General features: G+C 32.0%; 54 protein-coding genes (2 of these 54 only partly in view). 29 read left to right on the forward strand and 25 right to left on the reverse strand.

From position 1 onward, the window contains the following. Positions 1–502, reverse strand: partial view of a M61 family metallopeptidase gene (locus tag DU428_RS07100; protein ID WP_113966032.1) — the start only. Its footprint begins 1,394 nt before the window's first position; the window shows 502 of its 1,896 coding nt (coding positions 1–502); its start codon is at positions 500–502; the stop codon falls past the left edge of the window. 201 nt (positions 503–703) lie between these two features. On the opposite strand from DU428_RS07100, the gene DU428_RS07105 reads away from it, so the two are divergent. The 5 genes from DU428_RS07105 (at position 704) to DU428_RS07125 (ending at position 5,979) form a co-directional block, all read left to right on the forward strand. After that, a complete protein-coding gene (locus DU428_RS07105) occupies positions 704–1,711 on the forward strand; it encodes a glycosyltransferase family 2 protein (RefSeq protein ID WP_072349439.1) in 1,008 nt (335 codons plus the stop codon). Positions 1,712–1,818: 107 nt separating this feature from the next. Beyond that, entirely contained in the window at positions 1,819–3,741 is a 1,923-nt protein-coding gene (locus DU428_RS07110) for a BatA domain-containing protein (RefSeq protein WP_113966031.1), read from the forward strand. Then, positions 3,738–4,994 carry a dihydroorotase gene (locus tag DU428_RS07115; protein ID WP_072349441.1) on the forward strand — a complete coding sequence of 419 codons (1,257 nt, stop codon included), beginning with the start codon at positions 3,738–3,740 and terminating at the stop codon, positions 4,992–4,994. Before DU428_RS07110 ends, DU428_RS07115 begins: the two co-directional genes overlap by 4 nt. Beyond that, positions 4,991–5,323, forward strand: a complete 333-nt coding sequence (locus DU428_RS07120; protein WP_072349442.1) for a hypothetical protein — start codon at positions 4,991–4,993, stop codon at positions 5,321–5,323. Before DU428_RS07115 ends, DU428_RS07120 begins: the two co-directional genes overlap by 4 nt. After that, a complete protein-coding gene (locus DU428_RS07125) occupies positions 5,323–5,979 on the forward strand; it encodes an alpha/beta hydrolase (RefSeq protein ID WP_113966030.1) in 657 nt (218 codons plus the stop codon). Before DU428_RS07120 ends, DU428_RS07125 begins: the two co-directional genes overlap by 1 nt. On the opposite strand, the gene DU428_RS07130 is transcribed toward DU428_RS07125, so the two are convergent. Then, complete coding sequence (locus DU428_RS07130) at positions 5,976–6,479, reverse strand: hydrolase (RefSeq protein WP_243633462.1); 504 nt, start codon at positions 6,477–6,479, stop codon at positions 5,976–5,978. The genes DU428_RS07125 and DU428_RS07130 overlap by 4 nt on opposite strands. A gap of 12 nt (positions 6,480–6,491) precedes the next feature. Next, on the reverse strand, positions 6,492–7,253 hold the full coding sequence (locus DU428_RS07135) for an MBL fold metallo-hydrolase (RefSeq protein ID WP_113966029.1): 762 nt from the start codon (positions 7,251–7,253) through the stop codon (positions 6,492–6,494). A gap of 95 nt (positions 7,254–7,348) precedes the next feature. On the opposite strand from DU428_RS07135, the gene DU428_RS07140 reads away from it, so the two are divergent. Beyond that, positions 7,349–8,800, forward strand: coding sequence for a nicotinate-nucleotide adenylyltransferase (locus tag DU428_RS07140; protein WP_072349446.1), 1,452 nt, complete (start codon positions 7,349–7,351; stop codon positions 8,798–8,800). A gap of 61 nt (positions 8,801–8,861) precedes the next feature. Here the strand turns inward: DU428_RS07140 and bcp are convergent, their stop codons facing one another. Continuing rightward, positions 8,862–9,317 carry a thioredoxin-dependent thiol peroxidase gene (bcp, locus tag DU428_RS07145; RefSeq protein WP_113966028.1) on the reverse strand — a complete coding sequence of 152 codons (456 nt, stop codon included), beginning with the start codon at positions 9,315–9,317 and terminating at the stop codon, positions 8,862–8,864. A gap of 31 nt (positions 9,318–9,348) precedes the next feature. Here bcp and DU428_RS07150 point away from each other — a divergent pair, with 31 nt between their 5' ends. After that, positions 9,349–10,008, forward strand: coding sequence for an endonuclease III domain-containing protein (locus DU428_RS07150; protein WP_113966027.1), 660 nt, complete (start codon positions 9,349–9,351; stop codon positions 10,006–10,008). 37 nt (positions 10,009–10,045) lie between these two features. Here the strand turns inward: DU428_RS07150 and DU428_RS13395 are convergent, their stop codons facing one another. Together DU428_RS13395 and DU428_RS07155 are read right to left on the reverse strand one after the other, a co-directional pair. Next, on the reverse strand, positions 10,046–10,192 hold the full coding sequence (locus tag DU428_RS13395) for a hypothetical protein (protein WP_165839150.1): 147 nt from the start codon (positions 10,190–10,192) through the stop codon (positions 10,046–10,048). 51 nt (positions 10,193–10,243) lie between these two features. Continuing rightward, entirely contained in the window at positions 10,244–10,828 is a 585-nt protein-coding gene (locus DU428_RS07155) for an RNA polymerase sigma factor (RefSeq protein ID WP_072349506.1), read from the reverse strand. A 235-nt stretch (positions 10,829–11,063) separates the two neighbouring features. Between DU428_RS07155 and uvrA the strand changes: the two genes are divergently transcribed. From uvrA to DU428_RS07185, 6 genes are all read left to right on the forward strand, one after another. Then, complete coding sequence (gene uvrA, locus DU428_RS07160; protein WP_113966026.1) at positions 11,064–13,850, forward strand: excinuclease ABC subunit UvrA; 2,787 nt, start codon at positions 11,064–11,066, stop codon at positions 13,848–13,850. A 225-nt stretch (positions 13,851–14,075) separates the two neighbouring features. After that, positions 14,076–14,774 (forward strand): hypothetical protein, encoded by a 699-nt coding sequence (locus tag DU428_RS07165; protein WP_123796491.1) that lies wholly within the window; start codon positions 14,076–14,078, stop codon positions 14,772–14,774. A gap of 169 nt (positions 14,775–14,943) precedes the next feature. Next, a complete protein-coding gene (locus tag DU428_RS07170; protein WP_072349451.1) occupies positions 14,944–16,245 on the forward strand; it encodes a DEAD/DEAH box helicase in 1,302 nt (433 codons plus the stop codon). Beyond that, a complete protein-coding gene (locus DU428_RS07175) occupies positions 16,245–16,454 on the forward strand; it encodes a DUF6500 family protein (RefSeq protein WP_072349452.1) in 210 nt (69 codons plus the stop codon). The genes DU428_RS07170 and DU428_RS07175 overlap by 1 nt, the downstream gene beginning before the upstream one ends. Before the next feature lie 2 nt (positions 16,455–16,456). Then, on the forward strand, positions 16,457–16,684 hold the full coding sequence (locus DU428_RS07180; protein ID WP_072349453.1) for a VF530 family protein: 228 nt from the start codon (positions 16,457–16,459) through the stop codon (positions 16,682–16,684). Positions 16,685–16,818: 134 nt separating this feature from the next. Further along, positions 16,819–17,259, forward strand: coding sequence for a DsrE family protein (locus DU428_RS07185; protein ID WP_113966025.1), 441 nt, complete (start codon positions 16,819–16,821; stop codon positions 17,257–17,259). 72 nt (positions 17,260–17,331) lie between these two features. On the opposite strand, the gene DU428_RS07190 is transcribed toward DU428_RS07185, so the two are convergent. From DU428_RS07190 to DU428_RS07210, 5 genes are all read right to left on the reverse strand, one after another. Then, positions 17,332–17,700 (reverse strand): methylglyoxal synthase, encoded by a 369-nt coding sequence (locus DU428_RS07190; protein ID WP_072349455.1) that lies wholly within the window; start codon positions 17,698–17,700, stop codon positions 17,332–17,334. Beyond that, the gene (locus tag DU428_RS07195) at positions 17,700–18,563 is read right to left on the reverse strand and encodes an N-acetylglucosamine kinase (RefSeq protein ID WP_072349456.1); all 864 of its coding nucleotides are present in this window, start codon (positions 18,561–18,563) and stop codon (positions 17,700–17,702) included. Before DU428_RS07195 ends, DU428_RS07190 begins: the two co-directional genes overlap by 1 nt. A 49-nt stretch (positions 18,564–18,612) precedes the next feature. Continuing rightward, a complete protein-coding gene (gap, locus tag DU428_RS07200; protein ID WP_072349457.1) occupies positions 18,613–19,614 on the reverse strand; it encodes a type I glyceraldehyde-3-phosphate dehydrogenase in 1,002 nt (333 codons plus the stop codon). A 66-nt stretch (positions 19,615–19,680) separates the two neighbouring features. Further along, complete coding sequence (gene pfkA / locus DU428_RS07205) at positions 19,681–20,667, reverse strand: 6-phosphofructokinase (RefSeq protein ID WP_113966024.1); 987 nt, start codon at positions 20,665–20,667, stop codon at positions 19,681–19,683. A 151-nt stretch (positions 20,668–20,818) separates the two neighbouring features. After that, the gene (locus DU428_RS07210) at positions 20,819–25,213 is read right to left on the reverse strand and encodes a translocation/assembly module TamB domain-containing protein (protein WP_243633463.1); all 4,395 of its coding nucleotides are present in this window, start codon (positions 25,211–25,213) and stop codon (positions 20,819–20,821) included. A gap of 102 nt (positions 25,214–25,315) precedes the next feature. On the opposite strand from DU428_RS07210, the gene tsaD reads away from it, so the two are divergent. From tsaD to DU428_RS07245, 7 genes are all read left to right on the forward strand, one after another. Continuing rightward, positions 25,316–26,338 (forward strand): tRNA (adenosine(37)-N6)-threonylcarbamoyltransferase complex transferase subunit TsaD, encoded by a 1,023-nt coding sequence (gene tsaD / locus DU428_RS07215; protein WP_072349460.1) that lies wholly within the window; start codon positions 25,316–25,318, stop codon positions 26,336–26,338. A 63-nt stretch (positions 26,339–26,401) separates the two neighbouring features. Further along, on the forward strand, positions 26,402–27,025 hold the full coding sequence (locus DU428_RS07220; RefSeq protein WP_072349461.1) for a peptidylprolyl isomerase: 624 nt from the start codon (positions 26,402–26,404) through the stop codon (positions 27,023–27,025). A gap of 98 nt (positions 27,026–27,123) precedes the next feature. Beyond that, positions 27,124–27,828: a 16S rRNA (uracil(1498)-N(3))-methyltransferase gene (locus DU428_RS07225; protein WP_072349462.1), complete on the forward strand. Its 705-nt coding sequence runs from the start codon at positions 27,124–27,126 to the stop codon at positions 27,826–27,828. A gap of 4 nt (positions 27,829–27,832) precedes the next feature. Then, entirely contained in the window at positions 27,833–28,474 is a 642-nt protein-coding gene (locus DU428_RS07230) for a DUF4159 domain-containing protein (protein WP_072349463.1), read from the forward strand. A gap of 39 nt (positions 28,475–28,513) precedes the next feature. Continuing rightward, the gene (locus DU428_RS07235; RefSeq protein ID WP_072349464.1) at positions 28,514–29,014 is read left to right on the forward strand and encodes a TrmH family RNA methyltransferase; all 501 of its coding nucleotides are present in this window, start codon (positions 28,514–28,516) and stop codon (positions 29,012–29,014) included. Between the two features lie 102 nt (positions 29,015–29,116). After that, entirely contained in the window at positions 29,117–30,205 is a 1,089-nt protein-coding gene (locus DU428_RS07240; RefSeq protein ID WP_113966023.1) for an AI-2E family transporter, read from the forward strand. Positions 30,206–30,287: 82 nt separating this feature from the next. Beyond that, positions 30,288–31,394 carry a THUMP-like domain-containing protein gene (locus DU428_RS07245; protein ID WP_317047501.1) on the forward strand — a complete coding sequence of 369 codons (1,107 nt, stop codon included), beginning with the start codon at positions 30,288–30,290 and terminating at the stop codon, positions 31,392–31,394. Between the two features lie 40 nt (positions 31,395–31,434). Here DU428_RS07245 and DU428_RS07250 read toward each other — a convergent pair whose 3' ends face one another. The 3 genes from DU428_RS07250 to DU428_RS07260 all read right to left on the reverse strand — a co-directional run bounded on the left by DU428_RS07250 (position 31,435) and on the right by DU428_RS07260 (position 35,995). Beyond that, positions 31,435–32,694, reverse strand: coding sequence for an aminotransferase class I/II-fold pyridoxal phosphate-dependent enzyme (locus tag DU428_RS07250; protein WP_072349467.1), 1,260 nt, complete (start codon positions 32,692–32,694; stop codon positions 31,435–31,437). A 137-nt stretch (positions 32,695–32,831) separates the two neighbouring features. Beyond that, positions 32,832–33,872 carry a PLP-dependent cysteine synthase family protein gene (locus DU428_RS07255; protein ID WP_072349468.1) on the reverse strand — a complete coding sequence of 347 codons (1,041 nt, stop codon included), beginning with the start codon at positions 33,870–33,872 and terminating at the stop codon, positions 32,832–32,834. A 62-nt stretch (positions 33,873–33,934) separates the two neighbouring features. Continuing rightward, positions 33,935–35,995 carry a S9 family peptidase gene (locus DU428_RS07260; protein ID WP_113966021.1) on the reverse strand — a complete coding sequence of 687 codons (2,061 nt, stop codon included), beginning with the start codon at positions 35,993–35,995 and terminating at the stop codon, positions 33,935–33,937. 82 nt (positions 35,996–36,077) lie between these two features. Between DU428_RS07260 and DU428_RS07265 the strand changes: the two genes are divergently transcribed. Continuing rightward, positions 36,078–36,401 carry a YbaB/EbfC family nucleoid-associated protein gene (locus tag DU428_RS07265; RefSeq protein ID WP_113966020.1) on the forward strand — a complete coding sequence of 108 codons (324 nt, stop codon included), beginning with the start codon at positions 36,078–36,080 and terminating at the stop codon, positions 36,399–36,401. Positions 36,402–36,513: 112 nt separating this feature from the next. Here DU428_RS07265 and DU428_RS07270 read toward each other — a convergent pair whose 3' ends face one another. After that, complete coding sequence (locus DU428_RS07270; protein WP_072349471.1) at positions 36,514–38,187, reverse strand: OmpA family protein; 1,674 nt, start codon at positions 38,185–38,187, stop codon at positions 36,514–36,516. 207 nt (positions 38,188–38,394) lie between these two features. Further along, positions 38,395–39,414 (reverse strand): threonine aldolase family protein, encoded by a 1,020-nt coding sequence (locus DU428_RS07275; protein WP_113966019.1) that lies wholly within the window; start codon positions 39,412–39,414, stop codon positions 38,395–38,397. Positions 39,415–39,504: 90 nt separating this feature from the next. Here DU428_RS07275 and prfB point away from each other — a divergent pair. The 4 genes from prfB to DU428_RS07295 all read left to right on the forward strand — a co-directional run bounded on the left by prfB (position 39,505) and on the right by DU428_RS07295 (position 43,899). Further along, positions 39,505–40,615 (forward strand): peptide chain release factor 2 gene (gene prfB, locus DU428_RS07280; protein ID WP_113966018.1). Its coding sequence is split into 2 segments (ribosomal slippage): positions 39,505–39,567 and positions 39,569–40,615, totalling 1,110 coding nucleotides; the frame shifts between segments, so codons are not numbered across the junction. Between the two features lie 14 nt (positions 40,616–40,629). Next, positions 40,630–40,974, forward strand: a complete 345-nt coding sequence (gene arsC, locus DU428_RS07285) for an arsenate reductase (glutaredoxin) (protein ID WP_072349473.1) — start codon at positions 40,630–40,632, stop codon at positions 40,972–40,974. 39 nt (positions 40,975–41,013) lie between these two features. Then, positions 41,014–41,376, forward strand: a complete 363-nt coding sequence (locus DU428_RS07290; RefSeq protein WP_113966017.1) for an ArsC/Spx/MgsR family protein — start codon at positions 41,014–41,016, stop codon at positions 41,374–41,376. A gap of 111 nt (positions 41,377–41,487) precedes the next feature. After that, positions 41,488–43,899: a TonB-dependent receptor domain-containing protein gene (locus tag DU428_RS07295; RefSeq protein ID WP_072349475.1), complete on the forward strand. Its 2,412-nt coding sequence runs from the start codon at positions 41,488–41,490 to the stop codon at positions 43,897–43,899. Between the two features lie 165 nt (positions 43,900–44,064). On the opposite strand, the gene DU428_RS13400 is transcribed toward DU428_RS07295, so the two are convergent. From DU428_RS13400 to DU428_RS07305, 3 genes are all read right to left on the reverse strand, one after another. Beyond that, positions 44,065–44,238 carry a hypothetical protein gene (locus tag DU428_RS13400; protein WP_165839151.1) on the reverse strand — a complete coding sequence of 58 codons (174 nt, stop codon included), beginning with the start codon at positions 44,236–44,238 and terminating at the stop codon, positions 44,065–44,067. Between the two features lie 143 nt (positions 44,239–44,381). Further along, a complete protein-coding gene (locus tag DU428_RS07300) occupies positions 44,382–44,885 on the reverse strand; it encodes a GreA/GreB family elongation factor (RefSeq protein WP_072349476.1) in 504 nt (167 codons plus the stop codon). A gap of 54 nt (positions 44,886–44,939) precedes the next feature. Then, positions 44,940–46,514 carry a sensor histidine kinase gene (locus tag DU428_RS07305; protein ID WP_113966016.1) on the reverse strand — a complete coding sequence of 525 codons (1,575 nt, stop codon included), beginning with the start codon at positions 46,512–46,514 and terminating at the stop codon, positions 44,940–44,942. Positions 46,515–46,696: 182 nt separating this feature from the next. Between DU428_RS07305 and DU428_RS07310 the strand changes: the two genes are divergently transcribed. From DU428_RS07310 to hutI, 3 genes are all read left to right on the forward strand, one after another. Continuing rightward, positions 46,697–47,872 carry a dicarboxylate/amino acid:cation symporter gene (locus tag DU428_RS07310; protein WP_113966015.1) on the forward strand — a complete coding sequence of 392 codons (1,176 nt, stop codon included), beginning with the start codon at positions 46,697–46,699 and terminating at the stop codon, positions 47,870–47,872. Between the two features lie 182 nt (positions 47,873–48,054). Beyond that, positions 48,055–49,452 (forward strand): class II fumarate hydratase, encoded by a 1,398-nt coding sequence (gene fumC / locus DU428_RS07315; protein WP_113966014.1) that lies wholly within the window; start codon positions 48,055–48,057, stop codon positions 49,450–49,452. Positions 49,453–49,538: 86 nt separating this feature from the next. Then, positions 49,539–50,774 (forward strand): imidazolonepropionase, encoded by a 1,236-nt coding sequence (gene hutI / locus DU428_RS07320; protein ID WP_072349480.1) that lies wholly within the window; start codon positions 49,539–49,541, stop codon positions 50,772–50,774. Positions 50,775–50,836: 62 nt separating this feature from the next. On the opposite strand, the gene DU428_RS07325 is transcribed toward hutI, so the two are convergent. Next, entirely contained in the window at positions 50,837–51,718 is an 882-nt protein-coding gene (locus tag DU428_RS07325) for a chromosome partitioning protein ParA (RefSeq protein ID WP_113966013.1), read from the reverse strand. Positions 51,719–51,845: 127 nt separating this feature from the next. Here DU428_RS07325 and DU428_RS07330 point away from each other — a divergent pair, with 127 nt between their 5' ends. After that, positions 51,846–52,862, forward strand: a complete 1,017-nt coding sequence (locus DU428_RS07330; RefSeq protein ID WP_113966012.1) for a formimidoylglutamase — start codon at positions 51,846–51,848, stop codon at positions 52,860–52,862. Positions 52,863–53,001: 139 nt separating this feature from the next. Here DU428_RS07330 and DU428_RS07335 read toward each other — a convergent pair whose 3' ends face one another. The 5 genes in view from DU428_RS07335 to DU428_RS07355 are tightly spaced (at most 58 nt apart) and all read right to left on the reverse strand, a layout consistent with a single transcriptional unit that may run on beyond the window. Further along, positions 53,002–54,726, reverse strand: coding sequence for a hypothetical protein (locus DU428_RS07335; RefSeq protein WP_113966011.1), 1,725 nt, complete (start codon positions 54,724–54,726; stop codon positions 53,002–53,004). 58 nt (positions 54,727–54,784) lie between these two features. Next, positions 54,785–55,330, reverse strand: coding sequence for a hypothetical protein (locus tag DU428_RS07340; protein WP_072349484.1), 546 nt, complete (start codon positions 55,328–55,330; stop codon positions 54,785–54,787). 42 nt (positions 55,331–55,372) lie between these two features. Continuing rightward, a complete protein-coding gene (locus tag DU428_RS07345) occupies positions 55,373–56,608 on the reverse strand; it encodes a DUF6638 family protein (protein WP_113966010.1) in 1,236 nt (411 codons plus the stop codon). Positions 56,609–56,657: 49 nt separating this feature from the next. Further along, the gene (locus DU428_RS07350) at positions 56,658–57,239 is read right to left on the reverse strand and encodes an NUDIX domain-containing protein (protein WP_113966009.1); all 582 of its coding nucleotides are present in this window, start codon (positions 57,237–57,239) and stop codon (positions 56,658–56,660) included. A 4-nt stretch (positions 57,240–57,243) separates the two neighbouring features. Continuing rightward, a protein-coding gene (locus DU428_RS07355; RefSeq protein WP_113966008.1) for an AAA family ATPase crosses the window boundary here: on the reverse strand, positions 57,244–57,671 show its 3' end. It continues 1,534 nt past the right edge of the window; 428 of the gene's 1,962 nt are visible here — the last part of the coding sequence; its start codon lies off the right edge, out of view; the stop codon is at positions 57,244–57,246.

Below are 57,671 nucleotides of genomic sequence, written 5' to 3' on the forward strand. Positions count from 1 at the left end.
TTTTTAAAGAATCAAAATACCCAATAAAACCATGTAAGTTTAAAACATAGTTAGTAGGTTCTATATTGGTTCCTGCTGGAGAAAAAGGCTCTTCACCCCCAATTCCACCTGAAGTTTCAACATCAAAAGTGTCATTTACATAATAAGTGATTTTATCTAATTTTGTAGCGTTTGAAACTGACCATGAATTCACATCTAATTTGGTTGTAGCTATTTCATTTCCGTCATAATCAAAGGCCTTAAAGTCATCAACGTACTTTCCGAAATCACTAACAGAGTAAGTTCCTTGTACCACTCTAGGAAGTCTATAAATCACCGTTTCTGTAATAAACCTTCCCGGATCTACCGTTACAGGAACTTTATCATCAACAACTTTTGTTAAGTCTAATGTGGTTTCAATTGCTGAACTTGTTGCTAAAGCTTCTGCTTTTGCTGACTTTGAAGAAGTTCCGCAAGCAACAAGCATCGTGCTTAAGCCAATAATGGCAAATACTCTTTTCATTTATAAGGTTTTAAGTTTAAAATATTTCCAAAATATAATTTTTCAGTTTTTATAACACAGTTTTTTGTTGAAAACAAGCAAAAATTACACTCTGAATTTGCTAAAATAGACAAAGTAAAAAACTAAACTAACAAAATTCAGAATTAATCTAAAGCTTCACACCGTCAGGGAATATTTACATAAAATAAGTATATTAGCTTCATGCCAAAACCACTTATTAGCATTCTAACTCCTTTTAAAAACACCGAGAAATATCTTGCTTCCTGTATAGAATCTATACAAGAACAACATTATAGTAATTGGGAGCTTATGATTGTTGATGACAGCTCAACAGATAACAGCTATTCGGTAGTTAAAAGTTATGCAGAAAAAGATCCTAGAATAAAACTTTTAAAGAACGCTGGCAACGGAATTATTGATGCATTACGAATGGCTTTTAAAAATTGTAATGGGGATTACATTACCAGAATGGATAGCGACGATATTATGCATGAAGACAAGCTACAAACGCTATTAGATGGCTTACTGAAGCACGGGAGAAAACATGTAGCTGTTGGCTTGGTGAAATATTTTAGTAAGGAAGGAATTAGCAATGGCTATGCTAGATATGAAACCTGGTTGAATAACTTAACAAAATCAGGAACTAACTATACCGAAATTTACAAAGAATGCGTAATTCCCTCCCCTTGTTGGATGATTCACCGAGAAGATTTTATTGCTGCAGATGCGTTTAACCCTAACAGGTATCCAGAAGATTATGACCTAACCTTTAGGTTTTATAAACAGAATTTCACCTGTATTCCTTGTGATAAAGAAATTCATTTATGGCGGGATTACAGCACAAGAACCTCTAGAACCCATGAGCATTACGCTCAAAACTATTTTTTAGATATAAAGCTACACTACTTTTTAGAATTGGATTATGATAAAAATAGACTTTTAACTATTTGGGGCGCAGGAAAAAAAGGAAAAACAATTGCTAAGGCACTGGTTACAAAAGGAATTCCGTTTTATTGGATTTGTAATAATAAAAAGAAAATAGGAAAACATATTTATAATCAAGAACTACACAGTTTTGAGTACCTTAAACAAATTGAAAACCCACAATGCATTGTAACAGTTGCAAATGCAGAAGCTCAAAAGGAAATTAGAAATTACTTTAAGGAAGAAAACATGCTTTCATTTAGCGATTACTTTTTCTTTTGCTAATCTTAGTTTTTACTAGTATTTTTCTAAAATGTAAATCCGTGAATTTTTAGTGACTTAAAAACTTTTTATTCATATTCATTTTTTATCTTTGACCAACCCTCAATAATATGCAGTTTAAACACCCAGAATTTTTATACGCATTATTTGCACTGCTAATTCCAATTATTGTTCACTTATTTCAACTTCGTAAATTTCAAAAAGAAAATTTTACCAATGTTGCTTTTCTAAAAAAAGTTACGCTTCAAACCCGTAAAAGCGCAGTTATAAAAAAATGGTTAACCTTATTTACAAGACTACTTTTATTAGCTGCAACAATTATTGCTTTTGCACAACCATATACTTCCAAAAACAATAGCTTAAACACAGGAAAAGAGACGGTTATCTACTTAGATAATAGCTTTAGCTTACAAACAAAAGGCGCTCAAGGTGAACTACTTAAGAGATCCATACAAGATATTATTAGTGAAGTTCCTGAAGAAGAAACTATTTCTATTATCACAAACGATAAAACCTTCAAAAACACTACCATAAAAGCCATCAAAAATGATTTATTACAACTAGAGTACTCGCCTAATCAATTAAATTATGATGCTGTTTTACTAAAAAGTAAAACCTTATTTAGTAAGAAATCTAATAGCTTAAAAAACTTAGTATTTATTTCAGATTTTCAAGAAACAGAAAGTGCATTTCAACCAAAAAAAGACTCCCTAATTAATATACATGCGGTTGATTTAAAACCGGTAAATGTTGATAATATTTCTATTGATTCGGTATTTATTTCAAATACATCTGCCACTACTCTAGAGTTAAGTGTGAAATTAAAAAACACCGGAAATCCGGTAGAAAACATTCCTGTTTCCTTATACAATGAAGGAAAACTAATAGCTAAAACAGCTGTTTCAATGGACGGCGAAGCAATTACAAGCTTCATTTTAGCAATTAACGAGACTATTGATGGTGAAATAAGCATTGAAGACACGCAACTTCAATTTGATAACAACTTGTACTTCAATATTAACAAGCCTGAAAAAATGAATGTTTTAGCTATAAATAATTCAGATGATACTTTTTTAAAACGTATTTTTTCAGAAAACGAATTCAATTATAAAGCTTATAAAAACAAGGATCTGAACTATAGCGAAATAGAAAAACAAAACCTTATTATTCTAAACGAATTAGACGAAATTCCAAATGCTTTAATCACAACACTTACTAGTTTTACTAATAATGGAGGGTATTTACTCATAATTCCATCTGAAGATATTTCTCTTAGTTCATATAACAATTTACTGATAGCTTCAAACTTAGCACTTCATGCTAAAAATACTTCAGAAAAAAAGATTACTACTATTAACTATTCACATCCATTATATGCTAATGTTTTTGATAAACGTGTAGCTAACTTCCAATACCCTAAAATAAATAGTTTCTATACTTTTCGATCGGAGAATACTTCTAAAATTTTACAGTTTGAAGACGCAAAACCCTTTTTAGCGAACAACAAAAACCTATTTGTATTCACTGCTGCTTTAAATTCAAAAAACTCTAATTTTAAAAGTTCCCCTTTAATTGTTCCTACCCTGTACAATATTGCTAAAAGAAGCTTGCAAATCCCAAAACTATATTACACAATAGGAAAAGAAAACAGTTATGATGTACCGGTATCGCTACAACAAGATGATATCTTATCTCTAGTTAAAGAGGATATACGTATGATTCCGAAACAACAATATTTCAACAATAAGGTTAGCATAACAACCAACGATATGCCAAACGAAGCGGGAATTTACACCATTAAAAGCAAAACGGAAAGCATTCAAAATATTAGCTATAATTTTGATAGAACAGAAAGTAACCTTGTGTATCAAGATATTAGCAAGCTAGAAAACATCAGCTTAAGCAACTCCATTAGTCAATTATTTGATACTTTAAAAAGTGACTCAAAAATTAACGAGCTATGGAAATGGTTTGTTATTTTTGCACTGGTATTTTTGCTTATAGAAATGCTTATCTTAAAATTTTTTAAATGAATCTACTTTTAAAATCCGCAAACATTATTGACTCATCAAGCGAGTTTCATAATACGGTACAAGATATTTTAATTGAAAAAGGTGTTATTAGTAATATTGCTAAAAACATTGAAAACCCTAACAACTACAAAGAAATTAACCTAGAAAATCTTCATGTTTCACAGGGCTGGTTTGATAGCAGTGTTTGCTTTGGCGAACCTGGCTTTGAAGATAGAGAAACCATTGCAAACGGACTAAAAACTGCAGCGCTTTCTGGGTTTACAGCTGTTGCAATGAATGCAGATACACACCCTGTTTTAGATAGCAGTTCTGATATAGCATTTGTAAAAAGTAAAGCACAAAACCATGCAGTACATTTATTGCCAATTGGTGCTTTAACCAACAATAGTGACGGTGAACATCTATCAGAAATGTTTGATATGAAAAACGCCGGGGCTTGCGCTTTTCAAGACTATAAAAAACCTATTACAAATGCCAATATGCTTAAAATTGCTTTGCAGTATGCTAGTAATTTTAACGGATTAGTTTACTCCTATCCACAAGATAATTCTATCACAAGAAGCGGTGTAGTAAACGAAAATATTACAAGTACCAAACTAGGTTTAAAAGGAAACCCAAATCTAGCAGAAGCTTTACAAGTAGCTAGAGATTTATTTTTATTAGAATACACCAACGGAAAGTTACATATTCCAACAATTTCTACAGCAGAAGCAGTAGACCTTATAAGAGAAGCTAAAAAGAAAAAACTAGACGTAAGCTGTAGTGTTGCAATTCATAATCTATTTTTTACAGATGAAGTTTTAACTAGCTTTGATACAAAATACAAAGTACAACCTCCATTACGAACTAAAAAAGACGTAGAAGCTTTAATTGAAGGAGTAAAAGACGGAACTATAGACATGGTTACAAGTGATCATAACCCGTTAAATATTGAACTTAAAAACATAGAGTTTGATTATGCTAGCTACGGAACTATAGGTTTAGAAAGTGCTTTTGGAGTATTAAATAGTCTTTTTTCTACTAAAAAAACAATAAGTCTGCTTACCAAAGGAAAAGATCGTTTTGGAATAGAAAACACAAGTATTTCTATTGGAAACAAGGCGAATATGAGTTTATTTAATCCGAATCATAAATATACTTTCGAAAAATCTCATATTCATTCAAAATCTAAAAACAGTATATTTTTAAACACCGAATTAAAAGGAAGTGTTTATGGTATTATTGCAAACAAAAAAATGATACTTAACGCATGAAAGAGAATAGTATAAAAGAAGGAAAAAACCTAGCAATTATAGCCTACATAACCATATTAGGTTCTGTGATTGCTTATTTTTTAAATAACGACAAGAAAAATGCGTTTTCGGCATTTCACATCAGACAAGGCCTAGGCTTATGGCTTATGTATATGCTTCTTGGTTTTGTTACCAGTTCGATAGATAACTGGTTTGCTACACTAGGATTTTGGATATTTTTTGGAGTATTATTTGTCTTCGGAATTTCATCTGCTTTTTCAGGCAAAACACAAGAGGTTCCATTAGTAGGAGCTTATTTTCAAAAAACTTTATCAAAATTAGGTATCTAATGTCTGCACAAAATCTTTCACTTTATCATATAGTTCGTGAGTCTTCTTTAAAAGAGAATGCTCCTTTATTAATTATGTTTCACGGCTACGGAAGCGATGAAAACGATCTATTTTCATTTTCTTCGGAATTACCTGAAGAATTATTTATCATTTCCGTTAGAGCTCCTCTAGCAATGAAACCATACGGAAATGCTTGGTATACCATTAATTTTGATGACATTAACGGCAAATGGAGTGATGATGAAGAAGCAAAACAATCTAGAGATTTAATTGCAAAGTTTATTGATGAAGCTACTACTACTTATCCTGTAAACAAAGACAATGTTACGCTTTTAGGCTTTAGCCAAGGAACTATTTTAAGTTATGGCGTAGCACTAAGCTACCCAGAGAAAGTGAATAATATAATAGCCTTAAGTGGTTATATTAACCCTGAGTTATTACCTGCCGATGTTGAAACAAAAGACTATTCTAAATTGAATTTCTATTGTTCACATGGTAGTGTAGACCAAGTTATTCCGGTGGATTGGGCTAGAAAAGCACCTGAGTTTTTAAAAGTACTAAACATCAAACATGAATACAGTGAATTTCCTGTTGGTCATGGTGTTGCTCCGCAAAACTTTTACGGACTAAAAAAATGGTTAGAAAATAAAATTTAGTTAGGAGCGTACATTAAGGTATCAATAGGCTCAAAACTTAATTCACCGTTCTCTCCTATTCTATATCTTAAAATTAATTCTCCCCAATATTCTCCATCGGTAAAATTACAGATTAACCATTTGTGATTTAATACTCTGATTGCGTTAATAATCATTTTTCCTCCTGGCGACATTGCGTCATAAGGAACTAATGGATTGGATCCTTCTTGTAAATTTAATTCATATAAAGATTCTTCAATAAGAGCTATTAACTCATCACTTTCATAACCTCTTTTTTCTATATAATTTAAAGCTTCATCTGAATATCCTAAGCTAAATTCAGCAAAGTGAAAGGCTTTATCTTCTGCCGTTTTTATAGAATCTTTATACTTTTCTATTTTGGCTTTGTACTTTTCTATTTTTACATGATCTGCTTCGTATACGTTTTTAGAATTAACATATTGAAACAGAACAAGAAGTGCTGCAAATATGAATAAGTACATAAATATTTTATTCTTCATAATAATAGATAATTATAGATTAATGCTTAGTCCATCAAAAGCCAAATATACGTTTTCTGGAAGTTTTTTCTCTACTTCATCATGAAATCCTAACCAATGACTAATATGTGTTAAATAAGCTTTTTTAGGTTTTACTCTGTCAATAAAAGCAAGCGCTTCTTCTAGATTAAAATGAGAAGCATGTTTTTGTTCGCGTAAGGCATTTACAACCAAAACATCTAAGTTTTGTAACTTTTCTACTTCTTCATCTTCTACCGTTTTCATATCGGTTAAATATGCAAAGTTTTCAAACCTAAATCCAAAAACCTGTAAAGTATTATGCATTCCGTTTATTGGAGTAACTTTTAAATTCCCTAAATAAAAGGGATTATTTGTTATAATATGCTCTTCTACTCCTGGAGTTCCCGGATATTTGTTTTCGGTTGCAAAAATATAAGCAAAACGATTTTGAAGCTCATACATTACTCTTTTATGAGCATAAATAAGAATATCTCCTTGCTTAAAGAAAAAAGGCCTAATATCATCTAAACCAGCTGTATGATCTGCATGCTCATGGGTGAATAAAATAGCATCTAGTGTAGTAGCATTTACTCGAAGCATTTGTTGCCTGAAATCTGGTCCGCAATCAACAACATAAACCTTATTTTCATGCTCAATCATTACCGAAACACGTAATCTTTTATCTTTTGGATTTTTGCTTAAACAAACAGGGTGATTACTACCAATAACTGGAATACCCTGAGAAGTTCCTGTGCCAAGAAAAGTAATTTTCAATTGTTTGATATTTTGAAACAAAAATAAGTTTATTTTTTTGTTTGGTATACTTATTTAATACCTTTGTTAGTATACACATAATCCGAAATTTTAAAATGGAAATAACCATTAAAGGTGATAAAGAATTTGATGATGTTCCATCAATAAGCACAAAAGCGCTTCGAATAAATTTAAACGAAAATATTTACGGAACCTTTGCCGAAATTGGTGCAGGTCAAGAAACAGTTCGTCAATTTTTTAGAGCAGGAGGCGCTTCAGGAACTATTGCAAAGGCTATGTCTGCTTACGACAAGGCTTTTAGTGATTCTATTTATGGTATTGAAAAAGATAGACGCTACGTAACCGAAGCTCGTTTGCGTAAAATGCTAAATCATGAAGTTAGACTAATGGAAGAGCGTTTAACCAGAGATATGCATCCTAATAAGATATTCTTCTCTTACGCAAATACCGTTGCTACTATTGATTTCGCTAAAAAATACAGAGGTCACGGTTGGGTTGGAATCAAATACCAAGTAGAACCTGATCAAGATTATAACGAGATTATTTTACACGTTCGTTTTAAAGAAAACGACGCTAGATTACAACAGGAAACTTTAGGTGTTTTAGGAACAAACCTTATTTATGGTGCTTTCTATAAATATAAAAAACCTAAAAAATTACTTCAATATTTATACGATCATTTAGATAAAGATCAATTAGAAATTGATACCATAAACTTTGCTGGTCCAGCTTTTAAAGATGTAGACAACAGGTTAATGAGTTTACAACTAGTTAAAAATGGAATGACAGATGCTGTAATGTTTGCTCCTGATGGAAATAACGTATTGCCTGCAAAAGTTTTATATAAGAAAAATATTTTAGCACTTCGTGGAAGTTTTAGACCGGTAACAAAGGTTAATATGGACATGTTCCATAAGTCTTACGAAATGTTTATTAAGGAAAACAAAGTAGAAGAAGACAGAACACAGGTAGTTTTTGAAATTACTTTATCTAATCTTCGTGCAGAAGGAGAAATAGACGAGCAAGATTTTATGGATAGAGCAAAATTGCTTTGTTCTCTAGGTCAAACCGTTCTAATTTCAAACTTCCAAGAATATTACAAGTTGGTAGAATATCTAGCACAATACTCTAAGAGTAGAATGGCACTTGCCATGGGGGTTAATAACCTAATAGATGTATTTGACGAAAAATACTATCGCCATTTAAGTGGTGGTATTTTAGAAGCATTTGGTAAATTATTCTTTAAAGATTTACGTGTTTACTTATATCCAATGAAAAACGAAGATGGAACGCTTACAACTAGCGAAAATCTAAAAGTACATCCAAGGATGAAAGAATTATACAAATTCTTTAAATACAACGGAAAAGTGGTAGATATCACAGAGTATGACCCTAGTACATTATCCGTTTTTTCACGTGATGTATTAAAAATGATTGCAAATGGAGAATCTGGATGGGAAGAAATGCTTCCTGAAGGAGTTTCTAAAGTAATAAAAGAGAAAAGTTTATTTAGCTGCGAAACGGAAGAAATCTATTTAGATAAATAAACCGAAAAACTAATAATGAAATAAAAAAGAGCTATTAAAAATATAATAGCTCTTTTTTTGTTTACTGCTCTAATATTTGAGCTGCATGATCTTTTGTTTTAACCTTATCAATTACACGCTCAACAACACCGTTTTCGTCTATGATAAAAGTTTTGCGGTGAATACCATCAAAGGTTCTTCCCATAAACTTCTTCTCACCCCAAACGCCAAAAACATTCAGCACCACTTTCTCTTCATCTGCTAATAAAGGAAAAGGGAATTCATATTTATTTCTAAAATTAGATTGACGTTTTTCTGAATCTGCACTTACTCCAAGTAATTCATAACCTTTTTCTTGTAGCAACTCATAGTTATCACGTAGGTTACAAGCTTCTGCCGTACATCCAGGTGTACTTGCTTTAGGATAAAAGAAAACAATTAATTTCTTTCCTTTATAATCACTTAAAGAAACTGCTTCTCCGTCTTGATTATTCACTGTAAAATCTGGAACCTTATCTCCTGCCTTTAATGTCTTCATATTTCTTATTTTTGCTAACAAAGATACAATAATGACCAAACAAGAAAAAGTAGATTTCGTTATAAAGACCTTAGATGAGTTATATCCAGAAATTCCAACTCCATTAGATCATAAAGATCCATACACCTTATTAATTGCAGTTTTACTATCTGCGCAATGTACCGATGTGAGAGTAAACAAAACCACTCCCCACCTATTTGCTAAAGCAGATAATCCGTATGATATGGTAAAATTATCTGTAGAAGAAATCAAGGAAATTATAAAACCTTGCGGATTATCACCTATGAAAAGTAAAGGTATTTACGGTTTGTCTAAAATGTTAATTGAAGAACACAACGGAGTGGTCCCACAAACCTTTGAAGAGTTAGAGAAATTCCCAGCTGTAGGACACAAAACTGCTGGTGTGGTATTATCACAAGCTTTTGGTATTCCTGCTTTTCCTGTAGATACGCATATTCATAGACTTATGTACCGTTGGAATTTAAGCAGTGGTAAAAGTGTACAGCAAACTGAAAAAGATGCAAAACGTATTTTTCCTAAAGAACATTGGAATGATTTACACCTACAAATGATTTGGTACGGAAGAGAATATTCTCCTGCAAGAGGCTGGGACTTAGAAAAAGACATTATTACTAAAACTATTGGTAGAGCTTCCGTTTTAAAGGAATACTATGCAAAGAATAAAAAATAAAAAAGTCCTGATGACTATTTCAGGACTTTTTTAAAGTTTAATTTAGAAGGGCTTCAAACTTCATTTTATCATATTTCACAATGCGTAAAGCCTTCGAGTAATTTAAAAGAAAGTCTATTGTTTCTTTCTTCGGATTCATAGAAATTTGCTCCTTATTAGGATGCTTTGAGTAAAGTTTTGCCATCTAAAAAAATTTTGGTTCTCCTTTACTAACGCAGCATATTTCAGAATATTGTTAATTGGTTAATATTATATTATGCTTATCAATTATTTTACGCATATTTATTAATGCATAACGCATTCTACCTAGTGCAGTGTTTATACTTACACCTGTTTTTTCAGATATTTCTTTAAAACTCATATCGTTATACATACGCATTACCAATACTTCTTTCTGATCTTCTGGTAACTCTTGAATAACGCGTCTCACATCGCGTTCTACTTGTTCTTTTATTAAGCTCTTTTCAGCATCTAAAGTAGAATCACTTAAAACAGAAAAAATACTAAACTCGCCACTATTACTAAACTTAGGCATTCTATTAGATTTTCTAAAGTGATCAATAACCAGATTATGAGCAATGCGCATCACCCAAGGTAAAAACTTTCCTTCTTCATTATAGGAACCTTTTTTTAGGGTTTTAATAACTTTTATAAAGGTATCCTGAAAAATATCTTCAGCAATATCCTTATCATATACCTTAGAGTATACAAAGCTATAAATACGTTGTTTGTGTCTTGTAATTAATATTCCTAGCGCGCTTTCGTCCCCTTTTATGTAGTTACTAACAAGAGTTGCGTCTGTTATAAGTTGATTTTTCATAGCCATTACTTTTTTGCACAGAAGATAGTCTTCGTGTACTTGGGTGTTAATATTTAAAAAGTAATATTAGGCTATAAGCTAGAAATTTTAAGTTTGTTATTAATATAACCAAAGATAACAACAATCATTCCTAAAAAACAAAAAAAATATTTTTTTAACGTTTTATTACGCAATAATCAATTTTTAAGCTGAACTACTTATAGTATCTTTGCAAAATTACCTTGATAAAAAACTTATGTCTACTAATATAACGGAAGTAAACCCTAAAACAAACATCATTATAAAAGGTGCAAAACTGCATAACCTAAAAAATATTGATGTGGTGATACCTAGAAATAAATTAGTTGTTATTACTGGTTTATCCGGATCGGGAAAATCTAGTCTAGCATTTGACACTTTATATGCAGAAGGACAAAGACGATATGTAGAAAGCTTATCTAGTTATGCCCGTCAGTTCTTAGGAAGACTAAATAAACCGAAAGTAGATTATATTAAAGGAATTGCTCCAGCTATTGCTATTGAGCAAAAGGTAAACTCTACCAACCCACGATCAACCGTTGGTACTTCTACTGAAATTTATGATTATCTGAAACTACTATTTGCTAGAATTGGAAAAACCTATTCTCCAAAATCTGGTGAAGAAGTAAAAAAAGATACTGTTTCCGATGTTATCAAGTATGTAAAATCTTTTGATGAAAGAGAAAAGCTACTGCTCCTCGCTCCTATTCATTTAGAGGAAGGTAGAGAGCTAAAAGATAAATTAAAGGTTCTAAATCAACAAGGTTACGCGAGAATCAAGGTTAAAGATGAAATTCTTCGTTTAGATGAATCTCAAGATATAGCTGAAGATGCTAAAGATATCTTTTTGGTGGTAGATAGAATAATCACTAAAGATGACGAAGACTTTTATAACAGACTAGCAGATGCTACGCAAACTGCCTTTTTTGAAGGTAAAGGCGAATGTTATATTGAAACCTTAAGCACAAATAAACAGAAACACTTCAGTAATAAATTTGAGCTTGACGACATGGTGTTTTTAGAACCAAACGTTCACCTTTTTAGCTTCAACAACCCTTACGGTGCTTGTCCTAAGTGTGAAGGCTACGGAGATGTTATAGGTATAGATGACGATTTAGTTATTCCTAATACAGCACTTTCCGTATACGAGAATGCTATTTTCCCATGGCGAGGAGAAAGTATGTCGTGGTACCGAGATCAATTGGTTAATAATTCGCATAAATTTAACTTCCCAATTCATAAACCTTATTTTGAATTAAGCCCTGAACAGAAACAATTAATTTGGGACGGAAACGAACATTTTGAAGGGTTAAACGATTTCTTTGCCGAATTAGAAAGCAAAGCTTACAAGATTCAAAACCGAGTAATGCTTTCTCGTTATAGAGGAAAAACGAAATGCAAAACTTGTAACGGCAAACGTTTAAGAGCAGAAGCGAATTATATTAAAGTTGGCGGAGCAACAATTACAGATTTAGTTGAAATACCTCTAGATAAACTAGCTACGTTCTTCAAAGAATTAAAGCTAGACGAAACAGATGAAACTATTTCAAAAAGGCTTCTTAAAGAAATAAACAACAGACTTTCCTTTTTATCTAATGTAGGATTAGATTATTTAACTTTAAACAGAAAATCTAACACGCTTTCTGGTGGAGAAAGTCAACGAATAAACCTCGCAACTTCCTTAGGAAGCAGCCTAGTTGGTTCTATGTATATATTAGACGAACCTAGTATTGGTTTACATCCAAAAGACACAGAGCGTTTAATTTTAGTTTTAAAAGCATTACGCGACCTAGGAAATACTGTAATCGTTGTAGAACATGATGAAGATATCATGAAAGAAGCCGACGAAATTATAGATATTGGACCAGAAGCTGGTACTTTTGGAGGTAATGTTGTAGCTACCGGAACGTATAAAGATATTTTAGCTTCCAACTCTTTAACTGCACAATATTTAAACGAAACCTTAAAAATTGAAGTTCCTAAAAAACGTAGAACTTCTAAATATGCTATAGAAATTACGGGAGCCAGAGAAAATAACCTTAAAAATATTGATGTTCATTTTCCGCTAAACATGCTAACCGTAGTTACCGGAGTTTCAGGAAGTGGAAAAAGTACACTTGTTAAAAAAATTCTTTATCCTGCAATTCAAAAGCATCTTACAGGTTTTGGTGATAAACCGGGACAGTTTTCAGAAATAAAAGGAAACTTCAGCAATATAAAAAACATCGAGTTTATAGATCAAAATCCAATTGGTCGTTCTTCTCGTTCAAACCCTGTAACTTATGTAAAAGCTTACGATGATATTCGAGCTTTATATGCAAGTCAGAAACTAAGTAAAATTCGAAATTATGCTGCAAAGCATTTCAGTTTTAACGTAGATGGCGGTCGCTGTGAAACCTGTAAAGGAGAAGGTGAAGTAACTATTGAAATGCAATTCATGGCAGATGTGCATTTAGAATGTGAAACTTGTAAAGGAAAACGCTTCAAAAAGGAAGTACTTGAAGTAACTTTTGCTGGAAAAACTATTGATGATATTTTAAACCTTACCATCGACGATGCTATTGCTTTCTTTACTGAAAACGGTGAAAAGAAAATTCAAGGAAAACTACAAGCACTTCAAGATGTAGGTTTAGGCTATGTTACTTTAGGACAGAGCTCCTCTACTCTTTCTGGTGGTGAAGCACAACGAATTAAACTAGCTACTTTCTTAGGAAAAGGTTCTAGACAAGAAAATGCCCTGTTTATTTTTGACGAGCCTACCACAGGATTACATTTCCACGATATTCAAAAACTACTTAAATCTTTTTATGCTTTAATTGAAAACGGACATTCTATAATTGTAGTAGAGCACAATTTAGAATTAATTAAATGCGCAGATTACATTCTAGATTTAGGTCCAGGAGGTGGTGAATATGGAGGGAAACTTGTTGCAGCTGGAACTCCAGAAGAAATTGTAAAAATAAAAGAATCTGTTAGTGCTAAGTATTTGAAAGAAAAGCTTTAGTAAGAAGACTTTCCTAAATTATAATAACTTTTCCATTCATTTTATACGTTTCGGTATAAAATAATACTCCCTTATTTCTTATTTACATTTACCTATTCGAAACAACAACCTTCAATATGTTGATTATTAATTCATTACATTTTTGGCACGACAATTGAAACTCCATAAGCAAATAGCGTAAGCCGAAAAGCTAAATGAGTAGGCAAAATCTAAAACCTGAATACTATGAAAAAATTAGTACTATTATTTACAGGAATGTTAATGACATTAACAACTGTAACAGCTGCAGAAAAAAAATCTGCAATTCAAAAACAAGGTGAAGATTTAAATATTGCACGCTACAGTTATGCACAACCAATAATGTTTGTAGAGCGTGGTGTGGAGTTTTTAATTTTCCCTGACGGAAGTTTCGATTTTAATACAAATCTTGACTATACAGATGGCGATATGTATTACAGAACAAGAACACCAAGAAGAAGAACCAATGTAAATGCAACTTTTGGTGCTCCAGGAAATAGAGTAAACTTTGTTGCTTCTAGCAGACCAAGAGGAACCATTGTAACGCATGATAGAGACGGAAAAGTTCGTAGAATAGGGAATGTATTTGTTAACTATAACAGATATGATCAAGTAAAACGACTAGGATCTGTATATATTGGTTACAACAGAATGGGACTGATTGATCAAGTTGGCGGACTTCATATTCGTTATGACAGACACGGTAACGTAATTGCAATGAACGGTCATGTAAACTATAGCAACCAAGGTTGTGGTATCTGTGGTCATGCTACTTGTACCGTAAATCACTTTGATGTTTATAACGATTGGGATGACCATCACGACTATGAAGAAGACTTTTACTACTACAAGAAAAACGGAAAAACCATTAAGAAGAAAAAGCTAAAAAAAGCAAAGAGAAAGTAAAATTATCTACTAAATAAATAAAAGAAACCTCATGAAGCACTTATGCAAAGAGACTTTGTGAGGTTTTTAATTTTCGATTATTCGAAGATTTTAACAATACCAAATAATTAAACGTATCTTTGCAACTTATAAAAATGACATATATAATTTGTCATTTAACAATTACTATATGTCATTTAAATCTTTAGGCTTATCGGAAGCCTTATTGAAAGCAATCCAAAAAAAAGGATATACTACACCAAGTCCAATTCAACAAAAAGCAATTCCACCAGTATTATTAGGAAAAGATGTTTTAGCATCAGCGCAAACAGGAACAGGAAAAACTGCAGGTTTCACCCTACCATTATTACATTTACTTTCAGAAGAACCGAACCAAAAGCACAGACCAATTCGTGCTTTAATATTAACTCCAACACGTGAGTTAGCTGCACAAGTTTACGCAAACGTAAAAGAATACAGCGAATTTTTAAACATCAAATCTGCCGTTATTTTTGGCGGAGTAAACCAAAACCCACAAGCAGCTACCCTTAGACAAGGTGTAGATGTTCTAGTAGCAACCCCAGGAAGATTATTAGATTTAGAAAATCAAAAAGTACTTTCCTTAAAACATGTCGAAATTTTTGTTTTAGATGAAGCAGATAGAATGCTAGACATGGGTTTTTTACGAGATATTGAACGTGTCATGAAATTAATGCCAAGCAAAAGACAAAATCTAATGTTTTCGGCTACATTTTCAAAAGACATCAAAAAACTAGCAAACGGTATTTTAGACCATCCTGCTCAAGTAGAAGCTACTCCAGAAAACACAACGGTTGATGCTATTAACCAAAAAGTTTACCGAGTTGCAAAAAGCAAAAAAGCAGCCTTACTTTTAAAACTGATTATTGATGGACAATGGAATCAAATATTAGTTTTTACAAGAACGAAACACGGAGCAAACAATTTAACAAAAAAGTTACTTGGCGCAAATATTTCTGCAGCTGCAATTCACGGAAATAAAAGTCAAGGAGCTAGAACCAAAGCATTAGCTGGTTTTAAAAGCGGAAAAATAAATGTTCTTGTAGCTACAGATATTGCTGCAAGAGGTTTAGATATACCTTTACTTCCTCATGTGGTAAACTTTGAATTACCTAATATCTCTGAAGATTATGTACACCGAATTGGTAGAACAGGTCGTGCTGGAGCAAAAGGAGAAGCTGTTTCTTTAGTTTGTACCGAAGAGCTAGGTTATTTAAGAGATATCGGAAAATTAGTTGGAATGAAAATTCCATCTGAAACATTAGAAGGTTTTGAACCAGACCCTAACGAACCGAAAGCTCCTAAAAAACAAGGGCAAGGAAGAGGTAGAAGTTCTAATGCAAATAATTCTAATAGCAGAGGAAAAGGAAAAGCTTCATCAAACAAAGCTACCAATAACTCCAATAGAAATAAAAGCGGAAATTCTAGACGCAGTAGAAGTGCAAATTCTTAATGACCGAAGCTTTAAAAGAAAAAATTATAAAAGTCTGTAAGCAGAAAATGCAGCAAAAAGGAGATAACGTTGGTTTATCCTTTTATGCATTTTTTGCTAACAAAAATGATAATCCAGAACTTTTGATGGAAGCTGCCACTTGGTGGATTCAAACTCATAAGTTAGATCATTTTGAAAAAGCTAAAAAAGTATTATATTTAGTTTTATAATTATGAGTACACAACCAAACAACCCTTTACATGGCGTAAAATTAGAGCAAATAATAAACGAATTAGTTGCTCATTATGGTTGGGAATATTTAGGTTATACTATAAATATTCGTTGTTTTACACATGACCCTTCCGTAAAATCTAGTTTAAAATTTTTAAGACGAACTCCTTGGGCTAGAACCAAAGTGGAGAACTTGTATTTAGAAATGCTTTCTAAAAAGAGAAACTAACTTCCCTCCTCTTATAAAGGAACAAATAATTAATTTCCGTGTTACATAAGTTACATTACTACACGATAGTAATGCCTACTTTTACTGTTGTAAATCTATAGTAAATCAAGTCAAACTATTTAAATTATCTAATTATGAAAAACCAATTATTAATGATCCTTTTTGTTTTTGTAGGATCGGTAATGTACACTCCGGCAACAGCGCAGTCATTAAGTGTAACAGAAATTGAACAATCTATAAAAGCAGAAGGACAATACGCAATTCTTATTTCTAACGCACGATATTTTCAAGCAGCGGTAAGAACGGGTCAAACCCTTGTGGCTAAAAATCCTGAATTAAATTTTGATATTGTATTAATTGGACCTGTAGTAAAAGACTTGGCTAAGGATGAAAGTTTAAAACCTTCTATTGAAGTTAGTGAAAAAACAGGTATTCGCTTAGTGGTTTGTGAAGCAGCAATGCAACACTTTGAATTAAAACAATCCGACTACCATCACAGCATTCAGTTTACTCCAGATGGATTTATTTATCTTTTTGGGTTACAAGAAAGTGGTTATAAAACCCTCACATTATAATATATTGTGAAAAGCATAAAATAAAAAAGGTTTCCCCGTGGGGAAATCTTTTTTATTTTAAGTCAAATTGAATTATAAGGTCAATCCTCTCATCAATAATTCTGCTGTTGCAGGATTTGTTGCTAGAGGTACATCATGTACATCACAAATTCGTAATAACATTAACACATCTGGTTCATGTGGATGCTTTTCTAAAGGATCTCTAAAAAACAAGACCATATTACACTTTCCTTCTGCCACTCTAGCTGCAATCTGAGCATCGCCACCAAGCGGACCAGAAAGCAATCTAGTTACTTCAAATCCTGCTTTTTTCACCTTTTTTCCTGTAGTCCCAGTAGAAATTAGAGAAATTTGTTTTTGAAGAAGCACCTCTTTCCATTCATTTAAAAATTGAACCATTTCTGCCTTCTTTCCATCATGGGCAATAATTGCAATCTCCATTATTTTATATTGTTTATATGATATTTTAATAATCCTTCAATTGGTCTCTTTTCAATATTACCTAGTGAAAATCCCATTTCGTTTGCTACTTCTTTAATTTCCTCTTGTGAGAAATATGCAATAGATCCAGCAAAATGCACAGGAACTTTTGGTAATACATCTTCAAACTGATATATCATATTTTTTGCAAACACTCGAATACCATCTTTTATTAAATCTGAAATGTATTTTGATTCTTTATTTGCAAATAAAAACTCTGCGAAAGATGCTAAATAAGCATTTGCATTTGGTTTTTTATAAAGGTTGTATTTGATATAGTCTGCTTCTAAATTATATTCACTAACAAAAGACTTCTTTAAATCTTCAGGCATATGATTATAATAATAGTCACGAAGCAATTGTTTTCCGAAGTAATTTCCAGAAGCATCATCCATTATCATATAACCTAAAGATGCAACAAGTTGGTGTAAGTCCTTACCATCATAATAACTGCAATTAGACCCCGTTCCTAAAATACAAACAATAGCTGCTTCGTCTTTTTTGTTAAGCGTTGCTCTTACCGCAGCCATAGTGTCTTCTTGTACTTCGACTTCTGCTTTTTTAAAAATAGATTCTAATAGTGCTTTTAAAAGTTTTTTTGGTTTCGAAGTTCCACAGCCAGCACCATAAAAGAAAATGTGAGTCACTTCCTTTTTGTGTTCCATTAAAACTTCGCTCTTTTTTATATTCTTTTTAAGCTCTTTTTCAGAAAGAATCGCTGGATTTAAGCCTTTGGTTCTGACTTTATCAAAACAGGTATTTCCATTTTTATCTACTGCAATCCAATCACTTTTTGTAGAACCACTATCAACAATTAATATCATAGGTTAAAAATAAAAAAAAGCTGCTAATAAAAGCAGCTTATACAATAAATTATAGAGAATGAACAAGCGCTGCTAATTCTACTAATTTAACAGAATATGCATACTCGTTATCATACCAAGCAATTAACTTAAAAAACCTAGAATTTAACTCAATTCCAGCGTCTGCATCAAACACACAAGTATTTGTTTCGCCAACCATATCTTGAGAAACTACTGCATCTTCGGTATATCCAACAATTCCTTTTAAATCTCCATTTGCAGCTTTTTTAAATACTTCTTTTATTTCTTCGTAGGAAGTTTCTTTTTTTGTTCTAACGGTTAAATCTACAGCTGAAACATTTGCTGTTGGCACACGAAAAGCCATACCTGTAAGTTTTCCTTCTAAATGAGGAATAACTTTACCAACTGCTTTTGCTGCTCCTGTTGTTGAAGGAATTATATTAGTTAAAGCTGTACGCCCCAAACGATAATTTTTCTTTGAAGGTCCATCTACTGTTAATTGTGATGAAGTTGTAGCATGTATCGTTGTCATAAGTCCTTCTTCAATACCAAAATTATCATCTATAATTTTAGCCATTGGCGCTAAGCAGTTTGTAGTACAAGAAGCATTGGAAACAATTTTATGAGAACTATTAACATCTAGATGGTTTACCCCCATTACAAACATTGGAATATCTTTACTTGGTGCAGAAACAATCACTTTTTTAGCACCTGCTTCTAAATGATATCCAGCAGTTTCCATGGTTTTAAAAATACCTGTACAATCTGCAACTACATCTGCATTTACTTCGTTCCATTTTAGATTTCTAGGATCTCTTTCTGAAGTAACACGAATGGTTTTTCCATTTACTACTAGGTGACCATCTTTTACTTCTACATCTCCTTCAAAACGTCCGTGAACAGAATCATATTTTAATAAATAAGCTAAATGATCAACGTCTAATAAGTCGTTTACCCCAACAATTTCAACATCATTTTGTTTTAGTGAAGCTCTAAATACTAGTCTTCCTATTCTTCCAAATCCGTTAATTCCTAATCTTAATTTTGACATATTTTCTTATATAATTTTTAAGTTTCAGAAAACTGAAACAATTATTAATATCTATTTTATTTTCTTTTAAGTGGTCATGATATCTGAAACTCGAATTAGTTCCATGTTGATTTTAGATTTTCCTTTTACTGCTTGATCAAAAGGTGTTAAATCTATAATATCATTTTTAAGACCAACCATATAATTACTTTTTCCTTCTAAGAAGCTTTCTACAGCCTTCACTCCCATTCTACTAGCAAGAACACGATCGAAACAAGAAGGTGCTCCTCCACGTTGCATATGCCCTAGAACCGAAACACGAACTTCGTATTCTGTCATGTTTGCTTCTACATAATCTTTTAGTTCGAAAACATTTTTTCCGGTCTTATCTCCTTCAGCAACAACAACGATGCTAGAAGATTTTCCGGATTTTTTACTTCTTCTTAAAGATTCTACCAATCTATCTAAACCTAAATCTTCTTCCGGAATTAAAATTTCTTCTGCTCCTGCTCCAATACCTACGTTTAGTGCAATATGACCTACGTCACGCCCCATAACTTCCACGAAAAATAGTCGGTTATGCGAGCTTGCTGTATCTCTAATTTTATCAATAACTTCCACTATGGTATTTAAAGCCGTATCATAGCCTAATGTATGTGTTGTACCAACAATATCATTATCAATAGTACCGGGAATTCCCATTACAGGAAAATTAAATTCCTTATTAAAAACCATTGCACCATTAAAGCTTCCGTCACCACCAATAACAACCAGTGCGTCAACCCCTGCTTTTATTAATTGTTTATGAGCTTCCTCTCTACCTTCTTTCGTCCTAAAACCTTTAGAGCGAGCAGATTTTAAAATGGTTCCTCCTTTATTAATTATACCTTTTACACTACGAGCATTCATCGTTATAAAATCGCCTTCAATCATTCCTTGAAAGCCTCTATAAATTCCAATACACTCAATATCATGATATGCACAAGAACGCACAACAGAGCGTATTGCAGCATTCATTCCGGGAGAATCTCCTCCAGAGGTCATAACCCCAATTTTTTTGATAACTTTAGTCATATAAGTAACATTATAAGGTAAATCTAATAAAGAAAATCAACAAAAAAGCTAGCATTTGTCATATTTTAACAAAAAGATTTGAATATTGAAAATCAGAAGATAATGAAAAGAATTAGTAAGATAATAATTTACTAAATATAAGCTAAAACACCTAGTTTATAGTGTCTTTTTTCTTTTTAAAACTAATAAAATCAGGCAAAGCACTGTCTTGGTTTTCTTTAGCTTCTTTTTCTTCTGCCATTTTTTTTCTTCCTTTAAATATAATTTGAAGAAGTTCTTTAAAGGTATCAAAATCTACATTATAAGCAATACCAAGTCCTTGGGTATAACCTATTTCTTCACCAAAATTACGAATACTATTTTCTCTATTGAAAACGTTTGCTGTAAAAGTACCTTCTTCGTTTAACAAGAAATCTATTTGTACATCTCCAGCAATTGCTGTCTGGCTTATACCACCTATAGGAACACCTACTTTACCATTTACACGAATACGATCGCTAATATTGGTTTGCAGCGTAACTCCTAACCTATCATCCGATTGATACTCCGGAGTATTTTCTCCAAATTCTACGTTTAAACCAACTTGTAGTTTATTGTCGCTATCTGAAAGTAACCCGTTGATAATTCCGTTTAAACGTTCTTCAATCGTACCATTGATGCTTAACTCGCTTAATCCACTAGAGAAAGATCCTGTAGCCAATAAATAAATGGCTTGATTACTTCTATCGTCTTTAGATTCTAATCTATAATCTAACTCGGAACGTACGGTAGAACTTAGGTTAGGGAATTCAAAATTATAATCAATTTCTGGCTGTTCTAATTCTCCTGTTAAGGCTAATAAAAGGTGCACCGGAATTCTTCTATTTATTGGAGAATCTAGCAATGGCGAAGGGTTTGCCTGTGTTTTATAAATTGCTTCAATATTAATTCTTGCTTCAAGAGGCTCTCCATCCCAAGCTAATGTACCTCCAGGAACTACGGTAAAATCTTTTTGTAAAATTCCGCCATATCTAAATTTATAAATTCCTTCGAAAACAGAAAAGTCACCATACATATTGAATTTTCCGTTTGTATTAATTTCGGCTAATAATCCCCCTTCTCCTCGTCCACGGATGGTACTTCCGTTTTCTTTATCCATGACAATTTCGATTTCGGCGTCTTGGGTAACATCTAAATCAAAATCCAATTCTAAACCTGTAATATCTGTGGTTACAATTTCACGCCCTTCTAGTTTGGCTTGTTTTTCTTCTGGACTTAAAAAATGAATATAGGAGTTGTCTCCAAAAGATTCGTTATCGTTTAACGGAATTATAAATACCGTTCCTTTTTTAGTTTGACCAATTACATTGATTCGTAACTGATTTGCCGGTCCGAATATACTGGCACTACCACCAATAAAACCAGTTCCATAATATAAAAGATCTTCATCTTCTGAAGTATTTAAAACTAGTAATCTGTTTGTTTCTAAGTCTAAGTCCAAACTCCAATCTCCAAAGTTAACGTGGCTAATGCTTCCGTTTAAAACACCTTTAGTTTCGTAAACAGAATCGGTTAATTTTATTTGATTGAAGAAGAAAGTTTGATTTTCTAAAGTTACCGAAGAATTATCAGCGAAATCGTAATCTACATTTAATTCTGGAATACCTAAACCTGCTTTATTTAAGGTTAAGCTTCCATTCATATTTGGTTTTTTCAGGTTTCCAACAACTTCAACTTTCCCGGTTGCTAAACCTTTTATATCTCTTAAAATTCCTTCTAAGAAAGGGTTTAATGGTTGTAGATTAAATTCATTCAACAGAAGATCTACGTCTATATTCGAATTACCTGCAGAAACATCAATATTACCTATTGCACTAAAAGATTTTTTCTCATCATCTTTTATGCTGGCATTCACTATGTAATTAGTAAGTGTTTCGTTCCCCTTTATATTAGCATTAAAAGAACCTAAATTTAATTCGTTAACTTCTAAATCATCAATAGTTATAGTAGTTTCTGGCAGATAGCTTCCGTTTTGTTGTACAACATCTAGCCTTCCGTTAACCATTCCTTCTAAGCTTAAATCTTCAATATCGGGGATAATATGTTGTAAAAACACATTGGTGAAATTTAACTTCAGGTCTTTATCTTTTTCTCCATTTATGATTCCGGAGAGTTTAATTTCTTCGTCATTATGGTTTAAAATAAATTGATCTAAATGGAAGTTTTTAAAAGCTTCATCAAAAGTTACTTTATTATGTTTATTGCGATCTTCATTTATAAACCACTTATTGCCTTTAAAGGTGATATCAGACTTTTTAAACCCTAAAATAGATTGTTTTTCTTCGTTTTTAGTATGGTAAAAACTTAGGTTATATAAGTCACTGTTTGTTTTTCCTCCTCTAAATTCCGAACGCATAAAAAGCGTATCGTTTAGAGTTACATTAATTAAATTGAATTTAGAAATGTTGTAGAAATTAGTATGCAAACTATCTACTTCAATATAAGTATTAAATAACGGGTTTTTATTATCTACCTGAAGCTCTATAGCGTTTGCAAAATAGTCTAACCACTCAATTTTAGGGGATTTGAAAGTTAACTTAAATTCTTTCTGGTCACTTTCAACCCTTCCTTTTATATAAGTATTACTCGCCAATTGCAACTTTGGAACAAAGACTTCTATAATTTTATTATAGATTTTAAAATTGAAGTCTATATACTGATTGGTTGCTACTTTCTTGGTGTCGAACCTGGTATATAAACTTCCTACGGCATTGATAAAAAGTTCATCTATATCATCTATTAGAAAGTTTCCACTCATCTGCCCTTCAATAATATCTGGGGAGTTTACATCTATATATCTTACATTATCTTGAAACGAAGAGCTTATAGCAAAATCTTCAAAGAAATATTCGTCATTTTCATTTTGATAATAAGTATCAAAAAACTGAATACTCCCAACCGCATTATCTACAGTGGTACCATGCATTTTCATGTCTACAGTACCTTTAAAAACAGAAATACTATCGTTTTTAATAAAATTAAGTGCTTTTAGGTTGGCGTAATCTACATTAGCCACAAAGTCAAACTCGTTGATATCTTTTGAAAAATCTGCGAGACCGTTAAACTTCAATTTAAAATTCTTGTCCTGCGAATCTACCTTCCCATTGAAAATTTTATCTTTTAAAACTCCTGCAACGGCTATATGCTGATACACATAATCGTTATAGTTTATAGAATAGATATCTCCCTTGACATTCGTGTTTAGGTTTTCTTGAGTAAATCCTTTTCCGTTTACATCTAGATTTAAGGAAGTTTGATGAAGCTTAGGGTTGTTTAAAAATACACCTAAATCAAATTGATCGAAAATAATATTTCCTTTATAGGAAGCATTATCTATATCGTCAATTTTATTCATTTCCAAATTAGAAATTACAAGACCTAAGTCTGTTTCCATTTGTAAATCTGCTATGATATTAGAAGTTGTGATATACGAAGTTCCTACTATGCTAAAGTTCCCCAACTTATCAAAAACAGAAGGAATAGACTCTCCTAAAACATTTGGCAATAAAGCCTTTAAATCTCTATAATTAGAAGAAAGGTTTTGAAACTTACCATCCATCGCAAAATTATCCTCCTCTATATTAAATAGGTTTTTAAAAACTATATCTCCGTAAATTTTTGTTCTTGTACTTGTGTTTAAAACTAAATTATCAACTTTCAGATCATTTAATGTTCCGTGAATTTTCGCTTTAAAATTTGCTCGTTGCCCTATTCCAAATTCGTTATAAAATGTGTTTAACTCGTCTAGAGCAACACTACCATCTGTAAAATCTGCAGTAACTTGGACTTTGTTAGTAAAGTCTGCAAAATCCTCTCGGTTGTAAGAAAACTTTAACTCTCCGTCTAGTTTAGAATTAGCTGTTTTAACCTTTAGGTTTTTAAAATTTATTTCTTCTAATGTATAAGTAAAATCAGAAGATAAATTTTTCATAATTAAACCACGACTATCAATAAAAGAAAGGGTATTAATTCTCGTGCTTACATTTGGGCCGTTAATTAAAAAGTCGGTACCATTAATTCCAATATCGGTAAACTCCAATATTTTTGGTGTTTCTTTATTTTCATCAATTAGTCTAAATGTTCCTTCATAAATAGAAATATCACTTGAAGAAAGTAAAAACTCACTTTCTTTTTCTCTAGGATTATCTTCATCAAAACGAGCAACAAAAACATCCAAATTTGTATCTTCTTCCCCTTTATACGTTTTAATATTGAATTTTAAGCCATATAAATCTATATCACCAAACGCAAGCTTGCTGTTTATTAGATTTTTAAAATTTAAAATGGAAGTGTTAAGCTCATTGGCGCTTATTAGGGTGTCTTTTTTATAATCTCGAATAAGAATATCTTTAAGCTCTACATCTCCGTTAAACTGAAGCCCAACCCTATGAATATTGATGTTTGTGCCATACTCATCATTAATCCAGTTTGTAGCAACTTTACCAAGTCTTGATTGAACTGCGGGAATAGAAAGCACCAACACCAATAAGATGAAAAGTAGTAGCAAAATCGCTACAATTTTAGATGCTATTTTTAAAAATTTTTTGATACCTATTAAAGTTATAACTTTGTAGTCAAAATTAACAATTATTGTGCCTAATACATACTAATGGCTTCAGAAAATATTTACATACTTGCAATTGAGTCTTCTTGCGACGACACTGCTGCATCTATCTTACTAAACGGCAAGGTTTTAAGCAATATAATTGCTAGTCAGAAAATTCATGAAGAATATGGCGGAGTGGTTCCAGAATTAGCTTCTAGAGCACATCAACAAAACATTGTTCCTGTTGTACATCAAGCGATTGAAAAAGCGGGAATTACCAAAGAAATGCTTCATGCGGTCGCTTTCACTAGAGGGCCCGGACTTATGGGCTCTTTATTAGTTGGAACTTCATTTGCCAAATCCTTTGCCTATGGCTTACAAGTTCCGCTAATTGAAGTAAACCATATGCAAGCACATATTTTAGCACATTTTATAGAAGAGGAAGACTTTAAGAAGCCTCCTTTCCCTTTTCTAGCAATGACTATTTCTGGCGGACATACACAAATTGTGAAAGTTTCTAATTATTTTGAAATGGAAGTAATTGGTGAAACCATAGACGATGCTGTTGGTGAAGCATTTGACAAAAGCGGAAAAATTTTAGGTCTTGGTTATCCTGCTGGGCCAGAAATTGACCGACGAGCTAAATTAGGAAACCCTAAAGCCTATACTTTTACAAAGCCTAAAGTAGATGGATTGAACTTTAGTTTTTCTGGATTAAAAACTGCTATTCTATATTTTATTCAACGTGAGACAAAAGCAAATCCTAATTTTATTTCTGAAAATCTAAATGATATTTGCGCATCCATTCAATATACCATAATTGGTATTTTAATGGACAAACTGAAGCTAGCAAGTAAACAAACAGGAATAAAACATATTGCTATAGGCGGTGGAGTTTCAGCCAATAAAGGAATAAGAGAAGCTTTAAAAAATGGTGAACAAAAATTTGGATGGACTACCTATGTTCCTAAATTTGAATTTACCACAGACAACGCAGCTATGATTGGGATTGTTGGTTATTTAAAGTATTTGGAAGGTGCATTTACAGAACAGGATATAACTGCTTCAGCTAGATTAAAAATATAAAACCTCGAATTTAAATTAATTTTCGTTTTTTTGTTTCAAGACAAAACCCCAAACTTTAAATAAATGAATAAATTTTTACTCCTAGCTTTATTTTTCAGCATAACTATTTTTGGTCAAGAATCAGAATTCAAAGAATTTGATGCTATCACATCTACAGAAGAAGCTGAAACCTACATTAAAGAAAAGAAATCGAAGCATAATAAAATCATTGTTTTTAATGAAGAAAGCCATAAAACAGCTTTTGCTGAAGAACTTTTCAAAAAAGGGAGAACTACAGTTGAAAATGCTACCGAGAAAATAAAATATAAAGTGGTAGAAAAAAATACTACTACAAAATACAGAGTTAGTTATATTTTCTTTGACGGATTAAAAATGACTGTTTCGCAAATTAATAAGCTACGTGATAAAATCCTAATAAAATACAAGCAAGGAGTTCCTTTTAGCAGGTTAGCAAAACAATATTCTATGGATAATAATGCGAATCGCGGAGGAGATTTAGGCTGGTTTGAATCTGGTTTAACGCATCCTACCTTTGAAGCTGAAATAACGAATAGCAGCTATAGTGTTGGGGATGTTTTTCCTGTAGATATTGTTCAAAACCAATGGTATTATATTGTTTTAAAAACACATGAACCAAAAGAAATAAAAGAAATCAAGGTTTTAAAGATAGTAGAACCTTTAAAATAAGGTTTTGACAATCAATACCGCACAAAATATATAAAATAAGAGCTTCATTTTTGAGGCTCTTTTTTTTTGTTATGCCAACAAGTTTCTATCTTCGTAAAATGCAATTATTCTACGACCCAGAAATAACAGAAACCACTATGCGCTTTTCTTTTAGTAAAGAAGAGAGCAGACATATCGTAAAAGTTTTACGCAAATCTATTGGTGACACGCTACAAATCACAAATGGTAAAGGCTGGCTGTTTACAGCAGAAATTACTGTTGCCGACATAAAAAACTGCGTAGCTAACATCATCGCTAAAGAAGAACAACCAAGAAGAAAGTATAAACTTCACCTAGCGGTTGCACCTACAAAAATGAATGATCGTTATGAATGGTTTTTAGAAAAAGCAACTGAAATTGGTATAGACAGTATTACTCCTATTTTTTGTGATCACAGCGAACGTAAAGTAATTAAACCAGAGCGTTTTGAAAAAATTTTACAATCGGCAATGAAACAGTCTTTAAATTGCTATATGCCAGAACTTAAGGAAGCAATTACTTTTAAAGACTTTATACAACAAGATTTTACTGGAAGTTTGTTTATTGCCCATTGCGAAGAAACCGATAAAAAATCATTAAAAAGTCAGTTAGAACCAAACAAAGAAATCACTATTTTAATTGGCCCTGAAGGAGATTTTTCGGTAAAAGAAATTCAACAGGCCATAGAATCAAAATTTATTCCTGTAACTTTGGGTGAAACAAGATTACGCACAGAAACAGCTGCCATAGTTGCTTGTCATTCTGTTGCTTTTATCAACGAATAAGTTTATGAAAACAGTATTTTCTATTGTCTTTTCGCTCATCACTTTAATCTCTTTTTCTCAAGAGATAGCGGTACTAAAGTATAAAGGCGGTGGCGATTGGTATAGCAACCCGACATCTTTACCCAACCTAATTACTTTTTGTAATAATAATATTGGTACTAGAATAAAAGCGAAACCTCAAACTGTAGAAACTGGTAGCTCGGATATTTTTCAATTTCCTTATGTACATATGACCGGGCATGGAAATGTTTTTTTTAGCGAAGCAGAAGCAGAAAACCTTCGTAACTACTTAATTTCTGGAGGTTTTTTACATATAGATGATAATTACGGTATGCAGCCCTACCTAGCTAAAGAATTAGTAAAAGTATTTCCAAACCAAGAACTAATTGAGCTTCCTGCAAATCATAAAATATTCAATACAGCCTATAAATTCCCAAACGGATTACCTAAAATTCATGAGCATGATGGTAAGAGACCTCAGGCTTTTGGAATGTTTTATGAAAACAGATTGGTTCTCCTTTTTACATATGAAAGTGATTTAGGAAACGGTTGGGAAGATCCTGCTGTGCACAACGATCCTGCCGACGTAAGAGAAAAAGCTTTACAAATGGGCGCTAATATTATAAAATATGTTTTTGAGAACTAAGGAATCTACCTTTTTACTTAAAAACTTTCAACTTTAAATATGCAACTAAACCACTATAATACCAACTTTGAAAAACGCACTTTCCCAATAAGCATTATTTGTGAAAACGTGAGTAACGCGCCAAATATTGGTAGTTTGTTTAGAACTTCAGATACATTTGGGGTAAAAAAAATAGTCTTTTGTGGCGAGCATATTCCACTAGGCAGAAAAATGACTAAAACTTCTAGAGCAACAGAAAAAGTGGTGAATTTCGAAGTGAAAAAGGAAGCTATAGAGGTGGCTTTACAATACAAAAAAGAAGGCTATCACCTTATAGCTCTTGAAATTACAAACAATAGCTCTGCTATAAGTTCAACGAGTTTTTCTAATGAAAAACCTTATGCGCTAATTATAGGAGATGAAAATTTTGGAGTTTCAGAAGAAATTTTAAAAATATGCGACTCGGTTGTTCATATAGAAATGTACGGACAAAACAGTAGCATGAATGTAGTACAAGCAACTACGGTTGCACTTTATGAAATAACGAAACAGCTTCGTTAAACGAAAAATCTATAAATCTTTTATTTTTTAACTTTAAAGAAATGACAGAAATTTAAAAAGCTTGAAATTACTACATTCATAGGAATAAATTATATTTACAACATGACTTCAAATCAAATATCTAACGGAATTTTAAAAGCAATCGGAATTATTCTAGGAATAGCTTTGCTTCTGTATTTTCTTTTTAAAATTCAGTCTGTCATTGTTTATATAGCAATTGCATCTGTAATCTCTTTAATTGGAAGGCCTATTATCTTGTTCTTACGAAGAAGGCTCAAATTTAAAAATACAATTGCAGTTATTGTAACTATGTTACTTTTTATGGGACTAATATTTAGTTTAATACGTTTATTTGTTCCATTAATCATAGAACAAGGAAACAATTTAGCTCTTTTAGATATGGAGAAGCTTCAAAGTAACATGGAAGTTTTACATCGAGAGCTTCTAGCCTATTTCCAAATTAATAATATAGATGTTCAACAATCTATTAAAGATTCTGAATTACTTTCTAAAATTGATTATTCCTTAATTCCAAACTTCTTAAACTCATTAGTTAGCGGATTAGGTAATTTTAGCATTGGTTTGTTTTCTGTATTATTTATCTCTTTTTTCTTTTTAAAAGACAGTAAATTATTGGAAAATGGAATGATGACTGTTGTTCCTGAAGGAAACGAATCGCGTTGGCAAAAATCTAGTGCAAAAATTAAAGATTTACTTTCTAGATATTTTGTAGGATTAATATTTCAAATTCTTATTCTATTTATTATTTATTCTATAGGATTAACCATCATAGGCGTTCAAAATGCCATAGTAATTGCCTTTTTATGCGCACTATTAAACTTAATTCCTTACGTTGGACCTTTAATTGGTGCAGTTTTGATGATTTTACTAACCATGACAAGCAGTCTAGGTCAAAGTTTTACAGAGGTAATATTACCAAAATCACTTTGGGTTTTCGTTGTGATTGCAATTGGGCAATTATTCGATAATTTTATAAGTCAGCCAGTAATTTTTTCAAAAAGTGTAAAATCTCACCCAATTGAAATCTTCTTAATAATTTTAATTGCAGGAATTTTATTTGGTGTTGTCGGACTTATCGTGGCTATTCCTGCATACACTGCAATTAAGGTGATTTTAAAAGAGTTTTTGTCTGACAACAAGATAGTTAAAAAGCTAACTAAAAACTTATAATATCACTTTCAATAAAGAAATACTAACTACTGAAATTCAGAAGTTTATAAATAAAAACATAAACACTGATATAGCTTCTTTATTGCTAAAAGGAATTCCTTTTACTACAGGAGATTCTAAAGATGTAATAGAACAAATTGAAGCAAAAAAACGTTGCAAAACGAAACTTTCTAGCTGGTATTCTACAGAAAACATATACTATCCTAACAAGCTAAACATCGAGCAAACTTCTTCTGAAGTTACAGCAGAATATAAAGCTAATTTAGTTGAAGGAAACAGTATCATAGATCTGACAGGCGGTTTTGGAGTAGATTGTTTTTACTTTTCCAAACAGTTTAATAAAGTAACCCATTGCGAAATTAATACAGACTTATCGCAAATTGTTACACACAATTATAAACAGCTTAAAGTTTCCAATATTAAAACCATTGCAAGCGATGGTATAGACTATTTAAAAAACTCTGAAGAAATTTATGATTGGATTTATATTGATCCTTCTAGAAGAAACGACACCAAAGGCAAGGTCTTCTTTTTAAACGATTGTTTACCAAATGTACCAGAACATTTAGATATACTTTTTAAAAAGTCGAACAATATATTAATTAAAACCTCTCCTTTATTAGATATTTCCGTAGGATTGAATGAATTGAAAAACGTTAAAAACATTCATATCCTTGCGGTAAATAATGAAGTAAAAGAACTACTTTGGATTCTTGAGAAAGACTATAATAGCCCTATAAAAATAGAGACTTGTAACCTTAAGAAAGACACTAAGGAAGTATTTAGTTTTTATTTAAATGAAGAAACTTCTGCAGAAGCTTCATATAACTTACCACTCACCTATTTATACGAACCGAATGCAGCAATCATGAAATCTGGTGCATTCTCTTCTATTTCTGATAAATTAAAAGTAGAAAAACTTCATAAACATTCGCATTTATACACAAGTGAAGAACTTCTTGCTTTTCCAGGAAGAGTATTTAAGATTGAAAAAGTGATTGCTTACAATAAAAAACTTATAAAGAAAGAAGCGATTAATAAAGCCAATATTGCCACTAGAAACTTCCCGGAGTCTGTTGACCAAATAAGAAAGAAACACAAAATCAAAGAAGGTGGAGATGTTTATTTGTTTTTTACTACTGATTTAGAAAACAACAAAATCATACTAAAAACAAAAAAGGTTACATAAAATATGTAACCTTTTTTAATATATACGTTTTAACGATTTATTACTCGCCCATTGCTTTCATTACTGAAGCAGACATGCGTTTGTATGTTCCGTTTGTTAAACGCTCTCTAATTGCATCAAAAGCATCTAGTGTTTCAGCAACATCTTCTAATGTATGCGTAGCTGTAGGAATCATTCTTAATAAGATTAATCCTTTTGGTATTACAGGATACACAACAATAGAACAGAAAATTCCGTAGTTTTCTCTTAAATCTCTTACAAGCGCCATTGCTTCTGGAATACTTCCGTTTAAATATACAGGAGTTACACAACTTTGCGTTGTTCCTATATCAAATCCGCGCTCTTTTAATCCAGTTTGTAATGCATTAACTATCGTCCATAAGTTTTTCTTTAACTCTGGCATAGTACGCAACATGTCAAGACGCTTTAAAGCACCAACAACTAATTGCATTTGCAGAGATTTAGCAAACATTTGAGAACGTAAATTGTATTTTAAATAATCAATTACTTCTTGATCGGCTGCAATAAAAGCTCCTGTACTTGCCATTGACTTAGCAAATGTTGCAAAGTACACATCAATATCATCTTGAACCCCTTGCTCTTCACCTGCTCCTGCTCCTGTAGCACCTAAAGTACCAAAACCATGAGCATCATCTACAAAAAGTCTGAAATTATATTTTTTCTTAAGCTCAACAATTTCTTTTAAACGACCTTGTTCTCCACGCATTCCAAAAACACCTTCAGAAATAACTAGGATTCCTCCTCCAGTTTGTTCTGCCATTTTTGTTGCCCTCTCTAAGTTTTTCTCTAAACTTGCTACATCGTTGTGTTTATAAGTAAAACGCTTACCCATGTGTAAACGAACACCATCAATAATACAAGCGTGAGCATCTACATCGTATACAATAATATCGTCTTTAGATACTAAAGCATCAATTGTAGAAACCATTCCTTGGTAACCAAAGTTTAATAAATAAGCTGCATCCTTTTTAACAAAAGCTGCTAATTCATTTTGTAATTGCTCATGTAATTCAGTATGACCAGACATCATACGTGCTCCCATAGGATAAGCAGAACCATATTTTAATGCCGCTTCAGCATCTACCTTACGTACTTCAGGGTGGTTTGCCAAGCCTAGGTAGTCATTAATACTCCAGGTAATTACTTCTTTTCCTTGAAATTTCATTCGGTTAGAAATTTCCCCTTCTAGTTTTGGGAAAACAAAATAACCTTCTGCTTGAGCCGCCCATTTTCCTAAAGGACCTTTATCTTTGTAAATTTTTTCAAATAAATCTTTCATCTGCTATCACTCTTAGTTAGTTGTACAAAATTAGAGATTTCTGTTAACTAAACATAATCTTTTTATGTACTATTTTAAACAAAAAAGACAGAAAGTTTCAATGTAGAAACTCTCTATCTTAAATTATGTAATTATTATTATTTTATATACTGAATACCTTGTGCTTCAACTTTGTTTTCACTGTCAAAGAAGCCTTGTTCTTCCATCCACTTATCGCTATAAATTTTACTCATATAACGAGAACCATGGTCTGGGAATAAGATTACAACCTTTGAGTTTTCATCAAACTCACCGGCTTCATTTAGTTGCTTTACAGCTTGCATTGCTGCACCAGAAGTATACCCAACAAACAAACCTTCGGTTTTTGCTATCTCTCTTGCAGTATGTGCACTTTCTTCATCGGTTACTTTAACAAACTCATCAATTTGATCAAAATCTGTTGCCGTTGGAATTAAATTTTTTCCTAAACCTTCGATTCTATATGGATAGATTTCTTTTTCATCAAATTCTCTAGTTTCGTGATATTTTTTAATCACAGAACCATAAGCATCTACTCCAATGACTTTAATATTTGGATTCTGCTCCTTTAAATATTTTGCAGTACCAGAGATAGTACCTCCTGTTCCACTACAAGCTACTAAATGCGTGATTTTCCCTTCAGTTTGATTCCAAATTTCAGGACCAGTAGAATGGTAGTGCGCTTCAATATTTAACTCGTTAAAATATTGGTTAATATATACCGAACCTTTAGTTTCTTCGTGTAAGCGTTTTGCTACTTCATAATAAGATCTTGGATCGTCTGAACTAACGTGAGCTGGGCATACATATACCTTTGCTCCCATCGTTTTTAACATATCAATCTTATCTGGAGAAGATTTTGAACTTACTGCTAAAATACAATCGTATCCTTTTATAATACTCACCATAGCAATACTGAATCCTGTATTACCAGAAGTAGTTTCTATTATGGTATCACCAGGCTTTAATATTCCGTGCTTTTCAGCTTGCTCTATGATATATAATGCAATTCTATCTTTAGCAGAATTTCCTGGATTAAAAGACTCAACTTTTGCATGGTATTCTCCTTTTAAAGGAGCTGTTATTTTGTTTAATTTAATTAGAGGAGTATTCCCTATTAAATCTAATACGTTATCAAATACTTGATTATTTTTTGCCATAAAATTGTTTTAAGCTGTTATAAGAAATAACATAAACCCTGCAAAAATACGAAAAATATTTTTTATAGCTTAATTCCTTCTAAATCTAGTAAAAATGCGTACTCCAAAGCCACTTCTTTTAAGCTTTCAAAACGACCAGAAGCCCCACCATGACCCGATTCCATATCTATATGCAAGAGCAATTTATTGGTATCTGTTTTTAGTTCTCTAAGCTTAGCTACCCACTTTGCTGGTTCCCAATATTGTACTTGTGAATCATGTAAACCTGTTGTTACTAATATATTTGGATAGTTTTGTGCTACTACATTATCATACGGAGAATAGGACAACATATAATCATAATATTCTTTGTCATTAGGGTTTCCCCATTCATCATATTCACCTGTTGTTAATGGAATAGTATCATCAAGCATCGTAGTAACTACATCTACAAACGGAACAGCGGCAATAATACCTTTGTATAATTCTGGATTAAGATTTGCAATCACTCCCATTAGTAATCCTCCGGCTGAGCCACCACTTGCATATAAATGTTCTTTAGAAGTATAATTCTCTTCAATTAAAAATTTAGAACAATCAATAAAGTCATAAAAAGTATTCTTTTTATGCTTTAATTTTCCTTTTTCATACCAATCTCTCCCTAAATACTCTCCCCCTCTAATGTGTGCAATAGCAAAAATAAACCCTCTATCTAATAGGCTTAATCGAATTGTTGAAAAGTAAGGGTCTATAGTAGATCCATAAGAACCATATGCATATTGTAACAATGGGTTTGTCCCATCTAATTTTAATCCTTTTTTATGTACTAAAGAAATTGGAATTTTCACTCCGTCTCGAGCAGTTGCCCAAATGCGCTTTGAAGTATAATTTTCTTTATCAAAATTTTTATCTAGAACTTCTTGTTCTTTTTTAACCTCTTTAGTTTTTGTTTTAAAATTATAGTCTATAACGGAACTTGGAGTAGTAAGTGAGTTAAACGAATACCTTAAAACATCACTATTAAAGTCTGGATTATTCCCAGTGTAAGCCGTGTAAGTTTCACTATCAAAAGGAAGGTAGTAATCTTCCGTTCCGTTCCAGTTTATAATTCTAATTTTATTTAAACCATTCTGTCGTTCACTTACAACCAAATAATCTTTAAAAATCTCTATATCTTCTAATAAAACATCTTCTCGATGTGGCAACACATCTTCCCAATATTCTTTTTCGGTTTGATTTTCGTTTGTTTTTTGAAGCTTAAAGTTTACTGCATTATCTTTATTAGAAATTATAAAGAAATTGTCTTTATAATGCGCAATGGCATAATCTAATTCTCTTTGCCTTTTTTGAAAAATTTTAAATTCGCCATCTGGATTATCGGCATGTAAAATTCTATACTCCGTTGTTAAAGTGCTAGAAGAACCTATAATTAAATATTTTCTAGACTTTGTTTTGTATATGAAAGTATTGAAGGTTTCATCTTCTTCATGAAAAACCTCCTTATCTTCTTCTACACTTGTATGCAGTTTATGTTTAAATATTTTAAAAGCACGCAGGGTAACTTCGTCTTTTCTCGAATAAAACAGTGTTTTATTGTCGTTAGCCCAAGTGATTCCTCCTGTTGCATTTTTAATTTCTTCCGGATAAATTTCTCCTGTAATCAGGTTTTTAATCTGAATAGTATATTGTCTTCTACTAACTGTATCGGTTGAAAAAGCAGCCAAAGTGTTATCTGGACTAATAGAAATTCCTCCTAATTTGAAATAGTTAAAACCCTTTGCCATTTCGTTGCAATCAAAAAGCAATTCTTCTGGAGCATCTAAGCTTTCTTTTTTCCTTGTATAAATTGGGTAATCTTTCCCTTTTTCAAATTTTGTTATATACCAATACCCATTAAGTTTATAAGGAACAGAAGAGTCATCTTCCTTTATTCTAGCTTTCATTTCTTTAAAAAGCTCTTTCTGTAAAGGTTCTGTATGTGCTAGTACACTTTTTGTATAATCATTTTCTGCATATAAATAATCTAAAACATTTTGATCATTTCTATTATTCAGCCAAAAATAATTATCAATTCTTACGTCTTCATGCGCTTCCAGTTTTTGTGGAATTTTCTTTGCTATTGGAGGATTTGGTAGTTTTTTCAAAAGTTGTAATTAATTCAAAATTATATTCTTCAAAAATAGAAAAATTAAATAGTTTTGTATGAAATTATAAATTATAAAAAACATGTTTGGAGACCTAATGGGAATGATGGGTAAACTTAAAGAAACCCAGCAAAAAGTTGAAGAAACTAAAAAGAGATTAGATACTGTTTTAGTGGATAGTAAAAGTAACGACGGAAAGGTTCAAGTTACTTTAACTGCCAATAGAACTATTAAGTCTATTGATATTGCAGATGAATTATTAGCCGACAAAGAAGAACTAGAAGACTACCTGATTCTTACTTTAAACAAAGCGATTGAAAAAGCTACGCAGGTTCACGAAACGGAAATAGCTGCTGTTGCCAAAGATGGCATGCCAAACATTCCAGGAATGGATATGTTTAAATAGTGCTTTAAAACAATCGTAACTTTATAAGTTATTTTTTGAAAAACACGAAAGTATAAAACAAAAAAAAAGGAAGCTAAATTAGCTTCCTTTTTTTTTTAAGAGTTTGTGGTAATTATTGGTTAATTACTCTAAACTGTGTTCTTCTGTTTACTAAGTGTTCTCTTTCTGTACAAGAAACACCATCAGCACATCTGTTAAGAAGTCTAGTTTCACCGTATCCGTTTGAAACAATTCTTGAAGAATTAATTCCTTTAGAAATTAAGTAGTTAGTTACCGCTTGAGCTCTTCTTTCAGATAAAGCAAGGTTACTTTCTTTCGTGCCTCTTGAATCTGTATGAGAAGCAATCTCTACAGAAACACCATCAGCAAGAACTGGTAATAATTTTGCATCAATTTCAGCTTTAGCAGCTGCAGTTAATGTTGCAGAACCTAAGTTCCAGTTTATGTTAAGGTCGTTATACTCTACTAATTTACAGTCAACTTCTTTCCAAGTAGTCAAACCTCCTTTAGTTTGTAAAACTTCTTTAGTAACTGTTTTAGTTACAGCAGGAACTATTGTTTCAACAACTTTAGAATCTTCTGTTAAGATAGTTTTCTTAATAGTAGAAGTCTTTTGAGGAATATCAATTACTCTTGTAGTTGGAGGCGTAACCATTACAGTACGCTTTAAAGTTTTGGTTTCTGCAGGAATTTCAACAACTCTTGTAGATTCTGGAATAATTACTGTTCTAGTAACTGTTTCTGTTTCTGCAGGAATTTCAATAACTCTAGTTGTAGGAGGTTGAACCATTACAACTCTTTTCATTGTTTTTGTTTTTTGAGGAACATCAATTACTCTCGTTGTTGGAGGAGAAACCATAACTACTCTTTTCTCTGTTTTAGTTTCCGCAGGAATATCAATTACTCTTGTAGAAGCTGGTTTAGAAACAACTTTTACAGTATAAGTACCCATTCCACAGTCATCTCCACTAGTAGCTGGGTCACAATCTGGTGTTCTTACATAAGAAGCATCTGCTGCTAATTCTGTAGTATTTACAGTAATATTTTGAGCAGGAATACTCTTATAACACCAATATCTACAATCGTTAGGATCACTTGAAGCACAGTCTGCTGCAGGTGTATCACTCATTTCCCATCTAGCTGAAGCAGGCTTAACCTCTACAACTTGGTAGTTAGAAGAAAAACTTGCTGGTACTACTTTAATAGAAGTTCCGTACTCTCTCTTTTTATAAGATCTAGTTTCTGTTCCGTATTCCGCAGGAACTACTTCTAAACGTTGACTAGCTTCTTTTGTAACAACCGTGAAATCTTGTGTTTCATAAACAGCTGGTACAATTTCTAAACGCTGACTAGCTTCTTGAGTTACAACAGTAAACTCTTGTGTTTCGTAAACTGCTGGTACAAGCTCTAAACGTTGAGATGCTTCTTTAACAACAACTGTTTCTGTAACTGTTTCTGTTCTAGAAGGAATTTTCTCTAAACGTTGAGATGCTTCTTTAACAACAACTTCAAAAGTTTGAGTTTCATAAACTGCAGGAACAACTTCTAAGCGTTGGCTTGCGTTTTCTACTACTACTTCTTCTGTTGCTGTAGTAAATTTTGCTGGTACCGTACTCAATTTCTTATAAGCTGGAGATACCTGAATGGTAACATCTTGATTCACCCAAACATCCGGAGTTACACATCGAACGTAACATTTTCCTGGTTCAGGGTTGGTTGGTAAGTCTTGTGCAAATGCTGTAATTGTTACAACAAAGGTCAAGATAGTTAGAAGAGTTTTTTTCATATTAAGAAATTTTTAATGGTTAAAATTAAGACGTAAGACCCTGAAATTTAAATGTTTCAGGAATTACTAATTTCAGACAAAATAAATACTTATCAAACTATTCCTCCTTTTATGTAAGAAGAACTCTTTGTTTTTCGATGAAACACAAAAAATACCGACAAAACGTGTCGCATTATTGTTAAACCACTGACAATAAGACTGTTTAATCTAATAATTATTGAATACTTTTAAAACTTTAGTGTGCATTTTTGAAGTATAATCAATATGAGTTACAATTCTTAACTTATTTTCCCCCATACCAATTAATTTAATTCCGTTTTCATTTAGCTTCTTTAAGAATTCTTCTGAATTTACTGTATCTACTAATTCAAATATGATAATATTTGTTTCTACAGGTTCTACTTTTTTGATGTAAGAAACTTTACTTAATACATATGCAATCTCTTTTGCTTTATTATGATCTACCTCTAACCTATTAATATGATGCTCTAATGCATATAATCCTGCAGCAGCTAAATACCCTACCTGACGCATGCCACCACCTAATATTTTTCTAACTCGTAATGCTCCTTGCATTAATTCTTCATCTCCAACCAAAACCGAACCAATCGGACAACCTAATCCTTTGCTTAAACAAACAGAAATAGTATCAAACTCTTTTCCGTATTGTGCGGCGGTTTCCTTTTTAGCTATAAGAGCATTCCATAGTCTTGCTCCGTCTAAATGAAATCCTAGTTGATGGTCGTTACATACTTTTCTGATTTTCTGGATTTCTTCAAAATCCCAACAAGCTCCTCCTCCTTTATTCGTAGTATTTTCAATTTCAACTAAACTCGTTAAGGGACTATGATAAAAGTCTGGTGGATTGATATTTTGAAGTACATCTTCTGCAGTAAACATACCTCTATCTCCATCTATTAATTTACAGGAAACGCCACTATTAAAACTAGCTCCTCCCCCTTCAAAATTATATATATGCGCATATTTATCGCAAATAACCTGCTCCCCAGGTTTGGTGTGTAAGTTAATTGCAGCCTGGTTAGCCATGGTTCCAGTAGGGAAAAATAAGGCTTTTGGTTTCCCAAACATTTCGGCAATAGTTTCTTCCAACTTATTTACCGTTATATCTTCTTTATAAACATCGTCACCAACCGAAGCTTCTAGCATTGCTTGAAGCATTTCTTTAGACGGTTTTGTTACGGTGTCGCTTCTTAAATCTATTATCATGCGTGCTATTTTGTGCTAAATCTATAAAATATCTTAAAATATGCTTTAAACAATCCCTTTTAATTATATTTTTGTTTAAAATTGAAAACTATGATTACTACAGATCAAATAAAAGATCTTAATACACGCCTTGACTCTTTAAGGCAATATCTTTGACTTAGATGTTAAGTTAATAGAAATTCAAAACGAAGAAGAACAAACATTTGACCCTAATTTTTGGAACGACTCTAAAGCTGCTGAAATTATTATGCAATCTATTAGAGAGAAAAAGAAATGGGTAACAGATTACAATACCGCAAAAACACTTGTTGAAGATTTAGAGGTTACTTATGAATTCTATAAAGAAGAGGAAGCAAGCCTTAAAGATGTAGAACAAGTTTTTGAGAAAGCAACAAATAGTATTGAAGATTTAGAATTCAAAAACATGCTTTCTGATGAAGGAGACAACCTAAGTGCTGTACTACAAATTACTGCAGGTGCTGGTGGTACTGAAAGCTGTGACTGGGCTAGCATGCTTATGCGTATGTACCTTATGTACGCAGAAAAAAACGGATTAAAAGTGAAAGAACTAAACTACCAAGAGGGAGATGTTGCTGGAATTAAAACAGTTACCCTTGAAATTGAAGGAGATTTTGCTTTTGGTTGGCTAAAAGGTGAAAACGGTGTACACAGATTGGTGCGAATTTCTCCTTTTGATAGTAATGCAAAACGTCATACAAGTTTTGCTTCGGTTTATGTATATCCATTAGTAGATGATACTATAGAAATCGATATCAACCCTTCTGATATTGAAATCACTACAGCACGTTCAAGTGGTGCCGGAGGGCAAAACGTAAATAAAGTAGAAACCAAAGTACAGTTACTGCATAAACCTTCAGGAATTCAAATTCAATGTTCAGAAACCCGTTCGCAACATGATAATAGAACGAGAGCTATGCAAATGTTACGATCGCAATTATATGAAATTGAGCTTCAAAAGCAAATGGCACAACGTGAAGATATTGAAGCAAGTAAAATGAAAATTGAATGGGGAAGCCAAATTAGAAATTATGTAATGCACCCATACAAATTAGTTAAAGATGTACGTTCTGGACATGAAACCGGAAATGTAGATGCTGTAATGGATGGTGACATTGGAAGCTTCCTAAAAGCCTATCTTATGATGATGGGACAACAAACAACAGAAACAAATAATTTATAAAACAAGTAATTATTATGATACATATATACCACAATAACAGATGTAGTAAATCTCGAAGTGCATTAGAGGTGTTAAAAAATTCTGGTGAAGAGTTTGAAGTAATTAATTACCTTGAAACAAATCCAGACAAAGAAGAGCTTGAAAAATTAATAAAGCTTTTAAACATAAAACCAATAGAGTTAGTTAGAAAAAACGAAGCTATTTGGAAAGAAAACTATAAAGGAAAAACCTTAACAGACCTAGAGGTTATTGAGGCAATGGCGCAACACCCAAAACTTATAGAAAGGCCAATTGTAGTAAAAGACAATAAAGCTGTAATTGGTAGACCTACAGAACTAGTTATAGATTTATTAAAGTAAAACATTCAATTACCCCAAATCCCCTACACCTACTTAATTATGATTTTAATATATCACGATCCTAATTCGATCGAGTCCATTGAGTGTCTCAATATTTTAAAAAAGAACAAAAAGAAACATAAAATTGTAAAGTATCTTGAAAATCCACCTACAGAAAACAAACTAAAAAAAATTGTTAACAAATTAGATATAAGACCTTATAATTTGATTAAAACAGAAGATTCTCTGTGGAAGGAACATTATCAAGAATTTGTAAAAAATGAAGGAGATTTTGAAGATATAGAATACATTAAAGTTCTTACAGAATTTCCACAACTCATTAGAACACCAATAGTTGTAGAAGGAAAAAAAGCAGTTTTATGTGACCCTCCTGAAAAGGTTTTTTCTTTTATAAACGAATAATCCTAAAGCTTCAAATACCAATAAATTTGAGGCTTTTTTTATTTAACAAAGATTTAACCATAAGCCTTTAAACCAATCTATATTTTTGCGGTCTTAAGCTAAAAACTAATTATGACTAGAAATTTATTTGTATTTATTTGCATTGCATTTTTTACCTTAAGTTCCTTTGCACAAAAGGAAATAAAGGTAACAGGATTCATTATTGAACAAGACACCCAACAACCATTAGAATATGCAACTGTTGCGTTTTTCAGTAAAGCTGAAAACAGAATGATTACAGGTGGAATTACAGACCAAAAAGGTCATTTCAACATTCCGGTACCTGTTGGATTATATGATATTTCAGTAGAATTTATTGGCTTTGGAACTAAAACAATTCCTAATCAAAACTTAACCAAAAACACAAACCTAAAAACCATCTATTTATCTGAAGATGCAGAGTCTCTTGGAGAAATTGAGATTATTGCAGAACGTACTACAGTTGAAATTAAATTAGATAAAAAAATATATAGCGTAGGAAAAGACCTAACCGTTCGTGGTGGAACAGTAAGTGATGTTCTTGACAACGTACCTTCTGTTGCTGTAGATGTAGAAGGGAACGTTTCCTTACGTGGACAAGACAACGTTCGTATTTTAATTAACGGAAAACCTTCTGGTTTAGTTGGTTTAAATTCAACAGATGCATTACGCCAATTACCAGCAGAATCTATTGAAAAAGTAGAAGTTATTACTTCTCCTTCTGCAAGATATGATTCAGAAGGAACAGCAGGTATTTTAAATATTATTTTAAAAAGAAGTAAAATACAAGGGTTCAACGGTGCAATTACTACAAATGCAGGATATGATCCTTCTGCAGGTATTTCTGGAAATATCAACTACAGAACAGGAGATGTAAATATCTTCAATACTACAGGATATAGCTACAGAGAAGTTCCTGGAAGTTCTTATACAAACACTACTTATAAAGCTACAGGTAATACAACCGAAGAAACTAGAGAGTTTGAAAGAGTTCGTAAAGGATTCAACACAAACCTAGGTGTTGAATGGTATATTAATGATTCTGCTTCCTTAACTACTTCTGTTTTTTATAGAGATAGCAATAACGAAAGCAATACTACTAACGAATTTTTACAATTTGACAATAACTACAATTTAATTGGAGATAATATTCGTTTCGACCCAGAAGTTGAAGATGATAAAACTATTCAATATGCAGCTAACTTCACAAAGAATTTCGAAACAAGTGGTCACAAACTTTCTTTCGACTTTCAATATGAAGACAGTACAGAAGATCAAAACTCTTTAGTTACTGTAGATGGTTTAACAAGTGAAATGGTTGAAAAATTAGAAGACCAAAGCAGAATTTTATTACAAGGGGATTATGTATTACCACTTGGTGAAAATGCACAATTTGAATTAGGTTACCGCGGAAACTTCAACAACCAATCAACAGACTATAAAGTTGAAATATTAGATGAAGACACAAACGATTTTGTTATTGATAACAAATTATCAAACCTATTAAACTATAAAGAATATATCAACGCTGTTTATTCTCAATACGGAAGCAAACACGGTAAATTCTCTTACCTTTTAGGTTTACGTTTAGAAAATACGCAAGTTACTATAGACCAACCTACAAGTGGTGATTTTAAAAAGAAAAACTACACTGGTTTATTCCCAACAGTTAACTTAAACTACGAATTAACAGAAGACGAAAGTGTAACCTTAGGATACAGCAGACGTTTACGTAGAGCTCGTTCTTGGTTTATCAACCCATTCCCTTCTCGTTCTAGTGTTACTAGTATCTTCCAAGGAAACCCTGATTTAGATCCAAGTTATTCTGGGACTTTCGATTTAGGATATATTAACCGTTTTGGTAAATTTATGTTCAACTCTTCGGCTTACTACCAACACGCTACAGATGTATTTAACTTTGTAAGCTTTGATACAGGTGAAACTGTTGTTGTTAATGGTGAAGATGTACCAGTTATTCAACGTACACCTATTAACCTTTCAAGCGAAGACAGATATGGTTTTGAATTTACTTTAAGCTATAGAGCTTCTCGTAAATTTAATACAAGTGCAAACTTTAACGTATTTAAATCTAAATCTGAAGGTGTAGACCCTAATGGTGTAGACTTAGGAAGCGAAAACACAAGCTGGTTTGCTAGATTAAATACAAAATATACTTTACCTGCTGATATTGAATGGCAAACGAGTATGTTTTACCGTGGACCTAGTGAAGATGCTCAAAACAAACGTGATGGAGTCTTCTCTACAAACTTAGCATTTAGTAAAGACCTATTAAATGATAGAGCTTCTATCGCATTTAATGTAAGTGACTTATTTAACTCTAGAAAACGTATTATGGACACCAATACTGATACTTTTATTAGTTCAAGTGAATTCCAATGGAGAAAGCGTAGCTTTAATCTATCATTTACATATAGATTCAACCAACAGAAAAAGAGAGAGCGTACAAGAGGAAATGGAGGAGACGAAATGGAATTTGAAGGATAAAATCTCTTAATAATTTAAATAAAAAAGCGAAGCAAGTTTGAAACTTGCTTCGCTTTTTTATTTGAGTAAATTTTAATTAATTGATTTTATAGAAAATTAATTGTAGGGTACAAAAAAAAGGGAAACTCAATGAGTTTCCCTTTTTTAATATTTATAATATGAAGCTTAAGCGTCTTGCCCAGCTTTTTTCTCGTCTCTTTTCTCTTTTAAGAACTCCATTAAAGATCCACCAATCCAATAAGGTATAACAAAAGTTAATAAAAATATCATTAACCAGAAACCTATAGTTAAAATGGTTAAGAATGCTAAAAATCCTAAATATTGATCAAATTCAAACATAATTAATTGGTATCTTTTTTTTAATAATATTACTTTTCGCCTTTAGCATCAAAGTATCTGAATGCAAATATAAATCAAAGAGTGTTTTTATGCAATTTAAAATGTATAATTATTAACAGACTTATTAAGATTGTTTCTACTCTTTATAAATATGTAATTTTTATTACTTCAAACACTCGTTCTCCTGTAGCTAGTTTTAAAATAGCTTGCTCCCCTACTTTCTTATTTGTCAATAATCTAGCAATTGGTGATATAAAGGAAATTTTACCTTTTGCAATATCTGCTTCATCAACGCCAACTATTTGGTATTTCTGAAAATTCTTATCATTTCCAATTTTTAAAGTAACTGTTGCACCAAATCGTACTTCTTGTTGTGGTTGATTTTCTAGATCTACAACCTTAGCTGTAGTTATTCGGTTTTGTAATAATTGTAATTTAGCATTAATATGATTTACAACAATGCGCCTTTCCTTTTCGTTTATAGCATCTAAATTATCTCTTTCATTTATAAGCGACTGTTTTTCCTCTAAAAGCTGATTCATTCCTACCGGAGTCACATAGTTTGTTACTCCTTCTGGCAAATCTGCTCTTGGTGGTACAATAGGAATTTCCTCTTGATCATCTTCTTTTACAAATCCCCTACTCATTGTTTATAGCTTATAGTATTTCTGTTTTCTAATAAATTTACTAAAAATAATTCATTAAGAAAAACTAGCCTCTAATGGTTTAAAATGTACTTTAAAAACATTCTTTCCCTTATTAGAATAAGTCATTTCACCGTGAAGTTGTTCTGCTAAAATTAAAATAAGATGCACTCCTAATGATTCTGATTCTTCAAAATTAAAGTCATCTGGTAAACCAGAACCACTATCTGAATACTCTAATGTATAATGATCACTTTCTTTAAAAATGGATATTTCTAAGCTATTATCCTTATCCTTTTTAAATGCAAACTTATAGGAATTGGTTATCAACTCATTCAAAATAAGCCCTAAATTGGCGGTTGTATCTGCATCAAAAATTAACTCCTTATCTATATTAATTATCTTCTTAACATTAAAATTCCTAACACCAATAGTTTTTTCTACAAACTCTAAAAGTTGCTCACTATATTCTTTGGTTTTAATTTCTTTAAGTGATGCACTATTATAAAGCTGTTCGTGCACTAATGCCATAGAGTGAATTCGGGAAATACTCTCATCTAATGCTGAATGGACTTCTTTACTTTCACTTTCTTCTTGCTGTAAGCTTAGAACCCCAGAAATCATCTGCATATTGTTTTTTATTCTGTGATGTATTTCTTTAATAAGTGTTTCAATTTTCACTAAACTCTTCTCTAAATCTGCATTTGCACCACGTAATTTTATATTTAAATCTTTAATACCAAAATACTGATGAGAGATAATTACTATTGCCAAAGAAATTAAGATGTACCATAAATAACCAAAAAACACTACCATATTGGATGTATCTGGCTTGTTTTTGAAGGCACTTCCTATTTTAAGATCTAAACCAAAAACATTAATATTGGAATAAATAAATTCATCCTCCGGAATATTAAAGTTTTTATAATATTCTGCGTCTACATGTTTATTATAGATTGGTGTTTCATTATAAATAACTTCTCGAGTTAAGTCAAAGGAATCTTTTACGATAAACTTATGCACAAATTCACTTTCTTTATCCCCTTCATAAAAATAGTTTAATAAGTACTTTACATTAAGTATTGATGTTAAATAGCCATTAGTAGTTTCTTGCTTGTTTTCTACTTTAAAACTAAAAGGAAAGCCAACCCAACCTTCTTTAACATTTATAGGCGTCATTAAATTAATAGAATCAGACTTCATCAACTCTTCAAATTCCTTTAATCCATGGGCACTCATTAATTCTCTTGCTGAGAGTCCTTTAATGTTAGCAGGATCAATAGATTTTTGAGTAATCACATACTTAAAGACATGATCTTTATCATTATAACTAACTACAATAGAATCATTAAATTTAATTTCATTAAGTAAGTCGTTTAAATAATTTTGAAGTTCTGACTCATTTGGAAAAGTAGGTGAGTTTTTAATATGACTTTTAATAGATGAAACTATTGCCGCATAAACATCAAAACCAGCTTTTGCACTTATAATAGCATCAGAATGTGTTTTGTGTAACTTATCCTTTAATTTATTTTCTTCTAATTCTTGATATGAAGAAATTAATTGATGTAGTAATGCACCTCCAAAACAAAGTAGTAAAATAACTACTATCAGGTATTTATTTAATTTCATTATAGAAAATTATTCTTAAAATTCGAGGCAAAAGAGGGAGATTACAAAAGTAATTTATTTAATACTTTTTTTAGTCATTTATTTGTTAAAAATATAAAAATCAGAAATCTATTACCTCTGTTTAATGACATGGTTTTATATTAGCGGTCTTTAAAAAAAAAAAACAATTAATTAGCCCCTTTATGAAAAATATATTTTCAAACTTACTTTTCAAAGTTTTTATTGCAATTGTTTTAGGTATACTATTCGGTCAATATTTACCTGAGTCTATAAACAGAATATTTACAACTTTTAATGCTTTTTTCGGACAGTTCTTAAGCTTTTCTATTCCATTAATTATCATGGGTTTAATCATGCCTGCCATTTCTGATTTAGGAAAAGGAGCAGGTAAATTACTGTTAATTACAACTATAATAGCCTATGGTTCTACTTTATTTTCTGGATTTATAACATATTTCACCACATCGAATATATTTCCGCAGCTTTTAGAGTCGCATGTAAACAATGCTTCACAAATCTCTGATTCAGGACAAGATCTAATTCCTTATTTTAGTATTAACATACCTCCTATTTTAGATGTTATGTCGGCTTTAGTTTTTGCTTTTATAATAGGTTTAGGTCTTTCTTTTCAAGAGAAATCAAGTTTAAAATTGGTTGTTAAAGATTTTCAAAAAATAATCATGCAACTAATTGAAAATGTAATTGTTCCTCTTTTACCTTTATTTATATTAGGCATATTCGTTAGCATGTCGTTCAATGGTAAAGTGTTTTCCATCCTATCGGTATTCATGAGTATTATTGGTGTAATTTTCGCTCTACACATTTTATTATTACTACTCCAATATACTATAGCAGGAGTGCTTATAAAACAAAACCCTTTAAAACTATTATCTAAAATAATGCCTGCATATTTTACAGCCTTAGGAACGCAGTCTTCTGCTGCTACTATTCCTGTAACTTTAAAACAAACTATAAAAAATGGGGTTTCAGATAAAATAGCAGGTTTCGTTATACCACTGTGCGCAACTATACACCTATCTGGAAGTATTATGAAAATAACCGCATGCGCAATGGCATTAATGATCTTGCAAGGAATGCCTTTCAGCTTTACACTTTTTGCCGGATTTATCTTTGTTTTAGGTATTGCTATGATTGCAGCACCAGGTGTTCCTGGAGGAGCAATAATGGCAGCCGTAGGAATTCTGCAATCTATGTTAGGCTTTAATGAAGAAATGGTCGGTTTAATGATTGCATTATATATAGCTATGGATAGTTTTGGTACAGCCTGCAATGTTAGTGGTGATGGAGCTATTTCTATAGTTGTAGATAAAATAACGAAAGAAAAACTTGTAGCATAACCAACAATAATCCGTTTGATTACAGTTAATTAAAACGCTACTTTATATTAAAATGTAATTCTTTTACAAAAGAATAATTATTTCTAAAACACCTTAAAATAGACTTAAAATTGTAAATTTGCATTTGTTCAAATATTTACATTTTTAAGAATTAAAATAATCAATATATCATTATTAAAGCAATGGAATACAGAATTGAGAAAGACACAATGGGCGAAGTAAAAGTGCCTGCAGATAAACTTTGGGGAGCACAAACAGAACGTTCTCGTAACAACTTTAAAATTGGTGCACCAGCATCTATGCCATTAGAAATTGTACATGGTTTTGCTTATCTTAAAAAAGCAGCTGCTTATACAAACTGTGAACTTGGTGCCTTAGCCGTTGAAAAACGTGATCTTATTGCAAAAGTTTGTGATGAAATTCTAACTGGAATGCACGATGATCAATTTCCACTAGTTATTTGGCAAACAGGTTCTGGTACGCAAAGTAACATGAACGTAAATGAGGTTATTGCAAATAGAGCACACCAAATTGCCGGTAATGTTATAGGCGAAGGTGAAAAAACAATTCAACCAAATGATGATGTAAACAAATCACAATCTTCAAACGACACATTCCCAACAGGAATGCATATAGCTGTTTATAAGAAAATCGTAGAAAATACAATTCCTGGAGTAACACAACTTCGAGATACTTTAAAAAAGAAATCAGAAGAATTTAAAGATGTAGTGAAAATAGGAAGAACGCATTTAATGGATGCTACTCCACTTACACTTGGTCAGGAATTTTCTGGCTATGTTTCTCAATTAGACCATGGCTTAAAAGCATTAAACAATACTTTAGAACATTTAAGCGAACTTGCTTTAGGAGGAACTGCTGTAGGAACAGGTTTAAACACACCAAAAGGTTACGCGAAACGTGTTAGCGAATATATTGCTGAATTTACAGGACTACCTTTTATTACTGCTCCAAATAAATTTGAAGCGCTTGCTGCTCACGATGCTTTTGTAGAAACACACGGTGCCTTAAAACAACTAGCAGTTTCATTAAATAAAATTGCAAACGATATTCGTATGATGGCTTCTGGTCCTCGTTCTGGAATTGGAGAAATCATTATTCCTGCTAACGAACCTGGAAGTTCTATTATGCCAGGAAAAGTAAACCCAACACAATGTGAAGCTTTAACTATGGTTTGTGCACAAGTTATGGGTAATGATGTTGCTGTTACTGTTGGTGGTACACAAGGACATTATGAATTAAATGTTTTTAAACCAATGATGGCTGCAAACTTATTACAATCAGCACAACTTATTGGTGATGCTTGTGTAAGTTTTGATGTAAACTGTGCTGCAGGTATCGAACCAAACCACGCAGTTATTAAAGAGTTATTAAACAATTCTTTAATGCTTGTGACTGCTTTAAATACTAAAATAGGATACTATAAGGCTGCAGAAATTGCAAACACAGCACACAAAAATGGAACTACTCTTAAAGAGGAAGCTATTAACCTTGGCTACGTTTCAGCTGAAGACTATGATGCTTGGGTAAAACCAGAAGACATGGTTGGTGGTTTGAAATAGACTGTCTTTATTTAAAAAAAATTAAGCGTTAGCAAATTGCTAACGCTTTTTTATTTTCTTAATTTTAGCATTTATAATATAAGTCTATGACAACACTAATAACAAACATAAAAGAACTACTTCAAGTTAGAGATACAAACGTATTGAAACTCTCTGGAGAAGAAATGAAAACACTTCCTACAATTAAAAATGCTTTTCTTTTAATCAAGCATGATACTATTGTAGAATACGGAAAAATGGAAGAACTTACTTCTTTAGAAGCAGATCAAGTAATCGATGCAACAGGTAAAATAGTTTTACCTACTTGGTGTGATTCCCATACACACATAGTATATGCTGGTAACAGAGAACAAGAATTTGTAGACAGAATAAATGGCCTAAGCTATGAAGATATTGCAAATCGTGGTGGTGGAATTTTAAATTCTGCCGAAAAACTTCAAAATACAAGCGAAGATGAATTATACGAACAATCTATTCATAGACTAAAACATGTAATGAAACTTGGTACTGGAGCTATCGAGATTAAATCTGGTTACGGATTAACAACCGATTCCGAATTAAAGATGCTTCGTGTTATAAAGCGAATTAAAAAGGAATTTCCTGTTAAGGTAAAAGCTACATTTTTAGGAGCTCATGCATTACCAAAAGCTTATAAAGAAGACAAAAAAGGCTACCTTGACTTGATGATAAACGAGATGCTTCCTAAAATTAAAGAAGAAAATCTAGCACATTACGTAGATGTGTTTTGTGAAAAAGGATACTTCGATTTAGAAGATACAGAGCGTATTATAGAAGCTGGAAAAAAACACGGATTGACGCCTAAAATACACGTGAATCAGTTTAATGCTTTTGGCGGAATTGCCCTTAGTGTTAAACACGGTGCACTTTCTGTAGATCATTTAGAAGAGCTAAAAGATGAAGATATTGAAGCCTTAAAAGGCAGTAAAACTATTGCTGTTGCTTTACCTTCCTGTTCTTACTTTTTAAGTATTCCTTATACTCCAGCAAGAAAAATTATAGATGCAGGACTACCACTAGCTTTAGCTACAGATTATAACCCAGGCTCTACTCCTAGCGGAAACATGAACTTTGTTGTTAGCACTGCTTGTATTAAAATGAAAATGACACCAGAAGAAGCTATTAACGCAGCGACTATAAATGGTGCTTATGCTATGGGAATTTCTAATGAATACGGAAGTATTACAAGAGGTAAAAAAGCAAATATAATTATTACAAAACCTGTTCCTAGTTATAACTACTTACCTTATTCCTTTGGCGAAAACAATATTGAAACAGTAATTATTAACGGAGAAGTTATTTAATTAGAAACAAAAAAAGCCTGAAACAATTAAGTTTCAGGCTTTTTTATAAAATTATAATTTTACTATCTCAAAGTAAACTCGCTGCTTGATATTAATTCTTTATCATTAAAAACATTCACAATATAGCGTCCTTTTTCAAAATCTTCATCTCTAGGCGCTACAAACTCACAAACATCTAAAGCTACATTTTCGTAGTTAAACTTACTAATTACGCTATAATTTAATGTCTGCTCCCCAAAAGTAACCTGTTCGTTTTCTCCTAAAATATTGTTATTTGGGTCTATAACCTGCACATAAAACTCTTGATCTCCAGCTTGAACTAAATTGTTTTTAGTAACCGTATAACAAACACGAATTTTATCTACTCGTCTTGCTCTTTCTGTAGGAATAAGTTTTCCTGAACTACGTTCTATTACTCCAAATCCTTTTAAACCAACTGTACTTAAAACCTTTGCTGTTTCTACAACTTCTGCTAAAGCTGTATTTTGAACTAAAAGAGAATCTGTAAACATAGTACGCTCTTCTAATCTAACTCTAGTGCTATCTAAAGAAGTGGTTAATAATTGATTTTCTACTTTTAATTTATCATTTTCAACTAAAAGCACATCCATTTCTTTCTGTAATGCAACATATTTCTGTTTGTATCTCCATAAAGTTCCAACATTTGCTTCAGATACCTTTAAAGAATCTATCAAACCTTGAATACGTTCTTTTGCTTCAACTAACTTCTTATTAGTTACTTCATTTTCACCTATAGCAATCTCATATTGTTTTGCCATATTATTCAAATCATTCATGATTAAATCCTTATCCTTAGTAAGTTGGATTTCGTTTTCCTTCTTTTCTTGATAAAGTTGCGAAGCGTAAAAACCGGTTCCTACAAGTAAAGCGATAGCTATACCTAAAGCAACTTTCATTCCTATATTATTATTTTTTTCTGCCATATTTTTTTGTTTTCAAGTTTAATTCCGGAGCTATTATTAGCTCAAATATATTTATTTTAAATTTTTATAATTCTTATTTAGTGTAAAAAATATGTATTTTTAATTCTTAAAAAATAGTTTATTACTTATGGACAAATTGGTTTTATTTAACGATACCAAACTAGATAGCTTATTAAACAAACGCCCAAACGAAACTAAATTTGGCGAACATATTACTACGCTAACTTCAGTCTCTAATATATACGAGCAACTTAAAGATTTAGACGTCACTTATGTTGTAATTGGCTTACCTGAAGATGTAGGGGTTTTCGCAAATTACGGAAAAACAGGCACTTCTAATGCTTTTGAGGCTACAATTAAAATTTTGTTAAATATTCAAAGTAACCAATTCACTAACGCCAAAAAAGTACTTGTTTTAGGTCATTTAGATTTTAAAGAAGAACTTGAAAAATTAAAAACACTAGATCAAAGTAAAAAGAAAGACGTCGCAAAAGCCAGAAAAATTGTTTCTAAAATAGACAAATATGTCACTAGTTTAGTTCACGATATAGTAAAAGCAGGTAAAAAACCAATTATAATTGGTGGCGGACATAATAATGCCTACGGAAATATCAAGGGTACTTCATTAGCGCTTAAAAGCCCTATTAATGCAGTGAATTTTGATGCTCATACCGATTTTAGAGACGAAGAAGGAAGACATAGTGGTAATGGTTTTAGTTACGCTTTCGCGGAAGGATTTCTGAAAAATTACTTTGTTTTCGGTTTACATGAAAATTATACTTCTAGCAATATATTTTCAACCATGAATAAATTGAAAAACATTCAATACAATACTTACGAAGATATTTGTGTACGAAAGAAACTAAAGTTTAAGACTGAAATGGAGCGAGCATTAGAACATGTTGCTTCCAAACCCTTCGGAATTGAAATAGATTGTGATGCTATTCAAAACACTCCTAGTAGTGCAATGACTCCTAGTGGGTTTTCATTAAATAAAGCTAGAAATTTCATCAATTATTTTGCTAGTCATAAAAATGCTAGTTATTTACATATTTGTGAAGCTGCTCCTACTGCAGAAACTGAAACACAGATTGGAAAACTTATCACTTACTTGATAACAGATTTTATAAAGGCTAATGCATAATCCAACCGAATTTGAAGAACTTTAAAATAACTCCAAGATAATTTTTATAAAGAAAAAAATCACAAGCAGAAAAGCTATAGCTATTAATAGCAAAGTTTTAAACTGCCTGTACTTTATAAGATTATCCCACCAATTTTTGTTACTCATTCAAAGTAGGTTTCTCCTCTTTAACTAGTTTTTTTAAAGCTTTAATAGAATCTATCTGACGTTGTAATTTTTCAATTTCTAAAGCCTCTTTATCTATAGATGGAATTGCTTTTATAGAATCTAATATTTTTTGTGCGGTTTCTACTGTTTTAGTTTCATCAACAAAATAGTAACCAATACCTTCACTTGCTCTCCAAGCTTCGTTTAATTGGTTGTAAACCGTTTCTTCCCATAAACTAGGTTTCTTAGCGTCAATCCAAATAACATCTCGGTATTCGCTATCTATTAGAGCTAAATCTGGAGTTGCAGATCCGTCAAACTGTGAATTTTCATCTCGTACTGCAGAAATAGTTCCTAAAAAGAACATACGCTTTCTACCTGCAAGATCTTTAATATAAGGTCTAAATTCAACCGGTTTATTTACCGACCAATCGTATTCTTTTCTAGATTCAATCACTTTTAACGGCATTGCAGAAACTCCGGCATAACCTTGTTTTTTTGCTGCATGGTCATAGTAATACAATTTATCTGTTCCGTCTGCAGGAATAAAAACACTAAAAGTTAAACTTGTTCGCTCATCTCCTACTGGCTCTAAGCCAAACCAATGATATAATCCGCTATAAGCACTTATTTTAGTGTCCGTAAAATCAAAATCGGTAACAAATGGCTGCTGATTTTGGTCGTTTGGTAACACAGGAATCTTAACTGCTGTTTTCATATTCCATGGCAACGGATCACTAAATCCGCCTAAGAATTTTAAAGATTCTGCTTGTAAACGAGAAACCTTTTCAGATAAAGTATTTTGTCTTGTTAGGTATGGATAGTTATTCATTTCTTCTGGAGAAATATAAGTTCCTTTTCCTATTACAATACGCTCTAAATAATCTTTAAAATCATGTTCGCCACTTTCAATAACCATTACTCCTCCAAAAGTTGGGTACGGAAAGAAAAAGCCTTTCCATTTAATTAAGCTCACAACCTCAACCCATTTTCCAGCATCATCTTTCATATAGTAAGTGTCGCTTGGCTCATAATTAAAAAGCATCCACGGATTAAAACGCTGCACTACCGCATTGTAAGTGTTTCGGCTAAACTTTAAAGATTCTCCTATAGAAAAAGTTACGGATATACGATTTTCGCTTGAGAAACGAGGAAATGGAGTTGTACTTGATACAGCAAATACTTCTTCTGTATTATCACTCATTCCTTGCCAAACGTATTTTTCTGTTGGCTGTATTGCCATTGTCCATTTATTAATTCCGTCAACACGTACAAGATGTGGAAGAGAAACATCTTTAGTTTCGCCTACACTTTCGTTCGCCATGGAATAAATATTTCTTAATGGCTGAATTCTTTCGTTTCGCGTAAGAGGCAATTCTTCTATTTCAATTTTATTCAAATCATTAAAAACATTGTAGGTTTTAGCATATTCATACATTTTAAACTGCCAACCAACTAAATAAATCATTACGAAGAAAATCGTCATCATGACCAAAGTTCCTGTTCTAGTAACTCCAGATGCTGAACGTCGGAATTTTCTAAAACCTAAAAACAAAACCAATACACTAAGCAGAATGACAAAAATGTATTTTCTTAGATATAATAAGGCTGGTTGATAATCATCACGCATCACAAATAATATAACAAGCAGAATAAGTGAAAATAGTATCACTCGCTTTTTTTGCTTTGAACCTTTATTCCAGTAGTTTTTAATCATAGTATTTTGTTCGTTCTGTTTATGCAGAAGTTTTTTTTCTATTTTTTTAGACTCTAAATTATAGTAATCCTTTGTCTTTTAATCGTTCTCTAGCACTTTTAGATTCCTCTTTTGCTTCCTTATCAACTTCCTCTTTTACTTCATCTTCATTTTCTAAGAGGTTTTCTCCTTTTTCTTTTAGATCCCCTATGAGGTCCTTTCCTTTTTCAATAGTTTCGTTAAAAACTCCTTCAAAAGATTCACTTTTTTCGTCAATTATTTCACCTGATTTAAAAACTAGATTTGCTATATAAGTTCCTAATAAAATACCGACTATAGAAGACGCAAAAATAGAAACTCCGTAATAATTACTAAAAACTTTAAAGGGAGTTAAAAACTGAAAAACAACAGCTATAAATAAAAAGGCCCCAGCAACATAAAGAAATCTTGGCATAAACGCTTGTTTATAAACGAAGCCTTTTTTGTCGGAAGGTTTCATTTGTAAATCTTTAGAATTTACTAGTTTGTTTACAAAACGATAGAAGCCATTGCCGTTGGATTCTCGCCAATAAATAAATATTCCGAAGAGTATTGCTGCAATAAAAATAATAACTTCTAATCCCATTTGTTTGTTTTAATAACTTCCTACTAAATTAGTCTAATTTCTTTAAATATTGTTACGAATAGTTTTAATAACCCAATCTTTCATAGTGTCTGGCCAAGTTTCATAAGTTTTATAAAACTGCTCTTTATCATACCAATACAGAAACAAAACATCTTTTGCAGAAACATTAACCAAAAGTTTCCAAATTAAATCTTGATGTCTTGCATGTAAGGAGGAATGCGGTTTATGCAAAGCATCGTAAAATTTCTGCTCTACCAAATCCGGTATTTTAAAAGCATTACTTCGTGCTATTCTTTCTAAATAAATTTCTACTCCATTTACTCTTTTTATCGCTTCAGCATCTATAGCATTCAAATATTTTCTAAAAAGAACCTCATCGTCTAAAATATCTACAATAGGATGTTTGGTTTCTTTTAATTCCTGAAACAACATCATTTTTTTAACACGCTGGTACTGCGTTGTATTAAGCATTGCTTTTAACTCGCATTCAATAATTAAATGATCGCGAAGCTTTTTCATAAGTTCTGGCTGCTCTATATGGTAAATCAATACATCATGAATCGTATCTTTTATAGCTTGTTTGTAGGTTTTGATATCTTCAAAAACCACAATGTCGCTTATAAAATTACGTAAAACATAAATTCCGCCAAGAGCTCTAGTGTAAAAGGAATCTGTTTGAAAGAAAATAGCTGGTAATTCTAAATCTCTATGACGTAAATCGCCATAGGTTTTTGCAGAATCTAATAATTGTTGTTGCAGAACTTCATCTATAAAATTATTATCTTTTCTAAATTTTTCAATGAGTTCTAACTGCTCTTTTTGCTTAGAATACAGCTCGTTAATTAGATGAAAATTAATAGTAACCGATTGGTATTTTAAAACATCTAAAGGTTCGTAAAATGCATCAATATGTTGGTTAAAATCTAAGCAAATAGCACAATCGCGAGTAATATCATTAATTTTTGTTTCGTAGGAATTAAAAATGAATTTCATCATTTCCCTATCAAAAGTATGATATGGAAGGTATACAGGCTTCCCTTTTTGTAGGGGAGTAATAATTATTCCGTGCGGATTTGCATCACCGTGATTTAGATAATGTATATGCTCTTTTTCTTGTGCAATTTCTGGGCTCCAGCCTTTTCCGTCTATAGAAAAACTAGTGAGTTTCGTTTCTTCAAATCCTAATTTCACAAGGCATTTGTTGTAACGCTCTACCAACTTTCCGCTGATTGGAATTAATTCGCTTTGGTATAAATTTGCTTCTATTAATTTTTGCATGATTACTTTCCGCGAAAGCGGGAATCTTTATCTTGTTTTAATGTATCTGTTATTGAAGTAATTTATTTATTTGTGCATACTGCAATAACATAATGGTTTTTGCGTCTATGATTTCTTGATTATTCATCATTTCTACAGCTTTTGAAAATGGAACTTCTAAAACTTCAATTTCTTCGTTTTCACTTTCTAACCCTCCTCCTTCATTTATTTTCATCGCGTCTGTATATGCTGCTATAAACAAATACATTTTTTCTGTAACAGCTCCTGGCGAAGTATAGGCTTCTAACACCTTGGTTGCTTCTTTTATTTTATAGCCAACCTCTTCTTCTACCTCTCTAATTATACAGGTTTCGGCATCTTCATTTTTATCCATCGCTCCTGCACAAACTTCAATAGACATACCATCATTTTTATTGTTAATATAAGCCGGCATTCTAAACTGCTTGGTTAGAATAACCGTGTTTTTTTCTACATTATACAATAAAATACAGGTTCCATCTCCTCTATCATAACTCTCCCTTGAAATACGTTTCCAGCTTCCATCTTTAAACTGAAAATCATAATCAACTCTATTTAATGTTGCCCATTCTTTTGAAAGGATTGTTGTATTTATATTTTTAAGTTTAGGCATTGTATTAATCTTTTCTTTCAAACTGCTCTCTTGCTTTGGTTTCAATATTTAATTGATTTATTCTTGCATCTACTTTTCGTTTAAAATCGGTATCTGCAATGGTTGCTACATTATCTAAATAGCGAATAACTTCTTGTCTTCTTATGTCTGAAAAGTTTAAACCTTTCATATTCGCTTTCATCAACTCTTGTAGCATATTAAACTTTGTTTGATAATCCTTTTTGAAATATTTTTCTGGATTTTCAAACCAATCCTGTTCTAAATCAAAATCTGTTAAACGCAAAGAAATTGCCGACTGAATATTACGCACATCTCTTGAGGAGAAAAACGGAAATATTTTCTGAATCTCTTTATACAAAGTTGCGTAAAACATATGATCATTTGTTTTATGCATTTTTTCTACCTTATCAAAGGTTTCGTGTACTCTTGCTT

The organism is Oceanihabitans sediminis (assembly GCF_003337215.1).
In the GTDB taxonomy this organism is placed as follows: Bacteria; Bacteroidota; Bacteroidia; order Flavobacteriales; family Flavobacteriaceae; genus Oceanihabitans; species Oceanihabitans sediminis.

Bases quoted from the DNA above. Each gene is read 5' to 3' on its own strand.
- DU428_RS07170 (WP_072349451.1), top strand. From the start codon at position 14,944: ATGTCATTTAAATCTTTAGGCTTATCGGAAGCCTTATTGAAAGCAATC.
- DU428_RS07225 (WP_072349462.1), top strand. From the start codon at position 27,124: ATGCAATTATTCTACGACCCAGAAATAACAGAAACCACTATGCGCTTT.
- DU428_RS13395 (WP_165839150.1), bottom strand. From the start codon at position 10,192: ATGGCAAAACTTTACTCAAAGCATCCTAATAAGGAGCAAATTTCTATG.
- DU428_RS07130 (WP_243633462.1), bottom strand. From the start codon at position 6,479: ATGAAGAATAAAATATTTATGTACTTATTCATATTTGCAGCACTTCTT.
- DU428_RS07120 (WP_072349442.1), top strand. From the start codon at position 4,991: ATGAAAGAGAATAGTATAAAAGAAGGAAAAAACCTAGCAATTATAGCC.
- DU428_RS07235 (WP_072349464.1), top strand. From the start codon at position 28,514: ATGCAACTAAACCACTATAATACCAACTTTGAAAAACGCACTTTCCCA.
- DU428_RS07150 (WP_113966027.1), top strand. From the start codon at position 9,349: ATGACCAAACAAGAAAAAGTAGATTTCGTTATAAAGACCTTAGATGAG.
- DU428_RS07175 (WP_072349452.1), top strand. From the start codon at position 16,245: ATGACCGAAGCTTTAAAAGAAAAAATTATAAAAGTCTGTAAGCAGAAA.
- bcp (WP_113966028.1), bottom strand. From the start codon at position 9,317: ATGAAGACATTAAAGGCAGGAGATAAGGTTCCAGATTTTACAGTGAAT.
- tsaD (WP_072349460.1), top strand. From the start codon at position 25,316: ATGGCTTCAGAAAATATTTACATACTTGCAATTGAGTCTTCTTGCGAC.
- DU428_RS13400 (WP_165839151.1), bottom strand. From the start codon at position 44,238: ATGTTTGAATTTGATCAATATTTAGGATTTTTAGCATTCTTAACCATT.
- DU428_RS07330 (WP_113966012.1), top strand. From the start codon at position 51,846: ATGGACAAATTGGTTTTATTTAACGATACCAAACTAGATAGCTTATTA.
- DU428_RS07165 (WP_123796491.1), top strand. From the start codon at position 14,076: ATGAAAAAATTAGTACTATTATTTACAGGAATGTTAATGACATTAACA.
- DU428_RS07105 (WP_072349439.1), top strand. From the start codon at position 704: ATGCCAAAACCACTTATTAGCATTCTAACTCCTTTTAAAAACACCGAG.
- fumC (WP_113966014.1), top strand. From the start codon at position 48,055: ATGGAATACAGAATTGAGAAAGACACAATGGGCGAAGTAAAAGTGCCT.
- DU428_RS07255 (WP_072349468.1), bottom strand. From the start codon at position 33,872: ATGGCAAAAAATAATCAAGTATTTGATAACGTATTAGATTTAATAGGG.
- DU428_RS07240 (WP_113966023.1), top strand. From the start codon at position 29,117: ATGACTTCAAATCAAATATCTAACGGAATTTTAAAAGCAATCGGAATT.
- DU428_RS07305 (WP_113966016.1), bottom strand. From the start codon at position 46,514: ATGAAATTAAATAAATACCTGATAGTAGTTATTTTACTACTTTGTTTT.
- DU428_RS07265 (WP_113966020.1), top strand. From the start codon at position 36,078: ATGTTTGGAGACCTAATGGGAATGATGGGTAAACTTAAAGAAACCCAG.
- DU428_RS07115 (WP_072349441.1), top strand. From the start codon at position 3,738: ATGAATCTACTTTTAAAATCCGCAAACATTATTGACTCATCAAGCGAG.
- arsC (WP_072349473.1), top strand. From the start codon at position 40,630: ATGATACATATATACCACAATAACAGATGTAGTAAATCTCGAAGTGCA.
- DU428_RS07335 (WP_113966011.1), bottom strand. From the start codon at position 54,726: ATGATTAAAAACTACTGGAATAAAGGTTCAAAGCAAAAAAAGCGAGTG.
- DU428_RS07300 (WP_072349476.1), bottom strand. From the start codon at position 44,885: ATGAGTAGGGGATTTGTAAAAGAAGATGATCAAGAGGAAATTCCTATT.
- DU428_RS07295 (WP_072349475.1), top strand. From the start codon at position 41,488: ATGACTAGAAATTTATTTGTATTTATTTGCATTGCATTTTTTACCTTA.
- DU428_RS07180 (WP_072349453.1), top strand. From the start codon at position 16,457: ATGAGTACACAACCAAACAACCCTTTACATGGCGTAAAATTAGAGCAA.
- DU428_RS07340 (WP_072349484.1), bottom strand. From the start codon at position 55,330: ATGGGATTAGAAGTTATTATTTTTATTGCAGCAATACTCTTCGGAATA.
- DU428_RS07125 (WP_113966030.1), top strand. From the start codon at position 5,323: ATGTCTGCACAAAATCTTTCACTTTATCATATAGTTCGTGAGTCTTCT.
- DU428_RS07270 (WP_072349471.1), bottom strand. From the start codon at position 38,187: ATGAAAAAAACTCTTCTAACTATCTTGACCTTTGTTGTAACAATTACA.
- DU428_RS07110 (WP_113966031.1), top strand. From the start codon at position 1,819: ATGCAGTTTAAACACCCAGAATTTTTATACGCATTATTTGCACTGCTA.
- gap (WP_072349457.1), bottom strand. From the start codon at position 19,614: ATGTCAAAATTAAGATTAGGAATTAACGGATTTGGAAGAATAGGAAGA.
- hutI (WP_072349480.1), top strand. From the start codon at position 49,539: ATGACAACACTAATAACAAACATAAAAGAACTACTTCAAGTTAGAGAT.
- DU428_RS07190 (WP_072349455.1), bottom strand. From the start codon at position 17,700: ATGGAGATTGCAATTATTGCCCATGATGGAAAGAAGGCAGAAATGGTT.
- DU428_RS07250 (WP_072349467.1), bottom strand. From the start codon at position 32,694: ATGAAAGATTTATTTGAAAAAATTTACAAAGATAAAGGTCCTTTAGGA.
- DU428_RS07290 (WP_113966017.1), top strand. From the start codon at position 41,014: ATGATTTTAATATATCACGATCCTAATTCGATCGAGTCCATTGAGTGT.
- DU428_RS07140 (WP_072349446.1), top strand. From the start codon at position 7,349: ATGGAAATAACCATTAAAGGTGATAAAGAATTTGATGATGTTCCATCA.
- DU428_RS07310 (WP_113966015.1), top strand. From the start codon at position 46,697: ATGAAAAATATATTTTCAAACTTACTTTTCAAAGTTTTTATTGCAATT.
- DU428_RS07230 (WP_072349463.1), top strand. From the start codon at position 27,833: ATGAAAACAGTATTTTCTATTGTCTTTTCGCTCATCACTTTAATCTCT.
- pfkA (WP_113966024.1), bottom strand. From the start codon at position 20,667: ATGACTAAAGTTATCAAAAAAATTGGGGTTATGACCTCTGGAGGAGAT.
- DU428_RS07220 (WP_072349461.1), top strand. From the start codon at position 26,402: ATGAATAAATTTTTACTCCTAGCTTTATTTTTCAGCATAACTATTTTT.
- DU428_RS07325 (WP_113966013.1), bottom strand. From the start codon at position 51,718: ATGGCAGAAAAAAATAATAATATAGGAATGAAAGTTGCTTTAGGTATA.
- DU428_RS07195 (WP_072349456.1), bottom strand. From the start codon at position 18,563: ATGATATTAATTGTTGATAGTGGTTCTACAAAAAGTGATTGGATTGCA.
- DU428_RS07345 (WP_113966010.1), bottom strand. From the start codon at position 56,608: ATGCAAAAATTAATAGAAGCAAATTTATACCAAAGCGAATTAATTCCA.
- uvrA (WP_113966026.1), top strand. From the start codon at position 11,064: ATGTCTACTAATATAACGGAAGTAAACCCTAAAACAAACATCATTATA.
- DU428_RS07350 (WP_113966009.1), bottom strand. From the start codon at position 57,239: ATGCCTAAACTTAAAAATATAAATACAACAATCCTTTCAAAAGAATGG.
- DU428_RS07275 (WP_113966019.1), bottom strand. From the start codon at position 39,414: ATGATAATAGATTTAAGAAGCGACACCGTAACAAAACCGTCTAAAGAA.
- DU428_RS07185 (WP_113966025.1), top strand. From the start codon at position 16,819: ATGAAAAACCAATTATTAATGATCCTTTTTGTTTTTGTAGGATCGGTA.
- DU428_RS07155 (WP_072349506.1), bottom strand. From the start codon at position 10,828: ATGAAAAATCAACTTATAACAGACGCAACTCTTGTTAGTAACTACATA.